Source organism: Amycolatopsis bartoniae, assembly GCF_014191255.1.
Taxonomy (GTDB): Bacteria; Actinomycetota; Actinomycetes; order Mycobacteriales; family Pseudonocardiaceae; genus Amycolatopsis_E; species Amycolatopsis_E bartoniae.
Map to the genome: position 1 here is coordinate 448,997 of NZ_JACHWH010000001.1, position 56,103 is coordinate 505,099.

54 protein-coding genes and 2 tRNA genes (2 of these 56 only partly in view) are annotated in these 56,103 nt (G+C 69.7%); 30 read left to right on the forward strand and 26 right to left on the reverse strand.

Annotated features, from left to right (window positions below):
• Positions 1-226: the 3' end of an Hsp70 family protein gene (locus FHX82_RS02280; protein ID WP_145936039.1), read on the forward strand. It extends 914 nt beyond the left edge of the window; 226 of the gene's 1,140 nt are visible here — the last part of the coding sequence; the start codon falls outside the window, past its left edge; its stop codon occupies positions 224-226.
• A complete protein-coding gene (locus FHX82_RS02285) occupies positions 223-2,460 on the forward strand; it encodes a helix-turn-helix domain-containing protein (protein WP_145936038.1) in 2,238 nt (745 codons plus the stop codon). Before FHX82_RS02280 ends, FHX82_RS02285 begins: the two co-directional genes overlap by 4 nt.
• Positions 2,461-2,466: 6 nt before the next feature.
• On the opposite strand, the gene FHX82_RS02290 is transcribed toward FHX82_RS02285, so the two are convergent.
• Positions 2,467-3,087, reverse strand: coding sequence for a L,D-transpeptidase (locus FHX82_RS02290; protein ID WP_229880811.1), 621 nt, complete (start codon positions 3,085-3,087; stop codon positions 2,467-2,469).
• 154 nt (positions 3,088-3,241) lie between these two features.
• On the opposite strand from FHX82_RS02290, the gene FHX82_RS37590 reads away from it, so the two are divergent.
• Positions 3,242-5,029, forward strand: a complete 1,788-nt coding sequence (locus tag FHX82_RS37590; protein ID WP_145936036.1) for a rhodanese-like domain-containing protein — start codon at positions 3,242-3,244, stop codon at positions 5,027-5,029.
• Between the two features lie 137 nt (positions 5,030-5,166).
• Here the strand turns inward: FHX82_RS37590 and FHX82_RS37945 are convergent, their stop codons facing one another.
• Both FHX82_RS37945 and FHX82_RS02305 read right to left on the reverse strand, forming a co-directional pair.
• On the reverse strand, positions 5,167-5,805 hold the full coding sequence (locus FHX82_RS37945; RefSeq protein WP_145936035.1) for a histidine kinase: 639 nt from the start codon (positions 5,803-5,805) through the stop codon (positions 5,167-5,169).
• Between the two features lie 437 nt (positions 5,806-6,242).
• Entirely contained in the window at positions 6,243-8,570 is a 2,328-nt protein-coding gene (locus tag FHX82_RS02305) for a molybdopterin-dependent oxidoreductase (protein WP_145936034.1), read from the reverse strand.
• 105 nt (positions 8,571-8,675) lie between these two features.
• Between FHX82_RS02305 and FHX82_RS02310 the strand changes: the two genes are divergently transcribed.
• On the forward strand, positions 8,676-10,076 hold the full coding sequence (locus FHX82_RS02310) for a purine-cytosine permease family protein (RefSeq protein WP_145936033.1): 1,401 nt from the start codon (positions 8,676-8,678) through the stop codon (positions 10,074-10,076).
• 760 nt (positions 10,077-10,836) lie between these two features.
• The gene (locus FHX82_RS02315) at positions 10,837-11,493 is read left to right on the forward strand and encodes a hypothetical protein (RefSeq protein WP_145936032.1); all 657 of its coding nucleotides are present in this window, start codon (positions 10,837-10,839) and stop codon (positions 11,491-11,493) included.
• Positions 11,494-11,800: 307 nt separating this feature from the next.
• On the opposite strand, the gene FHX82_RS02320 is transcribed toward FHX82_RS02315, so the two are convergent.
• The 3 genes from FHX82_RS02320 to FHX82_RS02330 all read right to left on the reverse strand — a co-directional run bounded on the left by FHX82_RS02320 (position 11,801) and on the right by FHX82_RS02330 (position 13,571).
• On the reverse strand, positions 11,801-12,481 hold the full coding sequence (locus tag FHX82_RS02320) for a hypothetical protein (protein WP_229880813.1): 681 nt from the start codon (positions 12,479-12,481) through the stop codon (positions 11,801-11,803).
• Between the two features lie 54 nt (positions 12,482-12,535).
• A complete protein-coding gene (locus FHX82_RS02325) occupies positions 12,536-12,940 on the reverse strand; it encodes an SsgA family sporulation/cell division regulator (protein WP_145936031.1) in 405 nt (134 codons plus the stop codon).
• Between the two features lie 154 nt (positions 12,941-13,094).
• A complete protein-coding gene (locus FHX82_RS02330) occupies positions 13,095-13,571 on the reverse strand; it encodes an Lrp/AsnC family transcriptional regulator (protein ID WP_145936030.1) in 477 nt (158 codons plus the stop codon).
• 558 nt (positions 13,572-14,129) lie between these two features.
• Between FHX82_RS02330 and FHX82_RS02335 the strand changes: the two genes are divergently transcribed.
• Positions 14,130-15,128, forward strand: a complete 999-nt coding sequence (locus FHX82_RS02335; protein ID WP_145936029.1) for a beta-ketoacyl-ACP synthase III — start codon at positions 14,130-14,132, stop codon at positions 15,126-15,128.
• A gap of 177 nt (positions 15,129-15,305) precedes the next feature.
• Here the strand turns inward: FHX82_RS02335 and FHX82_RS02340 are convergent, their stop codons facing one another.
• From FHX82_RS02340 to FHX82_RS02360, 5 genes are read right to left on the reverse strand one after another with little or no spacing between them, the layout of a single operon-like run.
• Entirely contained in the window at positions 15,306-16,787 is a 1,482-nt protein-coding gene (locus FHX82_RS02340; RefSeq protein ID WP_183176433.1) for an adenylate/guanylate cyclase domain-containing protein, read from the reverse strand.
• Between the two features lie 13 nt (positions 16,788-16,800).
• Entirely contained in the window at positions 16,801-17,769 is a 969-nt protein-coding gene (ku, locus tag FHX82_RS02345) for a non-homologous end joining protein Ku (protein ID WP_145938452.1), read from the reverse strand.
• Between the two features lie 4 nt (positions 17,770-17,773).
• On the reverse strand, positions 17,774-18,718 hold the full coding sequence (ligD, locus tag FHX82_RS02350; RefSeq protein ID WP_229880815.1) for a non-homologous end-joining DNA ligase: 945 nt from the start codon (positions 18,716-18,718) through the stop codon (positions 17,774-17,776).
• Between the two features lie 42 nt (positions 18,719-18,760).
• The gene (locus FHX82_RS02355; RefSeq protein WP_145938451.1) at positions 18,761-19,576 is read right to left on the reverse strand and encodes a SigB/SigF/SigG family RNA polymerase sigma factor; all 816 of its coding nucleotides are present in this window, start codon (positions 19,574-19,576) and stop codon (positions 18,761-18,763) included.
• Positions 19,573-20,010, reverse strand: a complete 438-nt coding sequence (locus FHX82_RS02360) for an ATP-binding protein (protein ID WP_145938450.1) — start codon at positions 20,008-20,010, stop codon at positions 19,573-19,575. The genes FHX82_RS02355 and FHX82_RS02360 overlap by 4 nt, the downstream gene beginning before the upstream one ends.
• 266 nt (positions 20,011-20,276) lie before the next feature.
• Between FHX82_RS02360 and FHX82_RS02365 the strand changes: the two genes are divergently transcribed.
• The gene (locus FHX82_RS02365; protein WP_145938449.1) at positions 20,277-21,041 is read left to right on the forward strand and encodes a sulfite exporter TauE/SafE family protein; all 765 of its coding nucleotides are present in this window, start codon (positions 20,277-20,279) and stop codon (positions 21,039-21,041) included.
• Here the strand turns inward: FHX82_RS02365 and hisC are convergent.
• Positions 21,023-22,081 (reverse strand): histidinol-phosphate transaminase, encoded by a 1,059-nt coding sequence (hisC, locus tag FHX82_RS02370; RefSeq protein WP_145938448.1) that lies wholly within the window; start codon positions 22,079-22,081, stop codon positions 21,023-21,025. The two genes, FHX82_RS02365 and hisC, sit on opposite strands and share 19 nt — an antisense overlap.
• Before the next feature lie 105 nt (positions 22,082-22,186).
• Between hisC and FHX82_RS02375 the strand changes: the two genes are divergently transcribed.
• The 11 genes from FHX82_RS02375 (at position 22,187) to FHX82_RS02425 (ending at position 33,436) form a co-directional block, all read left to right on the forward strand.
• Entirely contained in the window at positions 22,187-22,813 is a 627-nt protein-coding gene (locus tag FHX82_RS02375; protein WP_145938447.1) for a dienelactone hydrolase family protein, read from the forward strand.
• Positions 22,814-22,828: 15 nt separating this feature from the next.
• Entirely contained in the window at positions 22,829-24,811 is a 1,983-nt protein-coding gene (locus FHX82_RS02380; protein WP_145938446.1) for an acetoacetate--CoA ligase, read from the forward strand.
• 75 nt (positions 24,812-24,886) lie between these two features.
• A complete protein-coding gene (locus tag FHX82_RS02385) occupies positions 24,887-26,563 on the forward strand; it encodes a phosphatidylglycerol lysyltransferase domain-containing protein (RefSeq protein WP_145938455.1) in 1,677 nt (558 codons plus the stop codon).
• Between the two features lie 104 nt (positions 26,564-26,667).
• Positions 26,668-26,757: transfer RNA gene (locus FHX82_RS02390), tRNA-Ser, on the forward strand.
• A 43-nt stretch (positions 26,758-26,800) separates the two neighbouring features.
• Positions 26,801-26,873, forward strand: a tRNA-Arg gene (locus tag FHX82_RS02395).
• A 206-nt stretch (positions 26,874-27,079) separates the two neighbouring features.
• Positions 27,080-27,973 (forward strand): MurR/RpiR family transcriptional regulator, encoded by an 894-nt coding sequence (locus tag FHX82_RS02400; RefSeq protein ID WP_145938445.1) that lies wholly within the window; start codon positions 27,080-27,082, stop codon positions 27,971-27,973.
• Positions 27,974-28,226: 253 nt separating this feature from the next.
• Positions 28,227-29,792 carry an ABC transporter substrate-binding protein gene (locus FHX82_RS02405; protein ID WP_183176434.1) on the forward strand — a complete coding sequence of 522 codons (1,566 nt, stop codon included), beginning with the start codon at positions 28,227-28,229 and terminating at the stop codon, positions 29,790-29,792.
• Entirely contained in the window at positions 29,789-30,796 is a 1,008-nt protein-coding gene (locus FHX82_RS02410) for an ABC transporter permease (protein WP_145938443.1), read from the forward strand. The genes FHX82_RS02405 and FHX82_RS02410 overlap by 4 nt, the downstream gene beginning before the upstream one ends.
• The gene (locus tag FHX82_RS02415) at positions 30,793-31,698 is read left to right on the forward strand and encodes an ABC transporter permease (RefSeq protein ID WP_145938442.1); all 906 of its coding nucleotides are present in this window, start codon (positions 30,793-30,795) and stop codon (positions 31,696-31,698) included. The genes FHX82_RS02410 and FHX82_RS02415 overlap by 4 nt, the downstream gene beginning before the upstream one ends.
• The gene (locus tag FHX82_RS02420) at positions 31,695-32,693 is read left to right on the forward strand and encodes an ABC transporter ATP-binding protein (RefSeq protein WP_145938441.1); all 999 of its coding nucleotides are present in this window, start codon (positions 31,695-31,697) and stop codon (positions 32,691-32,693) included. The genes FHX82_RS02415 and FHX82_RS02420 overlap by 4 nt, the downstream gene beginning before the upstream one ends.
• A complete protein-coding gene (locus tag FHX82_RS02425; RefSeq protein WP_145938440.1) occupies positions 32,690-33,436 on the forward strand; it encodes an ABC transporter ATP-binding protein in 747 nt (248 codons plus the stop codon). The genes FHX82_RS02420 and FHX82_RS02425 overlap by 4 nt, the downstream gene beginning before the upstream one ends.
• Before the next feature lie 5 nt (positions 33,437-33,441).
• On the opposite strand, the gene FHX82_RS02430 is transcribed toward FHX82_RS02425, so the two are convergent.
• Positions 33,442-34,029, reverse strand: a complete 588-nt coding sequence (locus FHX82_RS02430; protein ID WP_145938439.1) for a DUF1707 SHOCT-like domain-containing protein — start codon at positions 34,027-34,029, stop codon at positions 33,442-33,444.
• Positions 34,030-34,157: 128 nt separating this feature from the next.
• Between FHX82_RS02430 and FHX82_RS02435 the strand changes: the two genes are divergently transcribed.
• Positions 34,158-34,661 carry a hypothetical protein gene (locus FHX82_RS02435; protein ID WP_229880818.1) on the forward strand — a complete coding sequence of 168 codons (504 nt, stop codon included), beginning with the start codon at positions 34,158-34,160 and terminating at the stop codon, positions 34,659-34,661.
• Positions 34,662-34,730: 69 nt separating this feature from the next.
• Here the strand turns inward: FHX82_RS02435 and FHX82_RS02440 are convergent, their stop codons facing one another.
• Positions 34,731-35,324, reverse strand: coding sequence for an ImmA/IrrE family metallo-endopeptidase (locus FHX82_RS02440; RefSeq protein WP_145938437.1), 594 nt, complete (start codon positions 35,322-35,324; stop codon positions 34,731-34,733).
• 1 nt (position 35,325) lies between these two features.
• Positions 35,326-35,697, reverse strand: coding sequence for a helix-turn-helix domain-containing protein (locus FHX82_RS02445; RefSeq protein ID WP_145938436.1), 372 nt, complete (start codon positions 35,695-35,697; stop codon positions 35,326-35,328).
• 122 nt (positions 35,698-35,819) lie between these two features.
• On the opposite strand from FHX82_RS02445, the gene FHX82_RS02450 reads away from it, so the two are divergent.
• Complete coding sequence (locus FHX82_RS02450) at positions 35,820-36,041, forward strand: DUF2188 domain-containing protein (protein ID WP_145938435.1); 222 nt, start codon at positions 35,820-35,822, stop codon at positions 36,039-36,041.
• 130 nt (positions 36,042-36,171) lie between these two features.
• Here the strand turns inward: FHX82_RS02450 and map are convergent, their stop codons facing one another.
• Both map and FHX82_RS02460 read right to left on the reverse strand, forming a co-directional pair.
• Positions 36,172-36,996: a type I methionyl aminopeptidase gene (gene map, locus FHX82_RS02455; RefSeq protein WP_145938434.1), complete on the reverse strand. Its 825-nt coding sequence runs from the start codon at positions 36,994-36,996 to the stop codon at positions 36,172-36,174.
• A 77-nt stretch (positions 36,997-37,073) separates the two neighbouring features.
• Positions 37,074-37,355 (reverse strand): metal-sensitive transcriptional regulator, encoded by a 282-nt coding sequence (locus FHX82_RS02460; protein WP_145938433.1) that lies wholly within the window; start codon positions 37,353-37,355, stop codon positions 37,074-37,076.
• Between the two features lie 141 nt (positions 37,356-37,496).
• On the opposite strand from FHX82_RS02460, the gene nicT reads away from it, so the two are divergent.
• From nicT to FHX82_RS02475, 3 genes are read left to right on the forward strand one after another with little or no spacing between them, the layout of a single operon-like run.
• Positions 37,497-38,519, forward strand: a complete 1,023-nt coding sequence (gene nicT, locus FHX82_RS02465) for a Nickel transporter NicT (protein ID WP_145938454.1) — start codon at positions 37,497-37,499, stop codon at positions 38,517-38,519.
• Between the two features lie 37 nt (positions 38,520-38,556).
• The gene (locus FHX82_RS02470; protein ID WP_145938432.1) at positions 38,557-38,760 is read left to right on the forward strand and encodes a heavy-metal-associated domain-containing protein; all 204 of its coding nucleotides are present in this window, start codon (positions 38,557-38,559) and stop codon (positions 38,758-38,760) included.
• Positions 38,760-40,940, forward strand: coding sequence for a heavy metal translocating P-type ATPase (locus tag FHX82_RS02475; RefSeq protein WP_145938431.1), 2,181 nt, complete (start codon positions 38,760-38,762; stop codon positions 40,938-40,940). The genes FHX82_RS02470 and FHX82_RS02475 overlap by 1 nt, the downstream gene beginning before the upstream one ends.
• Here the strand turns inward: FHX82_RS02475 and FHX82_RS02480 are convergent, their stop codons facing one another.
• The gene (locus FHX82_RS02480; protein WP_145938430.1) at positions 40,941-42,089 is read right to left on the reverse strand and encodes a permease; all 1,149 of its coding nucleotides are present in this window, start codon (positions 42,087-42,089) and stop codon (positions 40,941-40,943) included.
• A 57-nt stretch (positions 42,090-42,146) separates the two neighbouring features.
• On the opposite strand from FHX82_RS02480, the gene FHX82_RS02485 reads away from it, so the two are divergent.
• Complete coding sequence (locus FHX82_RS02485) at positions 42,147-43,310, forward strand: CaiB/BaiF CoA transferase family protein (RefSeq protein WP_222426001.1); 1,164 nt, start codon at positions 42,147-42,149, stop codon at positions 43,308-43,310.
• Here the strand turns inward: FHX82_RS02485 and FHX82_RS02490 are convergent.
• From FHX82_RS02490 to FHX82_RS02515, 6 genes are all read right to left on the reverse strand, one after another.
• Positions 43,242-44,018, reverse strand: a complete 777-nt coding sequence (locus tag FHX82_RS02490; RefSeq protein WP_145938429.1) for an IclR family transcriptional regulator — start codon at positions 44,016-44,018, stop codon at positions 43,242-43,244. The genes FHX82_RS02485 and FHX82_RS02490 overlap by 69 nt on opposite strands.
• Before the next feature lie 12 nt (positions 44,019-44,030).
• Positions 44,031-45,353 (reverse strand): MFS transporter, encoded by a 1,323-nt coding sequence (locus tag FHX82_RS02495; RefSeq protein ID WP_145938428.1) that lies wholly within the window; start codon positions 45,351-45,353, stop codon positions 44,031-44,033.
• Between the two features lie 25 nt (positions 45,354-45,378).
• Positions 45,379-46,659, reverse strand: a complete 1,281-nt coding sequence (locus FHX82_RS02500; RefSeq protein ID WP_145938427.1) for a glucarate dehydratase family protein — start codon at positions 46,657-46,659, stop codon at positions 45,379-45,381.
• A gap of 11 nt (positions 46,660-46,670) precedes the next feature.
• A complete protein-coding gene (locus FHX82_RS02505; RefSeq protein ID WP_145938426.1) occupies positions 46,671-47,597 on the reverse strand; it encodes a 5-dehydro-4-deoxyglucarate dehydratase in 927 nt (308 codons plus the stop codon).
• A 120-nt stretch (positions 47,598-47,717) separates the two neighbouring features.
• Complete coding sequence (locus FHX82_RS02510) at positions 47,718-49,505, reverse strand: thiamine pyrophosphate-requiring protein (protein ID WP_183176435.1); 1,788 nt, start codon at positions 49,503-49,505, stop codon at positions 47,718-47,720.
• A gap of 58 nt (positions 49,506-49,563) precedes the next feature.
• Positions 49,564-50,586: a Ppx/GppA phosphatase family protein gene (locus FHX82_RS02515; RefSeq protein ID WP_145935329.1), complete on the reverse strand. Its 1,023-nt coding sequence runs from the start codon at positions 50,584-50,586 to the stop codon at positions 49,564-49,566.
• Positions 50,587-50,638: 52 nt separating this feature from the next.
• On the opposite strand from FHX82_RS02515, the gene FHX82_RS02520 reads away from it, so the two are divergent.
• The 4 genes from FHX82_RS02520 to FHX82_RS02535 are packed head-to-tail and all read left to right on the forward strand — an operon-like array spanning position 50,639 to position 53,784.
• Positions 50,639-50,980, forward strand: a complete 342-nt coding sequence (locus FHX82_RS02520; protein ID WP_145935330.1) for a hypothetical protein — start codon at positions 50,639-50,641, stop codon at positions 50,978-50,980.
• 18 nt (positions 50,981-50,998) lie between these two features.
• Positions 50,999-51,319 (forward strand): divalent-cation tolerance protein CutA, encoded by a 321-nt coding sequence (gene cutA, locus FHX82_RS02525; RefSeq protein ID WP_145935331.1) that lies wholly within the window; start codon positions 50,999-51,001, stop codon positions 51,317-51,319.
• Between the two features lie 33 nt (positions 51,320-51,352).
• Positions 51,353-52,657, forward strand: a complete 1,305-nt coding sequence (locus FHX82_RS02530) for a glycoside hydrolase family 1 protein (protein ID WP_145935332.1) — start codon at positions 51,353-51,355, stop codon at positions 52,655-52,657.
• 44 nt (positions 52,658-52,701) lie between these two features.
• Entirely contained in the window at positions 52,702-53,784 is a 1,083-nt protein-coding gene (locus tag FHX82_RS02535; protein ID WP_145935333.1) for an MBL fold metallo-hydrolase, read from the forward strand.
• A gap of 42 nt (positions 53,785-53,826) precedes the next feature.
• Here FHX82_RS02535 and FHX82_RS02540 read toward each other — a convergent pair whose 3' ends face one another.
• Entirely contained in the window at positions 53,827-54,201 is a 375-nt protein-coding gene (locus FHX82_RS02540; RefSeq protein ID WP_145935334.1) for a PPOX class F420-dependent oxidoreductase, read from the reverse strand.
• A gap of 130 nt (positions 54,202-54,331) precedes the next feature.
• Positions 54,332-54,715 (reverse strand): hypothetical protein, encoded by a 384-nt coding sequence (locus FHX82_RS02545; RefSeq protein WP_145935335.1) that lies wholly within the window; start codon positions 54,713-54,715, stop codon positions 54,332-54,334.
• A 232-nt stretch (positions 54,716-54,947) separates the two neighbouring features.
• Here FHX82_RS02545 and FHX82_RS02550 point away from each other — a divergent pair, with 232 nt between their 5' ends.
• Both FHX82_RS02550 and FHX82_RS02555 read left to right on the forward strand, forming a co-directional pair.
• Positions 54,948-55,712 (forward strand): metal-dependent hydrolase, encoded by a 765-nt coding sequence (locus FHX82_RS02550; RefSeq protein ID WP_145935336.1) that lies wholly within the window; start codon positions 54,948-54,950, stop codon positions 55,710-55,712.
• A gap of 10 nt (positions 55,713-55,722) precedes the next feature.
• Positions 55,723-56,103 carry the 5' portion of a TetR/AcrR family transcriptional regulator gene (locus tag FHX82_RS02555; protein ID WP_145935337.1) on the forward strand. 162 nt of this gene lie beyond the right edge of the window, so the window shows 381 of its 543 coding nt (coding positions 1-381); it begins with the start codon at positions 55,723-55,725; its stop codon lies off the right edge, out of view.

A 56,103-nucleotide genomic window follows, 5' to 3' on the forward strand; every position in this document is an offset into this window, starting at 1 on the left:
GGCGTGCCGCGGGGCGGCGCTGGCCGCCCGCCCGCCCGCCGAGGCACCGCCCGAGTCCACCGCGCTCGTGCCGGTGGTGCCGGGCTATCCCGAGCTCGACGCGGACGAGGTCTACGATTCCGAACCCACCCCACCACGACCGCCGGTCGTGGTGACCCCGCTCGAACCACCGCGTCGCCGGTTCGTGCCGAACCGGCGCAGCAGCCGAGACGAGGACGACGAGTGATCCTGCTGGACGAGCCCACCGAGCGCGTGTGCGCGGCCGTCGCGGCCGGCGAGCTCACGCCGGTCCGGCTCGCGATCGTCGCACCCGGCGGCTACGGCAAGACGACCGTGCTCGAACGCCTCGCCCGTCCCGGTCTCCGCCTGGTCGACGACGCCCACCTGCTCGGCGACGCGGAGCTGGGCGAGCTGCTGCGGTACCTCGAGGACGAGCAGGCGGAGATCGTCATCGCGACCCGGCCGCACCCGCGGCGGGTGGTGCTGAACCAGGTGCTCGCGCGGTTGCGCGGGCAGATCGTGTTGCGCCCCTTCGACGTCGCGCGTACGGCGACGTTCCTCGAAAGCACGGGATCGCGTGAGCAGGCCGAGTTCGTGCACACGCAGACCGGCGGGGTGCCGGGCCTGGTGCGAGCGGCGACCGAGCTGAACCTGCTGCGGCACGAGCTCGACCACGCGGGCGAGGACGTCGTGCGGTACCTGGTGGCGGCGGAGGCCGGCGCGGGCGGTGACCAGTCCGGTCCGGTGATCGAGGCGGCGCACGCGACGGGGCTGCTGTCCCCGGACGGGCGGCTCCTGCCGATCGCCGCGCGGGCGTTGCGCGAGCTGGTTCCGCAGACCCGGCAGGTCGCGTTGCGCAGGCAGCTCGTGCAGCGGCAGCTGGAGCGCGGCGGCCCGGTGCTGCCGCTCGTCCGCCCGCTGCTGGAGGCGGGCCTGACCGGTCCGGAGATCGGCGCCGCGTTCGAGGCGGCCGCGGACGAGGCGGAACCGGAGCTGGCGGCGAAGCTGTACGAGGCGGCGGCGAAGGCCGGGCGGCAGGTGGGCGCGCGCTGGGCTGAGGCCGTGGCGCGCGCCGGAGACTTCGACATGGCCTTGCGGCTGGCCGACGAGCTGATCGCGGCCGAGGACCCGGGGGCCAGGGCGGAAGGCGCGCACGTGGCCGGAACGGCGCTGGCGCACCGCGGGCAGCTCGCCCGCAGCGCGGAGCTGTTCCAATGGGCCGGTACCGGGGACGCGCGGTGTTTCGGCGCGATCGCACTGGTCGGCACGGGACGGCTCGCCGACGCCGAGCGCGCGCTGGACGAATGCAGTGGCACGGGTCCGCCGACGCTGCTGTCCGGCGCGGTGACGGGGGCGGCGCGCGGAATCGTCGAGTCCGTGACGGAACAACCCGCCGTGGCACTGTCCACTTTGGTCAGAGCAGCGGAGATGCTGGAACCCGTGTCCGGCAAGCTGTTGCTGCCCGACAGCCCGGCGGCGCTCGGGGCGCTCGTGGCGCTGCACAGCGGCGAGGCGGCGATCGCGGAGCCGCTGCTGGAACGCGCCATCGAGGCGGGCGCGCTGGTCGCGCGGCACCGGTTGCTGCTGGCGTGGATCTCGATGGTGCGCGGCGACGAGGAAACCGCGGTGACGCGCCTGCGCGATGCGGGCGACGGCCTGTCGCCGCGGGACTGGCTGTTCGCGGTGGGCCTGCGCGTCGGCCTGGCGCGGCGGGCGAGCGATCTCGCGACGCTGCGCCGCATCTGGGGGCAGGCACGGGAAGCGGTCGTCCGGCATCCGGTGGACCTGTTCACGTTCCTGCCGTTCGGGGAGTTCGAAGTCGCGGCCGCGCGGCTGGGCGAGCGCGACCGGCTTGCCCCGCACCTGCGGCAGGCGCGGCAGTTGCTGGCGGCGCTCGGCGACCCGCCGCTGTGGGCGACGGCGTTGCACTGGAGCGGCCTGCACGCGGCGATCCTGGACGAGCAGCCGGGCGAAGCTGCGGAGCATGCGGCGGCGCTGGCCGAGGGAGCGGGCACGGGCCCGTACTTCGCGGCGATGTCGCGGGCGGCGGAGTGCTGGCTGAAGGTGCTGGGCGGCGAGGTCGACCCCATCGCGGTGGAGGCGGCCGCCCGCGGCCTGCACGACGTCGGCCTGTGCTGGGACGGCGCGCGGCTGGCGGGCCAGGCGGCGATCCGCACGTCGGACCGCAAGGTGATGGTCACGCTGCTCGACTGCGCGCGGGTGCTGCAGGGCCGCGACCCGGCGGTGACCCCGGGCCCGGCGCGGCTGAGCGACCGCGAGCGGCAGGTGGCGGAGCTGGTGCTGGCCGGGATGACGTACAAGCAGATCGGCGACCGGCTGTTCATCTCGGCGAAGACGGTCGAGCACCACATGGCGCGCATGCGCCAGCGGCTCGGCGCCGGGAGCCGGAGCGAGCTGCTGGCGGAGCTGCGTGCGGAGCTGGAGCCGGCGGAGGGCTAGGCCGGGTTACGGCACGACCTGCACGGGGTCGCCGACGCTGAGGGTGCTGAAGAACTTCAGCGACGAGGCGCTCGACAGGTGTACGCAGCCGTGCGACGGGGCGGAGAGGCTGCCCTGGTGGAAGGCGTCGCCGGGGTAGAAGAAGACGGAGTTCGGCATCGGAGCGTCGTCGAACTCCTTGCTGAGGTGCATCTTCTCCTTGTAGAGCACGTGGAAGGTGCCCGTCGGGGTCGGGTAGCCCTTGCGGCCGGTGGTGATCGAGACCGGGCCGTAGATCACCTTGCCACCGCTGAGCAGCCACGCCTTCTTGGCGGAGATGTCGACGCAGGCGCCCTCGGTGATGCTGCACGGCACGCTGGGGTTCGCGGCGGGCTGGGTGGTCTTCTTGGGCGTCGACGTGGGCTTCTTCGTGGTGGTCGTCGACTTCGACGTGCTCGGCGGCGCGGTGGTGGTCGTGGTCGACGGCGGAGGTGCCGTGGTCGTGGTGGTGGTTGGCGCCGGGGTGCTGGTGGACGTCGGCGTGCCCGCCGCGGCGAGGGGCTGCACAGCGGTCGTGGTGCCGCCGGAGCACGCGACGAGCGCGGCGGCGGCAGCCGTGCCGGTGACGGCCAGCCAAATCTTGTTCACTCGCACGTGGGTCCCCCTCGGACTCGCGGTTCCTGTCACCGAATGAGACGCCATATTCCCCCGAAAGGTTGACATTCGGGAGTCACGATCTTGTTGCGGCTGCTTTCGCCGGACGGCTTGGCGTGGAAGTGCCGTCCGGTGGTGGGATGGGGGTATGCGATACATCGTCATCGGAGCCGGGGCGATCGGGTCGACCGTCGCGGCGCAGCTGCACCTCGCCGACATTCCGGTTCTGCTCATCGCCCGCGGCGAGCACGGTGCCGCCATCCGCGAGCGTGGGCTGCGGTACTTCCGGCCGAGCGGCGAGCAGTTGGTGCGGGTGCCGGTCGCGGGCAGCGCCGACGAGGTCCAGTTGGAGTCGGACGACGTGCTGGTCCTCGCGACCAAGACCCAGGACACGGAGGCCGTCCTGCAGGAGTGGTCGTGGCGGCCGGCCGGCGGGGGCGTCGCGGCCGAGCTGCCGGTTGTGTGCCTGCAGAACGGTCTGGAGAACGAGCGCGCGGCGCTGCGCCGGTTCCGGACGGTGTTCGGCGCGGCGCTGTGGCAGCCGGCGACGTACGTGCGGCCCGGCGAGGTGAGCGCCGACGGCGGGGAGAAGCCGGGCATCCTGTGGCTGGGCCAGTACCCGGCCGGCGAAGACGCCCGGTTGGCGCGGATCGCCGAAGACTTCCGGACGGCGGACTTCGGGGTGCAGGTGGTGCCGGATCTGCTGCGCTGGAAGGCGGGCAAGTTGCTGGCGAACCTGGGCAACGCCGTCGAGGCCCTGTACGGGCCGAACCGCCGGGTGTCGGAACGCCTTGAGGCGGAGGCCCGCCGAGTGCTCAGGGCGGCGGGGATCCCGGCGGCGGATCTCGTGGCGGAGTCCGAGGTGCCGGTGTCACTCGTGCAGGTGGTGGAGACGCCCGGCCGGCCTCGGGTGGGCAGTTCGACGTCGCAGAGCCTCGCGCGGGGCCGGTCGGTCGAGGGTGATTTTTTGAACGGCGAGATCGTGCTGCTGGGTCGGCTGCACGGGGTGCCCACGCCGCTTAATGAAGCGGTGCAGCGCCGTCTGGGTTTGGCGGCCGCGCGAGGTGAGCGACCGGGCACGGCCGACATCAGCGAGCTGCCGTCGGTGGTGCCGCCGGTGTTGGTGGCGGCGGACGAGCTGGCGCGGGAGCTGGAGTCCGCGGACCCGCCGGTGTTGCTGGACGTGCGGTGGGCGCTCGGCGACCCGCACGGGCACCAGCACTACCTGGACGGACATCTTCCCGGGGCGGTCTACGTCGACCTCGACACCGAGCTCGCCGCGCCCGCGGTGCCGACCGAGGGCCGTCACCCGTTGCCGGACGTGGAAGCCCTGCAGGCGGCAGCCCGGCGGTGGGGTATCAGCGAGGGCAGCCGCGTGGTGGCGTACGACAACAGCGGCAACCTCGCGGCCGCCCGCGCGTGGTGGCTCCTGCGCTGGGCGGGCGTCGAGGACGTCCGCCTACTGGACGGCGGTCTCGCCGCGTGGGGCGGCCGTCCCCAGGAGACGGGCCCTGGCCGCACCCGGGAGCAGGGAGACGTGGTCCTCAAGCCCGGTGCCATGCCGGTGCTGGACATGGACGAGGCAGCCACGTTCGACGGCGTCCTGCTGGACGCGCGAGCGGGCGAGCGCTACCGCGGCGAACAGGAGCCGGTGGACCCACGCGCGGGCCACATCCCCGGCGCGGTGAGCGCCCCGACGGCCGACAACCTCACCCCGGACGGACGGTTCCGCTCCCCGGAGGAACTCACCGAGCGCTTCACCTCCCTAGGCGCGGCGGACACCCCGGTAGGCGTCTACTGCGGCTCGGGCGTCACGGCCGCCCACGAAGTGGCGGCCCTCGCCGTGGCCGGCATAAAGGCGGCGTTGTATCCGGGCTCGTGGTCGCAGTGGTCGAACCACCCGGATCGGCCTATCGCCACCGGGCCGAATCCGTGATCGGTGCCGGTGTCGTGGTTGCTCAACGGACCGGGGTGCGGGTGGTGGCGGTGTGGGCTACCAGTTGGATCCCTTCCGCCGCGGCCGCCTCGGGTCACCTGCCGCGACGTCACGGTGCCGGTCAGGTCCAGGTTCGGTCAAGGTAGGTCAGATCGGGAAGTGGGGGTTCGCGCGGCGCCTTCGGGCGTCTCGGGTCCGGGGAGCTGGGCGCGCGAGTTGAGCGCTGGACGCGGGTGGGGCGGTGGGTGCGGCTTGGCGCTTGGCGCGGGTTGGCGCTTGGCCCCGAGACGAGTGGCCTGCGCTTCGAGAACAATTCCGGTGATCTCGTGCCCGACCCGGTCATGCACCTCGCCCGCCAGCCGCACCCGCTGCTCACGGCAAGCGGCAGTGACGGCCCACTGACGTTGTTCATCCAAGTGACGCAAGTACAACCCGACCGCCATACCGCCGACGGCGAGCATGAACCAGCAACACCCAAGACCACCCACCTCTGCCGCGATGGGTGAAGCCCTGGCCGACACCGTCACCCGAAGCGTCGACACGACGATCACGGCCACTAGCGCCGGACCGCTGACCGCCCATCGGGCTGATCGCGATCGGCCCACCCGCACTAGCAGGAGCAGCATGAACGCGGTCTCGACGAGCAACCACGCCAGAACGTAGTGAACAGCGGCCGCTGAGCCTGTCAGCGTGGTGAGGACAGATACCGACGCCGCGGCAGCGGCTGCCCAAGGGAGCACCGCCGGGTTGCGCCGCCGGCCAACCAAACTCGCCATAGCGGCTATACCTGCCACTACGGCGGATCCGGCGAATGACAAGGCACCCGGGGGAGCCCGGCGAGTGCGACAACGGCGAGGAGCGGCAGGCCGAACCTGAATCGCCGAAGCCGTGGCTCCCCGGCCTTCCTGAGGAACCAGCGCCAGACCTCGGCGAATGCCTGCTGCTGCGACGTGTGCGCGGCCACGGTGTCCACATCTTCACTCCTGTTTGGTCGATCGGTTCTGCTCCGAGCTTGCCCCAGATGCACGCCGAACACTATCTGCCAAAAGACAGATCTTTTCCGACCTGTCAGGAGTAGAGCACCCAAAAGTGTGTCGAACGGACTTTCGATAGTGCGCTATTGTCTACCTATGCGTGTCGCGGCGTCTGCCGCTTGACAGTCTCGAAGCCTTCCCCCGAAACCCGTTGGAGTCGCTGTGTTTTCCTTGTGCCATCAGCTGTTGTCCCGCATCGGGACGTCGCTGGTCCGGGCTCTGTCGCGCGCTATGTGTGGCGGTTGGCCGATGGTGACGGGCGGAGGCGTGCCGTCGTACCGCTCGATCTCGACCAGTACGTGCTGTCCGGTGCACCCTTGCGACAGTGACGACGACGGTAGGTCCGCAGTCAGCACGTTGGGATTTCCGTGCAGGCACAGGGATCCAGCAGGATCGAACCAGGCTCCCGTCGGGAGCTGTACGACACCGCGTCGAAGATCCGGCGTCACCACCGCGCCGGCGAGGCAGGCGCCCCGATCGTTGAAGATCCGAACGACGTCACCATTCCCGATGCTGCGAGTGCGCGCATCCTCGGGATGTATCCGGACGGCCTCCCGCCCGGCCACCTTGCCCGCCTGGCTCACCGCACCGCCGTCCAATTGGCTGTGCAACCGGGTGCGTGGTTGGTTCGCGATGAGCTGGAGGGGAAAGCTCTCGGCACGAGGCCCACCCAGCCACTCCGAAGGCTCCAACCACGCGGGGTGCCCGGGGCAGTCCTCGTATCCGAACGACTTCACGCGCTGGGACGTAATCTCGATCTTGCCGCTCGGCGTCGGCAGACGGTGAGCCACAGGGTCATGGCGAAAATCAGCGAAGACAGTTCTCTCGACGTCACCGGCGGGAAGTTCGTACTGGCCGTGAGACCAGAAGTCCACAAAGGAAGGAACAGGGATTCCCTTGTCCAGCAGGTCCTTCCGCCATGACTCGTAGAGATGCTCCAGCCAGGCCCTGGGCGATCGGCCTTCGGTGAAGCGTTCCTCGATACCGAGCCTGGTCGCGAGTTCCGCCAGGATTGCGTAGTCGTCACGAGCCTGGCCGAAGGGCTCCACCACTTGGTGCATTGCGATGAGGTGAGTGTCACGACGGCCTGATCCGAAGTCCTCACGCTCGAGAGGCACGGTTGTCGGTAAGACGAAGTCCGCGTGTCGGGCTGTTGCTGTCCAGTACGGCTCGTGAACGACGACGGTGTCCGGCTTGGTGAATGCGGTACGCAGCCGATTGAGGTCCTGGTGGTGATGGAAAGGATTACCGCCGGCCCAGTAAACGAGGTGAATATCAGGATAAGTACGGACTGTTCCATCGTAGTCGTAACGGGTTCCTGGATTGAGCAGCATGTTCGCGATTCGGGCGACAGGAATGAACTCCTGCACCGGGTTGCTGTCCTGGGGAAGCTTGGGCGCCCGCAACTCGGGGCCGATGTCTCCGGTGTCACCCATCGATCCGTAGCCATGGCCGAACCCGCCACCGGGGAGGCCGATCTGACCGAGCATCGCCGCGAGGGCGATGCCTGCCCACACCGGCTGTTCGCCGTGTTCAATTCGCTGGAGGGACCAGGTGACGGTGATGAAGGTGCGGGACGTGGCCATGCGTCGAGCCAGGGCGACGATGTCCGCGGCGGACACCTCAGTGATCGTGCTTGCCCAGACAGCATCCTTTGGCACACCATCGTCGAGACCAAGGAGGTACCGTTCGAACTCGTCATAGCCGACGCAGTACCGGTCCAGGAAAGCCTTGTCGTGCAGGCCTTCCGATATCAGGGTGTGCGCCAGGGCCAGCATCAAGGCGGTATCGGTGGCAGGACGGATCGGATACCAGTGGGCACCGACGTCGGCGGGAACATCGTCCCGGAGTGGGCTTACAAGCGCGACTTCGACGCCACGGCGGCCTAATTCGCCGAGGAAGCCTGGGGTGTGATGCCGAGTCACCCCGCCGGGCGTGACGAAGACGTTCTTCTCGGGCAGGCCACCGAAAGCCACGAGCAGTTCGGTGTTCGCGACGATCGTGGGCCAGCTGGAACCGCGTTGAAGCAGAGTCGCAGAACTACCGACGATATAAGTAAGCACGATGGCGCTGGTGCCATGGCTGTAGGTGTTGCGACTGGAGGTGAAGCCCCCGAAAGCATTGAGAAAACGATGCAGTTGACTCTGCACGTGATGGAACCGGCCGGCGCTGCCCCAGCCGTAGGAACCGCCGAAGATGGCTTCGTTGCCGTGGAGGTCACGGACTCGACGAAGCTCGCTTGCGAGGAGGTCCAGCGCCTCATCCCAGCTGACTTCGACGAACTCCTCATCACCACGTCCTGGGTCGGAGCCCGGCCCCCGTTCGAGCCAACCTCGCCGGATCGCCGGCGCTGCGACGCGGGTGGGGTGGCGAAGAGTGTCGGCGAAATTACCCAGGAGAGGAGAGGGTGACGGGTCTTCCGGGTGAGCAGCGACTCGCAGCCTGCCGTCCGGAGCCATTTCGGCGGAGAAGGCTCCCCAGTGGGATGTGCTCGGCCGTAGCGTCATTCGTCAAGACCTACCAGACGGACGGGACCGTTCATACGGATTTGAGCGGAGGGTGTGGTCGACAGGACAGAAAGGAGGTATGGATTCTGTGAGACGGTGATGTCCATGGACAGGACAGCGCTGACAGCGGATGTGTTCGGCGGCCGGATGCCCGCCCGGGCCGGTGACCTCGTGGTCGAGTCACACGGAATCACGCCGGTGCCGGTCCGTAATCGGTTCGGTCGCCCCGTGCGACTGCTCACGGTGTTCTTCGCCCCCAACCTCACCATGACCGCGGTGTTCTCCGGGACGCTCGGTGCGGCACTCGGGCTCGGCTTCGGGACAGGGCTGGTTGCGTTACTCGTCGGCACCGTCCTCGGGGCGCTCCCCGTCGCGTACCTGGCGACCTGGGGTCCGATGACCGGTACCGCGCAACTTCCGCTCGCGCGGCTGCCGTTCCGCAAGACCGTCGTCCTGCCGGGGCTCGTGCAGTGGTTCAACTCGATCGCCTGGGACGCGCTCGTCGGGTTGTTCGGCGGAGATGCGCTCTCGCAGCTGCTGGGCATACCGTTCTGGCTGGCCGTGGCGATCGTGCTGCTTCTGCAGTGCGCGGTCGGGGTGCTGGGCTACGAGGTGATTCACCGCGTGCAGGCGGTGATGACGGCGGTCATCGCGGTGTTCTTCGTCGTTCTCACGGTGAAGCTGCTCGGCGGGCACACCGTGGCCATGAGCGACACCGTCTCCGGAGGGGACCTCGTCGGTGCATTCCTGTCGTTCAGCACGATCGCGTTGAGCCTGGCCATCTCCTGGGCGAGCTATGCGTCGGATTTCAGCCGGTACCTGCCGCCGACCACCTCTCGGCCACGGGCGTTCGTCTACACCCTGCTCGGGGTCACACTGTCGTTCGCCTGGGGCGAGGCCCTGGGGCTGGCGGCCGGGCAGACCCTGACCGACCAGACGACCGCGGGCATCAGCTCGTTGCTCGGCGGTGGTGTGCTCGGCGGGATCGCACTGCTGGTCATCGCGCTGACGGCGGTGTCCTCGAACGCGATGAACGACTACAGCGGTTCGCTCGCGTTGCAGACAGTGGGCGTCCGGCTGCGGCGACCGGTTTCGGCTGTGGTCGTCACGGTGATCGCGTTCGCGCTGATCCTGTGGATGCACAGTGGCGACCTGGCTTCGAAGTTCGAGGACGTGCTGCTGGTGATCGGGTACTGGATTCCGCCGTTCGTCGGGGTCGTGGCGATCGATTGGTGGAGCCGCACTCGTCGCGGTCGGCGTTTCGACGTGCTCGCCGACGCGGCCGAGCCCCAGGCGGGGTGGCCGGCGCTGGTGGCGTTCCTGGTCGGATGCGCCGCCGCGGTGCCGTTCATGAACACGAGCGTCTTCACCGGCCCGGTCGCGGCGGCGGCCCACGGGGCGGACCTCGCGTACTACGTGGGACTGGTCGCGTCAGGTGTCGTCTACGCGGTGTTGCGCGCGCTCGTGCCGTCGGCGCGGTTGGCGGGGGCACGAGCCAGGACGTGACCGTGCGGCCCCGGTGCGCAAGCCAGGCCGAGACCCGGCTCGGTGGACCCGGCTCAGAGGGCTCGGCGGCAACCGAGCTTGACGAAAGATCCCAAACCCAGGTGTGCGAGTGAGCTTGCCCGGCCCGGACGCTCGATAGACGACGGGCTCAGCGGCCAACCCCAGCCTCGGGGGCAACCGGGCTCGGCTAACCGGAGGCCCGACAGACCACCAGTCTCAGCGCCCAATTAGGGCCACCGCCCAACCCCGCGTCCAGCATCCAGCCCGCACCCACCGCCCCACTCGGGCGCACCGCCGCCCCTTCGGCTGAGCTGGTGCAAGTCGGGGTGCACCGCAGCGCTGATGAGCTGGTGGTGCTTGTGACGGACCACGGCGACGGACCGCCTGGTCGCTTGCGCTTCGGACGGCGAAGGTCCGGGGAACGGGGCTTGCCGGACTCACAGCACGTGTTGAGGCGCTGGGGGCGGAAGCTGGGAGTCCGCAACAGGGTGGGCATCGCGGCATGGATGTGGGAGGTCGGCGAGAAAGGAAGAGAAACGGGTCAGTAACCAACCGCGGTGGACGGAGCGCGTAGTTACTCTCTGCGTGAAACGGACGGAGTCGCATCACCCGATAGAGTTGTTCTTCAGTCTGGATGGTGAAACCGAGAGTCTTTCACCATCGGTCCAGGCATTGCGCTGGTAGCTTCGGGCGCGCCTTGAGTGAGTAGGACTGCGGTCGAGTGACGGTCGGGCTCGCGACAAGGTGTCGAAGCAGTCGGATGGTGGCCCTGGAGGATTTGATGGCGCACGCGGATCTGCGCAGCAGGCCCGGTGACATCGTGACGGCGATTCAGCGGGCCGACCGCACCGGCATCGTCGCCGCCAGTGCGCCGCCCGCGACCGAGGAACCGAAGCCGGTGGAGTCCACACCGTCGGTGCTGGTCACCGATTCTCAGCCACAACGGCCGGCAGCCCGGCGCCGGCACCTCGTCTTCACCTGTGCAGCCGCCCTGTTCCTGGTAGTCGGCTGGATCGGTGGCGGGACGTTCGGGCACCACGAGCCCGAACAGGCTCCCGCGTTGGCCGTGGGCGCGGTCTCCGACCAGGGACAGGGCGGCACCAAGCCTGCGCCGCCGCCGGTGACCACCCCGCAGCCCGTCACTCCAGCGGCGCCGACTTCCACCGCGCCGACCGAACGCAAGAAGCAGGTGGTTCCCAGCACCAAGCGGACCACCAGGACCACTGAGAAGACCACCGCGGCCAGTTCGACGGGTGCGGGGCGTGCTGACACCGCGGGCGGCGGCTCGGCTTCGAACCAGAGCCCGATGGGCACCATGGCCGAAGAGCTCGAGCAGATCCTGGGGCCGTGGCAGGCGCCGTGGGATGCCGGGCAGGTCTACCGCAGCAACCGCGACTTCGGCCTCGTCGGGCGTTGAGCGTCAGTACTTGCGGGGTGTGATCAGCGTTCAGCACCCGTGGGCGTTCAAGCACTCGTGGATGGTGAGCGTTCAGGCAATGGCGGGTGGTGAGCGTTCAAGCACCCGTGGGTGGTGAGGGGTCAGCACTCGCGGGGTGGTCAGCGGTGTTCCGAACGAGGGATGCGTGGGGCGTAGTCCGCTCCGGATTGCCGCTCGGCGGTGAGTCCGAAGTTCGGGCTACGCGACACCGTCGGTAGGGGAGACTCCGGGGGCGCGATCCGGGGGTGCAGGAACCCTGCCGAAAGCCCGAGGGAACGGTCAAAGCTCAGGACTTGAGGGAGCCGACTGCCCAGGCGATCACGAGCAGCGCGATCACGAGTGAGATGGCCGACTGCAGCATCATGGTCATCTTCGCCCAAGGACGGAGCGGCATGACGTCCGTGGGGCTGAAGGCCGTCGAGTTGGTGAAGGACAGGTAGAGGTAGTCAGGGTAGGTGGGGCGCCAGTTCCTGCTCGTGAACTCCGGCGACGTCATCTGCGGGAACAGGAAGTCCGGGAACCGCGAGTCGCCGGTGGCTCGTCGGCCTGGGCCGCCTCGGTCGAACTCCCAGTACCAGAGTGAGAAGGCGACGATGTTGCTCCAGTAGACGATGCCCGCGCTCGCGAGCACCGAGCCGGGGCGATCGGCGATCGAACCGCCGATGATGCCGTCCACCAACTGAACAGCGGACGCGGCGTTGGCCACGCTCACGACCGCCACGATGCACAGCGCGATGGTGCGATCCAACGGCGAGCGCTTGCTGACCCGCCCGGGATTGACGATGAGCAGCGCGATCACGAGCAGTCCCGTGACCGCCGGCAACAGCCACCAGGGACGGATCACCAGCTCGTTGGGCAACAGCAGCTGGAGCGCGACCGTGGCCACGACAACCGCCACCGCCCGCCAGCGGTGCTCGCCCTTCGTCGGGGCGCGCCACTGCGGCATCGACCCCTCGTTCGGCTCCATCGGACTGACCATAAGGGCCACGACCCTCAGCGGAGCCGCGACCTGCCGGGCAGGTCAGACGTTCGTGATCTCGTCGATGAACGCGTCGACGTCGAAGTGCTCGCTCTCGGCGCCGATGGGCACGACCTCGGACGCGGCGTCCAGGAACCGCTCGACGTCCTCGCGCTCCATTTCCACCAGAGCGTAACCATCCGGTGACTCGATCTCGAGGATCAGCAGGTCGTCGTCGTTCGCCAGGTCCGGGCGCACCCGCACGTCGCCCAGGCCGCTCGGCTCGGACAAGCCCTGCACGAGCAGGTCACGGGCGAACGTCCACTCCACCCAGCGACCCCGCTCGGTGCGGAACGCGATGTTGACGGCGAACGGCTCATCGCCCACATAGGACAGTCGAGACAGGACGGGGGCGGGCGAGCCGTTCAGGGTGACGAACTGGCTCTGGTTGACGGCTTCGGTGCTCACGTGCCACTCCTCACGAGTCGTGGCCCGCGCCGGTGGCGCGAACCGTTCGGACAGACGTGAGATGGTGGCGAGGGCCGAAAATGATGCGTCTTGAAAGACTTTCACGCGATCCGGTGCAATCGACCGTAACGTGTAACACGTCGGGAATTAATGATCAGCCGCCGTTCAGGGGAACCGTCAGGCCGACCTTCACCCGATCCATCACGACGCTGGTGGTGAAGTGCCGGACCTCGCCGTTGTCGAAGAACGCGCGCCTGGTGAACGCCTCGAACTCCGCCATGTCCCGGCACATGACCACCAGCACGAAGTCCGCCGAGCCCGTGACGTAGTAGCACTGCTGCACCGCCGGATCGGCCTGCACCTGCTTGCGGAACGCGTCGAGCACCTCGATCCGCTCGCGCTCCATCTCGACGTCGACGATGAACGTCATGTCCACGCCGACCGCCCGCGGCTCGATGACCGCCACCTCGCCGGCAATCACCCCCGTCTCCCTCAGTCGTTTGATCCGCCGCTGCACGGCCGCGGCCGACAGACCGACCTGCGCGCCGATCGACTCGGCGATCGTGCGCGAGTCAACTTGCAATCTGCTGAGAATGGCTTGGTCGAGGGGATCGAGTTCGGCGACGGGCACCTTCGCATCGTAGCCACAAAGTGCAGATCAGAAGACTGATTGCGCAAGTTCGGAGAAGCACACCCGACCGACCGCACCCGGCGTGGCGAACTACAACAGCAGCCTGCCTGAGCTCTCCAGCGCGGCCCTGTCCTTTGTGGAGACGCGTTGGAAGGGCACGATCTCCAGGTTCGTCTCGGCTCCCCACCGGTGAAAGTTCCGCGCGGCGTGGCGAGAGCAGTCGGCTGAGGTCCGGGTACCGCTTGGCGAGCAGCTTGCCCAGTTCGCTTCCGGTGCACGGCCGTTCTGCGAGCAACTCCCGGGCCCGAGTCGCGAGCCGGGAAGGGGTCAGCTCTGCGAAGCGCCGGCGCGCGTGGGAGGAGCTCCGACAGGTTCGGATGACTTCAAGTGGTGATCCCCTCACCGATTGCAAGCACCTGCGCGACCGCCAGCGTAGACAGCCCCACCGACAGTTCCGGCCGTACCGTTTTCCGAGGTCGTAGTCCTTTCGGGCGCAGTGACAGTGACCTGGAACACAACTCACCGGTCTACCGAGGGGTAAGCCCTACAAGTGAGGGCATGCAGAAGGCGCACTCCGCGGTTCTCGCCGGGCTCGGCGCCTGGCTGCCCCCGCGAGTGGTGGACAACCACGAACTTTCGCGGCGACTGGACACCTCCGACGAGTGGATCCGTACCCGGACGGGTATCCGCGAGCGCCGCGTGGCCGATCCCGAGATGTCCACTGTGGACCTTGCCGTGCAGGCCGGCGCCAACGCCCTGCGGAGCGCGGGGTCCGACGTCGTGGACGCCCTCGTGCTGGCGACCTCCACGGCCGACCACCTGTGCCCGGCGAGCGCGCCGCAGGTGGCGTCGGGGCTGGGGCTGAACGGTGTCGCCGCGCTGGACGTGAACGCCGTGTGCAGCGGGTTCGTCTACGCGCTGGCGACGGCGGGTGGGCTGATCGCGGCGGGCGTGGCCGGGCGGGTGCTCGTCATCGGCGCCGACGTGTTCAGCCGAATGTGCGATCCGGACGACCGTTCGACCGTGCCGATCTTCGGTGACGGCGCGGGTGCGGTCGTGCTGCGGGCGGGCTCGGCCGACGAGCCGGGCGCGATCGGACCGTTCGACCTCCACAGCGACGGCGAGCTCGCGGAACTGCTGATCGTGCCCGCCGGCGGTGCCCGGCAGCGCGAGTCGGCGGACCGGCACGACCACTTCCTGAGCATGCAGGGCACCGCGGTGTACCGGCACGCGTGCGCGCGGATGGCCGAGTCGGCGCGCACGGTGCTCGAGCGCGCGGGGCTCGACGTCAGTGAGGTGGACCGCTTCGTCGGGCACCAGGCGAACCTCCGCATCCTGCACGCGACGGCGAAGCAGCTCGGGCTGCCGGAGGACCGGGTGGTGGCGAACATCGGGCACACCGGCAACACCAGCGCCGCGTCGATCCCGCTCGCCCTCGCGGATGCCTGCGAGGACGGCAGTCTCGTGCCGGGGCACCGGGTGCTGATGGCGGCCTTCGGGGCGGGGTTGACGTGGGGTTCGACGCTGCTCACGTGGCCGGATGTGAAACCGGGGTAGTGCCTCGGTGGAGCCGGGTGCCTTCGCGAAGCCGGTGGGGTTGCGGGGAGACCGGGTGCCCGCCGTTGCCGGGGCTTGGGGTGGTCGATCGGGCGTTGTGAGACCGGACTGACCACGGCGGCGGCGAGGGCGCTGCAGCACCGAAGCGACCGCCAGCGGCGAGGGCAACGAAAACCCTCAAGCCGTCCACGTGGTGGTCGGGGCTTGGCGGCCTCTCAGCTCTATCGTGCGGTGTCGCGTCCAGTGTTCCTGCTCTCCTGCGGACGCCGACGTCACCACGGCTTCGCTCGCCAGGATTCGGCCCGGCACCTTCTTCGCGTGTTCCGTCAAGCGGGCCGCTTCGTTGACCGCGTCGCCGATCACCGTGTACTCCAGGCGGCTTCGGGCGCCCAGCTGGCCCGCGAACACCAGGCCGCACGCGACCCCGATGCCCAGGTCCAGCTCGCCCGCCTCCAGGACCTCGTCCCGGATCGCCCGTGCCGCCGACAGCGCCACCGTCTCCGGGTGCGCCAGGCGGGTCGGGGCGCCGAACACGCACAGCGCCGCATCGCCCTGGAACTTGTTCACCAGGCCGCCTCTCGCGTCCACCGCGGAGACCACGCTGGCGAACAACCGGTTCAGCTTGCGGACGATCTCCTCCGGCGACGTCCGGTACGCCAGCGCCGTCGAGTCCACCACGTCCACGAACAACGCCGTCACCTCGCGCACGTCCCCCGACAGCGAGATCCCGTGCTCCAACGCGTGCCGCGCCACGTCGTCGCCCACGTGCCTGCCGAACAGGTCCCGCATGCGGTCCCGCTCCCGCAATCCGGCGACCATGCTGTTCACCGAGACCTGCAACTGCCCGATCTCGCTCGCGTCGTCGACCTGCACCTCGACGTCCCGCCGCCCCCGCGCCACCATCTCCAGTGCCACCCGCAACCGCCGCAACGGGGCCGCCACCGCCCGCGCCAGCAGACCCGTCCCCACCGCGCCCGTCAGCAGCCCGACGATCGCCAGCATGATCAGGCTTGCCTTGTCGTTCGCGTGCCCCAGATCCGGCGGCGCCGTCAGGATCAGCACACCCAGCAGCGGCACACCACTCGCCACGGCCCACGTCAGCACCAGCCGCCACAACACGGTCACCGACGTGATCTGGTCCGGCGGCGTCACCTCCAGCGCGACCGTCAGGATCGGCCGCGCCACCCACTCCGCGGCCAGGTACACCAACCCGACCGTGAGCAGCCCACCCGCCCCGATCGCCACCGTGACGCCGTATGCGTACATCCAGGTCGCTAACAGCGCGGCCATCCCGCCCAGCAGCAGCGTCCCGCCCAGCCACAACGCGCCGCTGATCAGCGCCAGGTGCAAGGGCAGACGCAACGCCCGCTTGGCCTCCTCCGGCGTCGGGCGGCGGCCTTCGGCGAACCACAGCGCCGTGCGCCGGTGCAGGAACGCCGTCCACAGCGAACCGACGACCACCGCCACCGCCACGTAACCCGCGGCGAGCAGCACGAACGTCAGGTTGTGCGCCCCCATGTCGGCGGGCAGCCCTTGCAGCACGAGCAGCAGCGCGACCGCCGCCGCGCCGCACACGCTCGACCCGACGCCGAGGACCACGAAACCGAGCGCCGTGCGCAGCGCGACGCGCAGCCGCGTGAATCGGGTGAGCCGGAGCACTGCGTGATCGTATTCAGGAAGCCCGCTTGCGCGAGCCCTGCGCCTCGCCGACCGCCTTCTCCAGCTCCGCCCGCGACATCTTCGACCGCCCCTTGACGTCGAGCTCGCGGGCCATCTTGTCCAGCTCCGCCTTGCTCAGCCCGGACAGGTCCGGCGCCTTCTTCTTCGACGAACCCGACGAAGACGCCTTCTTCCGGCCGCCCTTGCGGCTCTCCACGCTGCGCGACAACGCCTCGAACAGGTCGACGACCTTCGTCGGCTCCGACGGTGGCGCCTCGACCGACACCTTCCGCCCGGCCTTCTTGTCGTCGATCAGCTTGTGCACCCGCTCGGTGTACGTGTCGTGGTAGTCCTCGGGGTGCCAGTCCTCGGTCATCGAGTCGATGAGGCTGACCGCCATGTCCAGCTCGCGGCCGCGCGCCTCGGTCTTCGACGGCAGCTTCCGCAGCTCCTTCGCCGGGTCACGCAGGTCTTCGGCGAACAGCAGGGTGTCGAGGATCAGCACACCGTCCTCGCCGGCGCGGATCGCGGCGATCTGCTCCTTGCCGCGCATCACGAACCGCGCGACACCGGCCTTGTTCGTGCGGTCCATCGCCTGCACGAGCAGCCCGTACGCGCGGCCGAACTCCTCCTTCGACGGCGCCAGCCAGTAGCTCTTCTGGAAGAAGATCGGGTCGATGTCGTCCAACTCGACGAACGCCTCGATGTCGATGGACCGCGACCGCCCCGGCGCGATCTCGTCGAGCTCGTCCTGCTCCACCAGCACGTACTCGCCGTCGCCGAGGTCGTAGCCCTTGACGATGTCGCCGAACTCGACCTCCTTGCCGGTGCGCTCGTTCACGCGCCGGTACCGGATGCGGTCGGAAGTGCCGCGCTCGAACTGGCGGAAGTGCACCGTGTGGTCCTCGGTCGCGCTGTACAGCTCGACGGGCACGGTCACCAGCCCGAAGTTGATCGCGCCGCTCCAGATCGCCCGTGCCATGGCCTCACCCCTCCCGGATCACCGCGGTCGGCGGCTTGTCGTCGCGCAACCCGGTGAACCGAGGATGGCGCAGCTTGCCGTCGCCGGTCCACTCGGAGAACCGCACCTGCACCACGAGCTTCGGTTCGACCCACTTCGGGCCGCGCTCGGGCACCACCTCGTCGAACGGGGAGCTGTCCCGGCGCAGCTCGGCGAGCGTGCCGGACAGCTCCCGCAGCGTCGCCTCGGTGTAGCCGGTGCCGACCTTGCCCGCGTAACGCAGCCTGCCCTCGTCGTAGTAGCCGACGAGCAGCGCGCCGAACCCGTTGCGCGAGCCACCGGGCTTGGTGAACCCGCCGACCACGAACTCCTGGTCCTTCACGCACTTGAACTTCAGCCAGTCCGAGGTGCGGCCAGGGTGGTACGGCGCGTCCGCGCGCTTGGCGATCAGGCCCTCCCAGCCGTGCGCGCACGCGTACTCGTAGTACTTCTCGCCGTCGATGTTGCGGTGGTTGGAGTACCGCAACGGGTCGACCCACTCGAACGCGTTGCGCAGCAACTGCTTGCGCTGCCGCAGCGGCAGCCTGCCGACGTCGGAGTGGTCGAAGACGAGCAGGTCGAACAGGTAGTAGTAGACCTGGACACCGCTGGCTTCGATGCGGTCGCGGTCGGTGAGGTGGATGCGCGGCTGGAGGCGCGCGAAGCTGGTCTGCGGGCCCTCGAACGCGACGATCTCGCCGTCGGCCACGAAGTGCGACCCGCCGTGCGCGGCGAGTGCCTCGACGAGCTCGGGGTACGAGTCGTTCATGAGGTTGTGGTTGCGCGACCACAGCTTCGGCGTGCCGCCGGAGCGCGAGCAGATCGCCCGCACCCCGTCCAGCTTCCGCTCGAACAGCCAGTCCTCACCGGAGAAGCGGCGTTGGGTCAGCGTCGCGAGCATGGGCTCGCGCCAGCCGGCCTCGGTTTCCATGATCAACGGATACCCCCGATCGACCCGGGAAAACCGCGTGCGTCAGGGGGAGACGGAGTCCTCGTCCTGCTCGGTGAGCCCGTCCCGCAGTCGTTCGAGCGTCCTGGCCAGCAGCCGCGACACGTGCATCTGGGACACGCCGATGCGTTCGGCGATCTGGGTCTGCGTCATGTTGTGCACGAACCGCAGCCCGAGGATCTTGCGTTCCCGCTCGGGCAGCTCCTGGATGAGCGGCAGCAGCGCCTCGTGGTTCTCGACGCCTTCGAGCGCCGCGTCCTCCTCGCCGAGGGTGTCGCCGAGCGCGAGGTTCTCCGTGTCGCCCGAGAGCACCTCGTCCAGTGACATGGAGTGGTACGCGTTGCCGGCTTCGAGGCCCTCGAAGACCTCGTCCTGGCTGATGTTCAGGTGCGCCGCGATCTCGCTCGGCGTCGGCGCGCGGCCGAGCCGCTGCGCGAGCTCGGTGTTCGCGGCCGAGATCGACAGGTGCAGCTCCTTGAGCCGCCGCGGCACGCGCACCAGCCAGCCGGTGTCGCGGAAGTGCCGCCGGACCTCGCCCATCACCGTCGGTACGGCGAAGGACAGGAAGTCCGACCCGCGGCTCGCGTCGAACCGGTCGACGGCGTTGATGAGCCCGACCGTGGCCACCTGGACCAGGTCCTCCTTCGCGACACCGCGGCCGGAGAAGCGCTGCGCGATGTGCTCGGCCAGCGGCAGGTGCCCGGTCACCAGCTCGTCCCGGAGGGCGGCCCGGCGCGGGTCGTCCTTGCCCAGAGTCGCGAGTTCTTCGAACAGCGGAGCGAGGTGTCCGTATTCGTTGGACGAGGTGGGCTTTGCGGGCTCGGCTCGCGAGCCGGTCACGCGCCCGCCCCTGGAACGTCGACGACGATCCGGCGCTTGGCGAGCTCGATGTCCACCTGGTGGCCCTGCTGCCCGTTCGGGGTCACATGGGTGTCGACGGAGTCGGTGAGCGTGGTGAGCACACGCCAGCCGAAGGACTTGGTGCTCGGGGAGCTGCCGCTCTCCGAGTGCACCGTGCCGGTGAACCGGAGCTCGTCGTCCGAGACCGTGAACCGGCAGCGCATGGAGCTGCCGGGGACCGCGCGGGTGATCAGCGTCGAGCACGCCTCGTCCACGGCCAGCCGCAGGTCGGCGATGGCGTCGAGGTCGAAGTCCGCGCGGGTGGCGATGGTCGCCACCACGGACCGGACGATCGGCAGGTGCACCAGGTCGGCACCGAGCCAGAGCTCGATGTCGTTGTGCGCGTGCAGGCGCGGGGGTTCCCAGTCTGCCACTTTCACCTCGCCGTAGTTCGGATGTTGCTGCGCACCATGATGCCTCGAACGGGGGACTTCCGCCCGCCGATGATGATCAGTCACGGCGGCCGGTCGCGCCCAAGCCTTCGGAGAGTGCGCTGTCAACGTAGACGAGGGCCGCGACCACCGCGAGAGCGGCCACCGGCCGCCGCGACGCCGTCGTCCGCATGGCGGGGGTGGTACCCGAGGCGAACGGCGCAAAACGTCCTGTTGGATGGGGGTATGACACGGAGTGGATCCCCCCGATGACGTGGTGGCAAGCGCTGCTGGTGCTGCTCGCGGGCCTGTGGGCGGGCGCGATCAATGCGGTCGTGGGGTCGGGGACCCTGGTCACCTTCCCGGTGCTCGTCGCGATCGGTTTTCCTCCCGTGACGGCGACCACGTCGAACGCGATCGGGCTGGCGCCGGGCACCATCAGCGCCGCGATCGGCTACCGGCACGAGCTGACCGGGCAGGGGCGGCGGGTGGCGCGGTACTCCGTGCCGTCGCTGCTCGGTGCAGTCTGCGGCACGATCCTGCTGTTGTCGTTGCCGCCCAACGCCTTCGAGACCGTGGTACCGGTGCTCGTCGGGCTCGCGGTGGTGCTCGTGATCGTGCAGCCGAAGGTGTCGCAGTGGGTCGCGAAGAGGCGGGAGAACGGCGAGGGGGCCGAGCCGCACGGCGGCCCGCTGCTGCTGTTCCTGATCTTCCTCGTCGGCATCTACGGCGGCTACTTCACCGCAGCGCAGGGCGTCATGCTCATGGCGTTCATGGGCATGCTGCTCACCGACCCGCTGCAGCGGCTCAACGGGATCAAGAACGTGCTCGCGGCCGTGGTCAACGTGGTGGCCGGGCTGGTCTACGCGTTCGTCGCGCCGATCAGCTGGCCGGTCGTCGGGCTGCTCGCGGTCGGCTCCACGCTCGGCGGGCAGCTGGGCGCCAAGGTCGGCAGGCGCCTGCCGCCCGCCGTGCTGCGGGCCGTGATCGTGGTGGTCGGCGTCGCCGCGATCGTTCAGCTCCTGTTGCGGTAGCTGCGGGCCGCGTGCAGGAACAGGTCGTTCTCCTCCGGGTGGCTGATGGTCACGCGCACGCCGTCCCCGGCGAACGCGCGCACCACGACCTTCTTGGTGAGCGTGTGCTCGGCGAAGTCGAGCGCGGCGTCGCCGAGCGGCAGCCACACGAAGTTCGCCTGCGAGTCCGGCACGTCGTAGCCGGCCTCGATGAGCTCGGCCCGCACGCGGTCCCGTTCCGCCACAATGGTTTCGCAGCGGGCGAGCAGCTCGTCCTCGGCGTCCAGCGAGGCCATCGCCGCGATCTGCGCGAGTGAGTTGACGCTGAAGGGCACGTACACCTTGCGGATGGCGGCGGCCACTTCCGCCGGGCCCACGAAGTACCCGACGCGCAGCCCCGCGAGCCCGTACGCCTTCGAGAAGGTGCGTAGCACGGCGACGTTGTCCCGGGCGCGCACGTAGTCGAGACCGTCCGGCACCTCCGGGTCGCTCACGAACTCGCGGTACGCCTCGTCGAGCACGACGAGCACGGAGGACGGGATCCGGTCGAGGAACCGGTCCAGCTCCGCGCGCCGCTTCGCCGTGCCCGTCGGGTTGTTGGGGTTGCACACGAGGACGACTCGGGTGTTCGGCGTGACGGCGTCGGCCATCGCGTCCAGGTCGTGCGCGTGCTCCGCGTCCAGCGGCACCTTCACCTGGGTGGCGAGCGCGATCTGGCTGGCGATCGGGTAGGTCTCGAACGACCGCCAGGCGTAGACCACCTCTTCGCCCGGCTCGCACATCGCGTGCATCAGCTGGTGGCACAGCGAAACCGAGCCGCAGCCCACGGCGATCCGCTCGACCGGGAGGTCCACCTTGGCCGCCAGCCGCGCGGCGAGCTTGCCGACGCTCGCGTCCGGGTAGCGGTTGACGTTGGTGGTGGCCTCCGCGATCGCCGTCGCCACGCTCGGCAGCGGCCCGTCGGGCACCTCGTTGCTCGACAGCTTGATCGCGCCCGGCACTGTCCGCCCCGCCACGTAGTCGGGGAGCGAAACGAGGTCTGCGCGGGGCTGGACGGGCATCTTGGTGCTCCTTCTGGGCGAAAAGCGGCTGCTGTCACCGTAGCCCGTGGCTCCAGCGGGAGTTCATGTTGACTTCTGTTCACCGTCAGGTGGTTGAGTGGGGAGATGACGCAGACGCACACCGAACACCACGAGCGCGAGGACGGTCGCGCGATCGAGCTGACGTACGCCGAACCCGAGAACGTGGTGCGCGGCGGGCTGGTCGTCCTCCACGAGGCGGAGGGGATCACCGCCGGTGTGCGCCTGCTGATCGGCAGTCTCGCGAGCGAGGGCTGGCTGGCCGTCGCACCGCACCTGAACGGCGAGCCGTCGCAGGAGGACGTGCTGGCGGCCACCGACATCGCGCTGGCGTGGCTCGCCGACCACGGCGTGCAGCCGGACCTGATCGGTGTCGTCGGGTTCGACCTCGGCGGCACGGCGGCGTTGGTCGTCGCGGCGAACCGCACGCTCGGTGCCGCGGTCAGCGTCGGCGGGCAGGGTGGCAGCGCGCTGCCCGCGCTGGTCGAGACCGCGGGCAAGCTGAGCAGTCCGTGGCTGGGCATCTACGGCGACGCGGGGGACGAGCCCGCGGCGGCCGAGGTGGAGCAGCTGCGGGACGCGGCCGCGCGGTCCGGAGTGGTCACCGACGTCGTGCGCTACCCGGGCGCGAACCACCGGTTCGACGCCGACCCGAAGGCGGCGGTCGAAGCCTGGCAGCGCACGTTGAACTGGTTCGACGCGCACCTGCGCTGACCGTAAGGTCGGCCCGTGACCAACGGTGCTGACATCCCCGAAGTCCTCTGGCGACCCGACCCGGAGCAGGTCGCCGGAACCAGGATCCAGGCGTTCCGGGAGTGGCTGCGCAGCCAGCACGGCGTGCTGACGACGGACTACGACGAGCTGTGGCGGTTCTCGGTCTCCGACCTCGCCGGCTTCTGGGGCGGGCTGGCCGAGTTCCTCGGGGTGCTCTGGCACGAGCCGCCGCGGGCGGTGCTCGACGGCAACGAGATGCCGGGCACGAAGTGGTTCCCCGGCAGCACGCTGAACTACGCGGAGCACGCGCTGACGCGGGGGGTCGCCGGGGCGACGAAGGCGGACGAAGAGCTCGCCGTCATCTACTCACGTGAGGACGGCGCGAGCGCCCGCCTCACCTACGGGGATCTGCGTGCCCAGGTCGCCGCGGCGCGGGCCGCGCTCTCGGCGCTCGGCGTCGGCAAGGGCGACCGCGTGGTCGCGCTGGCGCCGAACTGCCCGCAGACCCTCGTCGCGTTCCTCGCGACGGCCAGCCTGGGCGCGATCTGGTCGTCCTGCTCCCCGGACTTCGGGGTGCGGGCGGTGCGCGACCGGTTCACGCAGATCGAGCCGAAGGTGCTCATCGCGGTCAACGGGTACGTCTACAATGGACGGTCTTTCGACGTCCGGCCGACGGTGACCCAGCTGCGCGAGGAGATCCCGTCCCTCGCGGCGACCGTGCTCGTCGGTTACGCCGGCGAAGGCACCCTCGACGGGGCGCTCGACTGGGATTCGCTGCTGCGCGAGCACGCCGGGGCGGAGCTGGCGTTCGAGCCGGTGTCGTTCGACCACCCGCTGTGGGTGCTCTACTCGTCGGGCACCACGGGCCTGCCGAAGGGCATCGTGCACGGGCACGGCGGCATCGTCGTCGAGCACCTCAAGGCGCTGGCGCTGCAGTCCGACCTCGGCCCTGGGGACCGCTTCTTCTGGTTCACCACCACCGGCTGGATGATGTGGAACTTCCTGGTCGGCGGGCTGCTCGTGGGCACCACGATCGTGCTGTTCGACGGCAGCCCGGGACACCCGGACCTCGGCGCGCTGTGGCGGCTGGCGGAGCGGGAGAAGATCACGTACTTCGGCACCTCCGCGCCGTACGTGCAGAGCTGCCTCAAGGCGCGCCTCGACCCGGCCGCGGACTACGACCTGTCGTCGCTGCGGGCGGTCGGCTCCACGGGCTCGCCGCTGAGCGTCGAGGGCTTCCGGTGGCTCGGGGAGAAGGTGGGCTCGCACATCCAGATCTGCTCGGTGTCCGGCGGCACCGACCTGTGCGCGGCGTTCGTGTGCGCGGCCCCGGACGTGCCGGTGTGGCTGGGAGAGCTGTCCTGCCGGGCGCTCGGGGCCGCGGTCACGGCGTTCGACGACGACGGGAACGAGGTCGTCGAGGAGGTCGGGGAGCTCGTCGTCACGCGGCCGATGCCGTCGATGCCGGTGTTCTTCTGGCACGACCCGGACGGCACGCGGCTGCGCGAGGCGTACTTCGAGCAGTACCCGGGCGTGTGGCGGCACGGGGACTGGATCCGGATCACCGAACGCGGCTCGGCGGTGATCTACGGCCGCAGCGACTCGACGCTCAACCGTGGCGGTGTCCGGATGGGCACGGCGGAGTTCTACCGTGTCGTGGAGAGCTTCGACGAGATCATGGACTCACTCGTGATCGACACCACCAGCGTGGGGAATACCAACGGTGAGCTGCTGTGTTTCGTCGTGATGGCGCCCGGGGCGGCGCTGTCGGACGTCGAACCGGAGCTGCGGAAGGCGCTGCGGGCGGAGCTTTCGCCCCGGCACGTGCCGGACCGGTTCGTCGAGGTGGCTGAAGTGCCGAGGACGCTCAACGGTAAGAAGTGTGAGGTTCCGGTGAAGAAGATCCTGGCCGGTGTGGCGCTGGACAGGGCGGTCAGCCGGGACGCACTGGCCAACCCGGACGCGTTGCGGCCGTTCGTCGAGCTGGCCGAGGGGTAGCGGACCAAGAGGGGGACTGGGTTGGTGAGCAGGCCGTTGACCGGCGAGGAACACGGCGCACCCGCGCTGTGGCGGCTGACCGGTGCGGCTTCGGTGGCGGCGATCACGTGGACGACGAGGCTCGTCGGGCTGATCGCGGTGTTGTCGGTCGTGCTGCCCGCCGGGCGCCGGGGGATGCGCGGGCACGTGGCCGAGTGGCTGGAGCTGCCGCAGGACGCGACGACGGGTGCGGCGGCGGTGGTACTGGTCACCGGGGTGCTGCTGATCCTGCTCGCGTCGGGGCTGCGGCGGCGCAAGCGCCGGGCGTGGCAGCTGGCGCTCGCGGCGAGCGTGCTGCTGGCGTTGTCGCACCTGGGGCTGCGGCACGTGCTGGGTGCGGGGCTGGTGTCGGTCGCGCTCGCGGTGGCGCTGCTGGCCAACCGGCGGCACTTCATCGCGTTGCCGGATCCGGTGACCGGGCGCTGGCGCGCGGTGCGGGTGTTCCTGCAGCTCGTGGTGGCCGGTCTGGTGATCGACTTCGCACTGCTGTCGTTCGCGCCGCGCAGTTTCGTCGAGCCGATGGGCTGGCAGAGCAGGCTCGGGGAGGCAGCGCTCGCGCTGATCGGGATCAGCGGGCCCGCGGTGTTCCACGTGATGTGGATGGACGACCTGACCGCGTCGGTCGGCCTGCTGTTCGGGCTCGGCGCGGTGCTGGTCGCGGCGTACTTCCTGCTGCGCTCGGCCGAACCGGCGCCGCACGTGACGGCGGAGGAGAAGGCGCGGCTGCGGGAGCTGCTGGACCGCAACGGTGAACGGGACTCGCTGGGCTACTTCGCGCTGCGGGACGACAAGTTCGTGGTGTTCTCGAAGTCCGGCAAGGCGGCGGTCACGTACCGCGTCATCGCCGGCGCGGCCGTCGCGTCGGCCGACCCGCTGGGTGACAGCGAAGCCTGGCCGGGGGCGATCGAGGAGTTCCTGGAGGTGTGCCGGCGGCACGGCTGGGTGCCCGCGGCGATGGGCTGCTCGGAGCTGGGCGCGACGGTGTGGGCGCGGTTCGACCTGGACGTGCTGGAGATCGGCGACGAGGCGGTGGTCGACGCGTCGACGTTCACGCTGGAGGGACGCGTGATGCGCGGCGTCCGGCAGGCGGTGTCGCGGACGAGGCGCGCCGGGTACGAGGTGCGCGTGCGGCGCACGGAGGAGCTGTCGGCGGAGGAGCTGGCGGAGCTGGAGACGCTGGCCGCGACCTGGCGCGGGAGCGACACGGAACGCGGGTTTTCGATGGCGCTGGGCCGCATGGGCGACCCGGGCTCGGTGCTGGTGACGGCCGAGCAGGAGGGGCGCGTGCGGGGGCTGTTGCAGTTCGTGCCGTGGGGGACGCAGGGCCTGTCGCTGGACGTCATGCGGCGTGATCGGACGGCGGACAACGGGGTGAACGAGCTGATGATCTCGGAGCTGCTGCTGCGCGCGCCCGAGCACGGCGTGAGGTATGTCTCCCTGAACTTCGCGGCGTTCCGGAAGCTGCTGGAGGAGGGCAGGCGGATCGGCGCGGGCCCGGTAGCGCGCATGTCGGCGAAGGTGCTGGGCTGGGCGTCGAAGTGGATCCAGATCGAGACGCTGTACCGGTTCAACGCGAAGTTCCAGCCCGCGTGGGTGCCCCGGTTCCTGGTGTATCCCGGCGTGCGGGAGCTGCCGAGGGTCGGGGTGGCGGTCTTCGAGGCCGAAGGTCTCGGCGGCAGGTCCCAGTGGCTGCGCAGACTGCTGCGGCGATGAGGCGGGATTTCCGCTGGTCGTGGGATTGCCCGTAGTGGCGAGGGGGTGCTGTTACGGGCGGTTTCGGGGCTGTGTACGCTACTCAGGCAGTGGTCGTTGATCGGGGAGGCTTCGCCTAGTCTGGTCTATGGCGCCGCACTGCTAATGCGGTTGGGGGTAACCCCCCCTCCCGGGTTCAAATCCCGGAGCCTCCGCTCAGCGCCCGGTTCGCCGGATGCTAAGTTAATAACTGAACAAGCGCCCGTAGCTCAACGGATAGAGCATCTGACTACGGATCAGAAGGTTAGGGGTTCGAATCCCTTCGGGCGCGCGTCTGGTTGAGACAGCAGTACCGAGAAGCCCCCTGGCGACAGGGGGCTTCTTGCTGTTCGGGGTCAGGCAGATCACTCGGCCTCGAGGAAGCACTCGAAGCAGGGCGATGCGGGTGCCGTGCATCTTCCTGGAGGCCGTGTGGCGCGGTAGCGTCCTTCCTCTGGATCTTGTCCCTTCGTCCGTTGCTCGGCAACAATCCTTGCCATGACGCTGAGCGCTCCTCAAGACAAGAAGCCGGAGGCGGAGCCCCGCGCCGGGCGGGATGTGCTCGGTCAGATCCGGGCTTTGGTGCCCTCGCTCCGTCCTGCGGATGCCCGGGTCGGCGAGGTCATCCTCGGCCGGGCGCAGACCCTGGGATACCTCTCCGTCACCGAGGTGGCAGCCGAGGCGGGAGTGGCCGAGTCCACTGTCGTCCGCGCCTGCCAGCGGATGGGCTTCGGCGGGTTCCAGGACGTCAAGCGCCTCGTCGCCCGTGGCACGCAGCCCGCTGCCGACCTGGTGTACGACGACATTTCCGCCGCTGACGACAGCTCGACCGTCCTGGAGAAGGTCGTCGCGTCGAGCGCGGCCGTGTTGTCGGACTGCTTGGCGACCGTCGACCGCGCGGCCTTCGCCGCCGCGGCTCGGGCGATCGCCGGGGCGGGGCGGCTGCTACTCGTCGGAGTCGGGCCGAGCAGCCCGATCGCACAGGACGCGGCCTACCGGTTCCGCATGCTCGGCCTCCCGGCCGACGCTCCGGTGGACGCGTTGACCCAACACCTCGCGGCGCGCCACCTCGGGCCTCGCGGGGTCTGCGTCGCGATCAGCCACACCGGTGCGACGCGGGAAACCCTGGCGGCGATGTCGGCAGCGCGCGAAAGCGAAGCAAGCACGATCGCGATCACGAGTTTCACCAAGAGCCCGCTGACCGGCCTCGTCGACCACCCGATCATCGCCGGTGGCCGGGGGACCAGTTACCGGGTCGAGGCAATGGCCAGCCGGCTGGCCCACCTCGCGGTGGTGGACGCGCTCTACGTCGAAGTCGCGTTCCGGGGCGAGGAGCGCGCCCTCGTCGCACTCGACCAGCATCACCAGGTGGCGGCCGAACACCAGCTCTGAAGTTCATGTCGAGTTCACGCCCACCGTATTGCTCGCGATAAGCAACTGAGGCAAGAATTCTTGCCTAGCACTGGTTTTGAGCTAGATCCAGCCGACACGTCACACCGGTTTCAAGCACTGCGTCCGCACATCCGGTGTCGATCGCGACGTGAGGCACGCACTTCAGCGACCCCGTTGCCACGGCGTCGTCGCCAGCCTGGAATCCGTCCGACTGATGCCAGAGTCCGACTGCTATCGAGCCCTGGAGCTTGAGATGACCAACCCCGTCCCCACCGACGGTCGTCCGACCGCCCGGCGCCGCCGCGGCCGAACGGCGCTCATCGCCGGCCTGCTCGTGACGGCCGTCACCGTCGCCGGTTGCGCCGGTCTGCAGAAGTCCACCGACGGCGCGGGAACCGGAGGTGTCCCCACCACCGTCCGGGTGGCGTACGAAGCGCCGATCAGCACACTGGATCCTTTGCGCTCCGGCAGCTTCGCCGACCAACAGGTGCAATACCTGATCAACGGGCAACTGACCAAGTTCGGCGCGGGCAACGACCTCGGTCAGCCTTCCCTGGCCCAGAGGGTCACCGAGTCGGCGGACCGATTGACGTGGACGGCCGTGCTGAGGCCCGATCTGGTCTTCTCCGACGGCACGCCGATCACCGCGGAGGACGTCGTGGCCTCCTTCCGGCGCGTACTCGACGATCCGGCGGGATCGAAGCTGCCGGAGTACACCGATCTCAAGAATGTGACCTCGCCCGGTCCGGGCACGGTGACCTTCACGTTGAGCCGGCCGAGGGCATCGTTCTCCGGGATCCTCGCCCAAAACAGCGCGACGATCTACCCGGCGGCAGGTCTGCGTCAGGGGCAGGCGTTCTTCGCCAAGCCGGTTTCGGCAGGCCGGTACCAGGTCGACTCCGCCGACTTCGTGGCCGGGCACATCGTGCTGAGCGCGAATCCGCACTATCCGGGGACACCGCAGAAGGTGCGGCGAGTCGAGTTCACGCTCGTACCCGACGCCGCGACGCGGCTCGCGCAGCTGCAGAACGCGGAAGTGGACTACGCGCACAACCTCCCGACCAATCTGATTCCGCAGATGCGCGGAGCGGTGCACCAGCAGAACTCCACGTTCCCCGGCGGCATGATCCCGCTCTTCCTCAACTACGCCGGCATCATGGGCAACACCAACGTCCGGCAGGCGATCAACCTCGCCGTCGACCGTGATCAGATTTCACGCGCGGCGTTGGCCGGGGTGATGCAGCCGAAGTACGGGTTCTTCCCCGCTGACCAGGTTTCCGGCCAGCCGAAGACCACCCGGAACGTGGCAGAGGCCAAGCGACTGCTGAACGGAACGCCCTGCGAACACGGCTGCACGGTGAAGTTCCTGCTCCTCCCCGACTTCAACTGGCAGATCCCGCCGGTGACCACGGTCGTGCAGCAGAACCTGAAGGACATCGGGATCGACGTCCAGCTGCTGACCACACCGATCTCGACCTTCGCCAAGCGGACGCAGCAGGGTGGTTTCGACGGGTTCGTCCTCACCCCCGCCTCGCTCATCGACCGGCCAGACCTCGTCGCGGCCCGTCAGCTCGATCCCGCCGGCAGCTACAACACGTCGTACCACCTGAACGTCGCCGCGCCGCAGCTGCACGATCTCGTTCAGCAGCTCGAAGTCGCGCCTGCGGCACAACAGCCCGCGATCGCGCAGCAGGCCGAGCAAGTGTTCGCGCGCGAGCTGCCGTTCATCCCGCTCACCGAGCTCACCTTCGTCAGCGGCTCGCGGCTCCCGGCCGAACAGCTGTCGACGACGCTCGGCTGGTACCTGAACCTGCCATGACCGCGCAGATCACACAGAACCAGGCGCCTGTCGCGCCGCTGCCGCGAGGCGGATCACGTGCTCGTGCCATCACGACCCACATCGCCCGGCATCTCGGACAGGCCGCGGTGACCAGTGTGGGCGTTGTCGTCGCCACCTTCTTCCTGATCCGGGCCGTACCGGGGGATCCGGCACGGGCGATCCTCGGCGAGCAGGCTCCCCAGGCGGCCGTCGACGCGTTGCGCGCACAACTGGGACTGGACCGCAGTCTGCCGCTGCAGCTGTGGGACTACTGCGCCGGACTGTTGCACGGCGATCTCGGGATGTCCCTGCGTTATCCCGGTACCCCGGTGTCGTCGCTCGTCTTCCACGGCATCGCCAACACCGCGCTGCTCGCCGTCGCGTCGATCGTGGCCGCGGTCATGGCCGGTCTGTGCCTGGGACTGCTCGCGGCGGCGGCCAGGTGGAGGCCCGTCGACGCCGCCATCCGCCTGTTCGCGATGGTGTCGCTGGCCGCGCCACCCGCGCTGGTGGGGCTGGTGCTCATCCTCGGGGTGGCGGTGCGGGCCGGACTCGCTCCCGCGGGCGGCTGGGGCTATGGCTATCCGGCCAACCTGGGCTTCCTCGTCCTGCCGGTCATCACCCTGAGCGTCTACCTCGCACCGGTGATCATCCGGGCGGTGCGCGAACGAGGTCGGGCCGTTCTCGGGCAGCCACACGTCGAGGCGGCTCGCGCACGCGGTCTTTCGCCTACCCGGCTGATGGTGCGGCACGTCGTGCCCAACTGTGCGCTGCCGATCCTGACGATCGTCGGCATGAGTCTGGGTGGATTGCTCAGCGGCGCCGTGGTAATCGAAGCCGTATTCGGGATCCCCGGCCTCGGTTCCACCCTCGTCAACGCCATCATGAGCCGGGACTACCCCGTGGTGCAGGCGGCTGCTCTGCTCAGCGGGATGGCCGTGGTTCTCGCCAACACCCTCGCCGAAGCGGTGCAACGGGTGATCGACCCCAGGACACGCGGATGAGCCTCGACCTGTCGGCCGTTGCCGAAATCCCCGTCGGCGCCGGAACCGCGAAGGTCCGGAGGCGTCGGCGTCGCAGTCCGCGACAGGCTCTCGTGGAACGCGTCGTCGGGCTGACGATCCTGGTGCTCGCCGCCGTCGCGTTCGTCGTCGTCCCGCTCGTCAGCACGGCGAGCCCGACTGCCCTGGCGGATCTACCGCAGCAGTCACCGTCGGCCGCCCACTGGTTCGGTACGGACTCGCTCGGCCGGGACAGCTTCGTCCGGGTCTTCGCGGCTGGCTGGACCGACTTGTTGATCACCGTACTGGCCGTGACGATCTGTCTGATCGCCGGAACCGTCAGTGGTGTCGGTATCGCGGCCTGCCCCGGGCCGATTCGCTCGGTGGTGCTGCGCCTGATCGACGCGCTGCTCGCGATCCCCCACCTCATCGTCGTTCTGGCGCTGATCGTCCTGCTCGGGCAGCAACAGCTCATACCATTGCTTCCCGCGAGCGCGTCGAGCATCGTGATCGCGATAGTGATGGTGGGTTGGGCGCCATACGCACGGCTCACCGTCACGCAGGCGTTGGTGTTGCGAGAGCGTGAATCCGTGGTCAGCGCTCGCCTGCTCGGCTACAGCCGCGCCCGAATCCTGTTGCGCCACACCGGACCGGCGATGATGGGCGTCAACCTTTCCTACGCGGCCACACAGGCGGTGCTCACCACCGGCGTCACCGCGTCGTTGGCCTTCCTCGGCGCCGGCGTGCCCGAGCCCACGCCCGAACTCGGGATGATGATGCAGCAGGGCGTCGCGCTGTTGCCGACCACCTGGTGGATCACCGTCATCCCCGGTCTGTTCGTGCTGGTCCTGGGCATCGGGTTCGCCCTCGTCGCCGATTCCATCGATCCCCAGGGAGCAGCATGACCGAGTCGTCGGCACTCGCCATCGACAACCTGAACGTCCACATCGGGGGGCAGCCCGTGCTCACCGACGTCTCCCTGCGCGTGGCTCCCGGCGAGGCCGTCGGCCTCGTCGGCGAGACGGGCTCGGGCAAGACGATGACCGTCCGGACCGCGACCGGCCTGTTGCACCGCCTGGGTGGGCGGATCACCTCGGGCAGGGTGCGCGTGGCGGGAACCGACCTGACCCGGGGGACTGATCGCGACTGGCGGCGCGTGCAGGGGCGCACGATCGCGCTCGTCCCGCAGAGCAGCATGTCCAGTCTCGATCCGCTCATGTCGATCGGGCACCAGTTGGGCGAAACGGTGCGCGCGCTCGGTGGACCCACCGGCGGTGACCGCCGAGCGGCAGTACGAGGTCTGCTGGAGGCGGTGCAGCTCACACCCGACGACCGCCTGCTGCGCGCCTACCCGCACGAATTGTCCGGCGGGATGCGTCAGCGCGTGATGATCGCGCTGGCCCTCGCCGGGAACCCGCGAATCCTCGTCGCCGACGAGCCCACCACCGCACTCGATGCGGCGATCCGGCGCGAGATCCTCGCCCTGTTGAGCAGCCTGCGGCATTCCCGCGGTCTGGGTCTGCTGCTCGTTTCGCACGACCTCGGCAGCATCAGCGCGACCACGGACACCACAGTGGTGATGTACGCGGGACGCACCGTGGAAGCGGGGCCGACGAGCGAGATCTTCGAACAGCCGGCCCACCCGTACACGGAAGCCCTGCTGGCGGCACTGCCCGAACGCACCCCGCCCGGCACGCGGATTCCCGCGATCGGCGGTCGGCCTCCGCTCCCCGGGGAGGTTCGTGCGGGTTGTGCGTTCGCGGCGAGGTGCCCCGTCGCCGAGCCGGCCTGTCACACCATCGAGCCGCCCACTGTGTCGGTCTCGACCACCCGGACCGCCGCGTGCCTCCAGCACACTTCGCCGGGCGAACGGCCGCACCGGAAGGAGCTCGTCGGATGATTCGTACCCCACTGCGGATTCAGGTCGAAGGGCTGGACCATTCGTTCGGGCACCATCAGGTGCTGCACGACATCAACCTCGACGTTTCCGCCGGCGCGAGGCTCGGCATTGTCGGTGAAAGCGGTTCCGGAAAGACAACGCTCGCGCGCCTGCTGGGCGGGGCACTCGGGAGTTCCGCTGGAGCGGTCACGGTGAATTCGGCGCCGTGGTCCGCAGTGCGGCGTGGCTCTCCGACACGACGAGCGGTGCAGCTCATCTATCAGGATCCCTACGCATCGCTCACCCCACACGTCAGCGTGGGATCAGCCGTGCGAGAGGCGGCGCGGGTCTGTCGGCGGCTGTCGCGCCGGAAGGCCCGCGCACACGCCGAGGAGCTGCTCGCGTCGGTCGGCATCTCGCCGGCACTGGCGGGCCGCCGTCCCCGGCAATTGAGCGGTGGGCAGTGCCAGCGGGTCGCGATCGCGCGGACCCTGGCGGCGGATCCCGACCTGATCATCGCCGACGAGCCGACCTCGGCGCTCGACATCTCGGTACAGGCGCAGATCATCAACCTGCTGCTCGACATCATGACGCGGCGGGGTGCCGGTCTGGTGCTGGTCTCCCACGACCTCGCCGTCATCCGGCACCTCACCGAAGAGGTGGTGGTGATGCACGAGGGGCGGATCGTCGAACGCGGCGCTACGGCGTCGGTGCTGACTGCGCCGAAACACCCCTACACCCGGCAGTTGTGCGACCGGAGCTGACGAGCTCACCGTGGCGCGGAGCCGAGCAGCCGGGCGACCGTCTTGGCGTGCGTGGTGGTGAAGCGCAGCTCGACGCGGCCCGAGCGGTCCGCGCGGAAGGCCTTGGCGTCGTAGGCGATGTGCAGCAGGTCCTTCTCGGCCTGCACGTCGAGGGCCAGCCGCAGGGGGTGGGCGAGTGGGACGTCGACGTGTTTGCTGCCCGCCGCCCACACCAGCAGCCGACGGGTCGTCACCGCCACCGCGCCGGCGAGGGCCACCTGCTTGCGGCGCACCCGCACTCCGTTCGCCCGGTAGCGGCGGTACGTGATCGAGCCCAGCAGGTCCTCGTCGAGCACCAGCAGCTCCTCGGCCGCCAGCGAGGCCCGCACGTCATCCGGGAGGCGGCCGGCGGAACCGGGCCAGTGTGGCGACGGTGGCAGGTCCACGAACACCGCGCGCAGCTCCGCCGCAGTGCGGGCCTGAGCCACGACGTCGGCGCGCTCCTCGAACTCCACGGGCGACAAACGCCCCGCTGTCAGGTGCGAGACCAGCGCCGAGGCGGCCGACTCCCGCTCCCGGTGGCCGATCCGCTCCACGTCCGAACTCCCCGGCACGAGATCACCGTAGCCGCGCGCGAGAGACCGCGGAAACCCCTGGTGACGTCCGTGATCACTGGCTAGGGTGTGGGCGGCCCGACACGCCTCGGGGATTGGTGGTCATCCGGATGGGTAATCGGCAGGGCATGAGTCGCACGCTGCTCGGGGTCTACCTCAACGATCACCTCGCCGGGGCGATGGCCGGGGTGGAGCTCAGCAGACGGCTGGTGCGGACCGAGGGCGAGTGGGCCGGGAACGGGAAGCTCGAACGGCTCGCCGAAGAGATCGAACAGGACCGGGCCGCGTTGCTCGAAATCATGGCCGCCCTCGGAGAACCGGTGCGGCGCGCGGAAATGTGGACCGGTTGGCTCGCCGAAAAGGTCGCGCGCTTCAAGCTCAACGGGCGCATCGTCAACCGTTCGCCGTTGAGCCGCCTCGTGGAGCTCGAGGCGATGCGGCTCGGCGTCGAGGGCAAGGTCGCCGGCTGGCGCACCCTCCGTGCCCGCGCCACCGTCGACCCGCGGCTCGACTCCGCCAAGCTCGACGAGCTGATCACCAGCGGCCGCAGCCAGATCACGCGCCTCGAACGGTTGCGGGCCCGCGCCGCCGAGGAGTTGTTCGGCGCCGGTGAGGACAGTTTGGACGCCTGAAGTCGTTGGCACGCAAGGCAGTCGCGTGTGGACAAACGAGTTGTCCCCAGGTGTGGGCAAGCCTGTGGATCACTGGGCCAGCACCAGCCCCTCCCGTCGCACCCGCTCCCGCCAGCGGCAGGCGACCCGGCGCGCGCCCGTGACGTTCATCCGCCACTGGGCCATCGCGACGCTGACCTGGAAGCGGTTCGCCACCGTGTGATCGGACCACCCGCGCAGCGCGGCCACGCGCGCGGCGTCCGTCGGCAGGAGCAGCTCCCCCGACAGCTCCGCCGCCTCGTCCTCGAGCCGCCGCACACCGGACCGGCAGCCGTTCTCGTCCGCCAGCGTCGGGCCGAACGGGTGCTCCAGCAGGACGTGCGCCATCTCGTGCGCGAGCGTGGACCGACGGCGCCGCAACGGGTGCACGTGGTTCTCGATGATCACCGCGCCGCTGGGGTCCAACGGCACGAGAGCCGCGGAGAACACCTGCGGCCGCACCTCCGTCAGGTGGCGCACGGACTCCGCGGGCAGCGCGGGATGCGTGAGGTCGAGTACCTCGATCCCGTACAGCTCGGCGAGCGCGTACGGATCGAGCGGTGCGAGCACCTCGACGCCCAGCTCCGCGCGCACCTCCAGGGCGAGTTCCCTGGCTTCCTTCTTGAACCCGCGTCTCAGCGCCACTTCAGCCTCCCTGGTTTCGTGCCCTCATGTGCCGCAGCGTTATGCCGACCACGTCCAGCACGTGCTGCTGGTCGGCCTCGCTGAGCTCCTCCTCCGCGCGCAGCAGCGGGGCGAGCTGCGCCTCCAGCGACGGCTTCGCCCGCTGCTGCCGGGCACCTTCCGGCCACACCATGAACGTCTCGGCGGGCATGCCGAGCCACTGCACCAGCGCGATGAACCCGTCGAGGTCCGGCCGGTGGCCGTTGCCCATCCGGCTCACCAGCGACGGGCTGACTCCTGCCTCGGCCGCGAGCTGCCGCCACGACAGGCCCCTGGCCTCGCGCTGCGCGTCGAGCGCCCCGTACAACCTGGCCGTGTCCAGTCGTCCCACCACCGGCCTCATCCTCCGCCCCTCGGTCTCTTCCGGTTCTTCAATGGGGTTGCGATTGTGGGACACTGGTGCAATACTGAGACAGTGTTGCCACCTTGGAACACTACTGGGGAAGGGGAATTGCCATGTCGTGCACCGTCTACTGGGTCTCGCCGTTGTGCGGCAGCTGGGACGTGCGTCGGAAGGGGGAGGTGCTCTCGCACCACGGGCGCAAGCGCGAGGCGGTGTGCGCCGCCGCGCGGCTCGCGCGTCGTGATCGGCCCAGCGTGCTGCAGATCCAGCGGCGGGACGGGTCGATCGAGAGCAGGCGGGTCTACCGGCACGATGCGCTGGTGCCCGGCGGTTGACCTCTGGGTTCGGGAGATGTCGAACATGGGTTCGATGGTAGGGGTGGGGTGTGACAGTTTTGGGTTTCGCGCTCGTACTGCCACATCCGCCCAGGGGTCCGTGCCCGGGTGAGCTTCTGCCGGTGAGGCGTCAGGCGTCCTTTGTGGACAACCTGCCGGCGGAACTGCCCGGTGCTGCGGGGATTTCCGATTCGCGCCGGGTGAGCACCAAGGGGGCGTCCTCGGTGATGGCGATCGTGTGCTCGGAGTGGGCGGTGCGTGAACCGTCGGCCGAGCGGATGGTCCAGCCGTCCGGGTCGTAGACGATCCGGTCGGTCGTGCGGGCGAACCAGGGTTCGAGGGCGAGGGTCAGGCCCGGCCGGAGTTTCAGGCCGCGGCCTGGCCGGCCCAGGTTGGAAACGTGGAGGTCCTCGTGCATGGTGCGGCCGATGCCGTGGCCGCCGAACTCGGTGTTGACCGGATAGCCGTAGTCGCGGGCCACCGCCCCGATCGCGGCCGAGATGTCGCCGAGGCGGTTGCCCGGGCGCGCGGCGTCGATCCCCGCTTCCAGTGCTTCCTCGGTGGCGCGGATGATCCGCAGGTCCTCGTCCGCGGGGGTGCCGACGATGATCGTGCGCGCCGAGTCGGCCGCCCAGCCGTCGATGCTCACCGCGAGGTCCGCGGTCAGGACGTCGCCGTCGCGCAGCGTGTAGTCGTGGGGCAGGCCGTGCAGGACGGCGTCGTTGACCGACAGGCAGATGACGTTGCGGAACGGGCCCTTGCCGAAGGAGGGGGCGTAGTCCCAGTAGCACGACTCCGCGCCGCGACGTTCGATCATGCCGCGTACGTGGTGTTCGAGGTCGAGGAGGTTGACGCCCACGTCGGCGAGCCGGCCGACCTCGGTGAGCACCTCGGCGACGAAGCGCCCGGTCACGTGCATGCGTTCGATTTCCGCAGGCGTCTTCAGTTCGATCACGGGTACCTCGCGCTACAGGGGTTGGTATAGTTATACCGGAACCCTAGCACTTGGCGGTATAGTAATACCAGCTCGCGTCAGGACTTCACCAGGCGGGCGATGGCGTCCGAGGCTTCACGGACCTTCACCTCGGCCTCCTTGCCGCCGGCCTTCGCGGCGTCCACCACGCAGGTCGACAGGTGCTCGTCGAGGAGTTCGAGCGAGAACGACTGCAGTGCCTTCGTCGCGGCGGAGACCTGCGTGAGAATGTCGATGCAGTACTTGTCCTCTTCGACCATCCGCTGCAGTCCCCGGATCTGCCCCTCGATCCGGCGCAGGCGCTTCAGGTAGGCGTCCTTGTCCCCGCTGTAGCTCGCCATTCCGTTGCCCACCTTCGTACTCGACGTCCCTGAAATCATACCCGCTCCCCGTATGCCGAGACACAAACGAAACCCGCCTCGCCTGTTCATCTGATTAACCTGTCAGATGTGATCAGGCGCGACTGGGCGGCCGTGGCCGCGATGGCGGGGTTCGTGGTCGTCCTCAACGTGCTGGGCTGGGGGGTGCTGACCCTGATCGTCGTCCCCCAGCACTACCAGATCGGGAACGCGCAGGTGTTCGGCGTGGGACTCGGGGTCACGGCGTTCACCCTCGGCATGCGCCACGCGTTCGACGCCGACCACATCGCCGCGATCGACAACACCACGCGCAAGCTCATCGGGGAGGGACAACGCCCGCTGACCGTCGGGTTCTGGTTCTCGCTCGGGCATTCGACGATCGTGTTCGCGCTGTGCCTGCTGCTGTCGCTCGGCGTGCGCGCGCTGGTCGGGCAGCTGGAGGACGACGGCTCGACGCTGCACCAGGTCACCGGCGTCATCGGGGTGTCGGTGTCCGGCGTGTTCCTGTGCCTGATCGGGCTGGTCAACCTCGTCGTGCTCGCGGGGATCGTCCGGATCTTCCGCGGCGTGCGGGTGGGGGAGCTGAACGAGGCGCAGCTGGAGGAGCAGCTGAACAAGCGCGGCCTCCTGAACCGGGTGCTGGGCCGGGCGACCGCGGCGGTGCGCAAGCCGTGGCACATCTACCCGGTGGGCCTGCTGTTCGGGCTCGGGTTCGACACCGCGACCGAGGTCGGGCTGCTGGTGCTCGCCGGCGGTGCGGCCGCGTTCTCGCTGCCGTGGTACGCGATCCTGGTCCTGCCGGTGCTGTTCGCCGCGGGCATGACGCTGTTCGACGCGGCCGACGGCGTGTTCATGAACCGCGCCTACGACTGGGCCTTCGCGCAGCCGGTGCGCAAGCTCTTCTACAACATCACGGTCACCGCGCTGTCCGTGCTCGTCGCGCTGCTCATCGGCGTGATCGAGCTGATCAGTGTGCTCACCGACCAGCTGGGTATCACCACGGGACCGCTCGCGGCGATCGCGAACCTCAACCTGGACTACGTGGGCTTCGTGATCGTCGGACTGTTCGTGGTGACGTGGGTCGTCGCGCTGCTGGTCTGGCGCGTCGGCCGCTTCGAGGAGCGCTGGGCAGTGCCCGCGGACTGAGCGGCTCCCCGTACGGGTAGGGGGTATAGTGGGGGTCATGACTCAGACTACGTACACCGTCACGGGGATGACCTGCGAACACTGCGTCAAGGCGGTCAGCGAGGAGGTCGGCAAGGTCGAGGGCGTCGAGTCCGTCGCGGTCGACCTGCCCAGTGGCGCGCTCACCGTCGTCAGCGCGCACGAGCTCGACGACGCCGCGATCCGGGCCGCCGTCGACGAGGCCGGGTACCAGGTCGCCTGATGACCACCACCGCGGACTCCGGCAGGCTGGAGCTCGCCATCGGCGGGATGACGTGTGCGTCCTGCGCGATGCGGATCGAGAAGAAGCTGAACCGGCTCGACGGCGTCACCGCAACGGTCAACTACGCGACGGAGAAGGCCGAAGTGACCTTCCCGGCGGGTGCCGATCCCCAGCGGCTCGTCGAGACGGTCGAGGCCGCTGGGTACACCGCGAAGCTGCCCGAGCCGGGCGACGAGGACGAGGACCCGTCGCGCCCGTTGCGCAACCGGCTGGTGGTGGCCGCGGTGCTCGCGGTGCCGGTGATCGTGCTGGCGATGGTCCCGGCGCTGCAGTTCGACTACTGGCAGTGGATCTCGCTGGCGCTCGCGACGCCGGTCGTCACGTGGGCGGCCTGGCCCTTCCACCGGGCCGCGTGGACGAACCTGACCTACGGCGCCACGACGATGGACACGCTGATCTCGGTGGGCACGCTCGCCGCGTTCCTGTGGTCGCTGTACGCGCTGGTCTTCGGCGACGCCGGGATGATCGGCATGCGGCACGCGTTCGAGCTGACCGTCGGGCCCTCGGCCGGAGACGCGCTCTACTTCGAGGTCGCCACGGGTGTCACGGCCTTCCTGCTCGCCGGCCGTTACTTCGAGGCGCGGTCCAAGCGGCGCGCCGGGGCCGCGTTGCGGGCGTTGCTGGAGCTCGGCGCGAAGGACGTCGCCGTGTTGCGCGACGGCGTGGAGGTCCGCATTCCCGCCGGGCAGCTGACCGTCGGCGACCGGTTCGTCGTGCGGCCGGGGGAGAAGATCGCCACCGACGGCGTGATCGAGGACGGTGCCTCGGCGGTCGACGCGAGCATGCTCACGGGCGAGTCCGTACCCGTCGAGGTCGGTCCCGGGGACGCTGTCGTGGGGGCGACGGTCAACGCCGGTGGCCGGCTGGTGGTCCGGGCGACGCGTGTCGGCGCGGACACGCAGCTGGCGCAGATGGCGAAGCTCGTCGAGGCAGCGCAGACCGGGAAAGCGCAGGTCCAGCGGCTGGCCGACCGCGTCGCCGGGGTGTTCGTGCCCATCGTGCTGGTGCTGTCGCTGAGCACGCTCGTCGGCTGGTTCGTCGCGGGTGGCACGCCGTCGGCCGCGTTCACCGCCGCCGTCGCGGTGCTGATCATCGCCTGCCCGTGTGCACTGGGGCTCGCCACGCCGACCGCGTTGCTGGTCGGCACGGGCCGGGGTGCGCAGCTGGGCATCCTGATCAAGGGGCCGGAGGTGCTGGAGAGCACGCGCCGGATCGACACCATCGTGCTCGACAAGACCGGCACGGTCACCACGGGCCGCATGGCGCTCGTCGACGTGCATCCTGCCGCCGGTGTGGAACGGGACGAGGCGCTGCGGCTCGCCGGGACCCTGGAAAACGCGTCCGAACATCCCATCGCGAAGGCGATCGCCGCCGCCGCGCCGGAGCTGGGCGAGGCCAGGGAGTTCGCCAACGTCGAGGGGCTCGGCGTGCGGGGCGTGGTCGACGGCCGCGAGGTTTCCGTGGGCCGGGCGGCGCTGTTCGAGGACCTCGGCGAGCTCGCGGAAGTCAAGGCGGCGGCCGAAAAGCGTGGGGACACCGCTGTCGTCGTCGGGTGGGACGGGCAGGCGAAGGCCGTGCTCGCCGTGGCGGACACCGTCAAGCCGACATCGGCGGAGGCGGTCGCGCGGTTCCGGGAGCTGGGGCTGCGGCCGGTGCTGCTGACCGGTGACAACGAGACCGTCGCTCGTGAGGTGGCGCGCGAGGTGGGCGTCGACGACGTGATCGCCGAGGTGCTGCCCGCGGGCAAGGTCGACGTGGTGCGGCAGCTGCAGGACGAGGGGCACCGCGTCGCGGTGGTCGGCGACGGGGTGAACGACGCCGCCGCGCTGGCGCAGGCCGACCTCGGGCTGGCGATGGGCACGGGCACGGACGTCGCGATCGAGGCCGGGGACCTGACGCTGGTGCGCGGGGACCTGCGCGCGGCGGCCGACGCGATCCGGCTCTCGCGGCGGACGCTGAACACCATCAAGGGCAACCTGTTCTGGGCCTTCGCGTACAACGTGGCCGCGCTGCCGCTGGCCGCGCTCGGCCTGCTCAACCCGATGATCGCCGGCGCGGCCATGGCGCTGAGCTCGGTGTTCGTGGTCAGCAACTCGTTGCGGCTGCGGCGGTTCCGGTGACTAGTGGTGGTGCCCGGACTCCGGCGCACCACCCATCATCTTCAGCATCGGGACGCCGCCGCTGCGCACGAAACGGAACAGCAGAGCGGCCGCGACCAGCAGGAAGACGAGGTTGAGCCACGTCGTGTAGTTCCAGGTGATCCCCGCCTCCAGCACCTGCGCGTCGCGGGTCTTCGGGGTCAGGCCGGTGACCCCGAAAAGCAGCTCGACGACGTAGCCGGCGGCGACCATCGCGACGTAGAAGACGCCCAGCAGGGTCAGCGCCATCCTCGTGCCGTAGTACTTCCGGTAGATGTTCAGGATCGGCAGGATCAGCAGGTCGGCGAAGATGAACGCGACCACCCCGCCGAAGCTGATGCCGCCGTTCCACAGCACCGCTGCCAGCGGGACGTTGCCGACCGAGCACACGAAGCTCAGGATCGCCACCACCGGCCCGACGACGGGACCCCACAGCGCCGAGCCCAACGGGTGACCGGTGAGGAAGAACGCGCGCCAGAACGAGTCGGGCACCCAGGCGCCGATCGCGCCCGCGATCAGCAGGCCGATGACCAGGTCGCGCAGGATCGCGGCCCACTCCATGACGAACACGTGCGACACCGACGTGAAGCCCTCCGCTGACAACAACCGACGCCAGAACGGGCCCTCCCGGCTGACGGACATGTCCATCGCCGCGTGCCCTTCCATCGACCCCGCCGCACCCCGCTCCGCCTGGTCACGGGCAGCGCGCAACAGCCGGTCACGGACGAACAGCCGGAACAGTAGGGCGACGAACACGATCATCAGCGGACCGCCAACGAACTCCGCGACCATGAACTGCCAGCCCAGCAGCAACGCCAGCAGGATGCCCAGCTCGACGACCAGGTTGGTGGACCCGATCTCGAACGCCATCGCCGCCGTGAAGTTCGCGCCCTTGCGGAACAGGGCGCGGGCGAGCGCGACGGCCGCGTAGGAGCAGGACGAGGAGGCCGCGCCCAGACCCGCGGACACCGCCAGCGTCCGCGGCCGGTCGTCCCCCAGTAGCCGGACGATCGTCGACTTCCGCACGACCGCCTGCACGACCGCGGACAGCGCGAACCCGAGGATCAGCGCCCACAGGATCTCCCACGTCATGGTGCCCGCGAGCGCGAGCGCTTCGCCGATTGTCCTCATACCGCTGAGGGGTATCACGGAAGAAGAGCTCCAAACAACATGAGGTAGAAGGGAGAGGTGAGCGGACCTCTCTCCGGTGTGTTGATCGCCGACTTCAGCCGGGTGCTCGCGGCGCCCTACGTGACCATGCTGCTCGCCGACCTCGGTGCCGATGTGATCAAGGTCGAGAGGCCCGGCACCGGCGACGACACGCGGGCCTGGGGGCCGCCGCACGTCGACGGGGAGGCTGTCTACTACCGCTCGGTCAACCGGAACAAGCGGTCCGTCGCGCTGGATCTCGCCGATCCGGCCGCGCGCGAGCTGGGGCGCCGGGCCGACGTGCTGATCGAGAACTTCCGCCCGGGCCTGATGGCACGCTTCGGGCTCGACCACGAAACGCTCCGGGTGGACAACCCGGGTCTGGTGTACTGCTCGATCTCGGGCTTCGGCTCCGGCGAAGGAGCGAAACTCCCCGGCTACGACCTGCTCGTGCAGGCCGTCGGCGGGTTGATGAGCGTCACCGGGCCCGGGCCGGGGGAGCCGACGAAGGTGGGCGTCGCGCTGGTCGACGTGCTCACCGGGCTGCACGCGGGCCTCGGCATCCTCGCCGCGCTACGGCACCGCGACGCCACCGGCGAAGGGCAGCTCGTCGAGGTGAACCTGTTGAGCGCGTTGCTGTCGAGCATGGTCAACCAGAGCGCCAACCACCTGATGGCGGGGCTCGTGCCGGGGATCATGGGCAACCGGCACCCGTCCGTCGCGCCGTACGAGGTCTATCCCACCGCGGACCGGCCCATCGCGCTGGCGGTGGGCAACGACCGGCAGTTCCAAGCTCTGTGCAAGGCGCTGGGCCTGGAGCCCGACGAGCGGTTCGCGACCAACGCCGGCCGCGTCGAGCACGTCGCCGAACTGGCGGACCTGCTGGGCGCCCGGCTGCGGACGCGTCCCGCGGACGAGTGGTTCGCGCTGCTGACGCCGTTGGGCGTCCCGTGTGGACCGGTCAACGACCTCGGCGAGGCGTTCGCGTTGGCCGAACAGCTCGGCCTGGCGCCACGAGCGCCCGGCGGAACGGTCCGCAATCCCATCGGGTTGTCGGCGACTCCGGCCGAGTACCGGCTGCCACCACCCACGCTCGGCGAGCACACGAACGAGGTGCTGGAGTGGCTGCGCGAGTCACCAGGCGGCCGAGCGGACGGCGCGCTCGATGGCCGTCCGCGCTTCGGCCAGGGCGTCGAGGACTGACTTCTCCGCCTCGGGCGTCAGGCGGGCGATCGGCACCGAGCAGCTGATCGCGTCGAGCACCGGGGTGTCGTAGCGCAGCGCCATGCCGAAGCAGCGCAGGCCGACGGTGCCCTCCTCGTTGTCGATCGCGTAGCCGCGCTCGCGGACTCCCGCCAGGTCCGCGAGCAGGCCCGGCCGGTCGAGGGTGCGTTCGGTCAGCGCGGGCATCTCCGGCGGCAGCAGCTTCTCCACCTCGGCGTCCGACCGCTCCGCCAGGATCGCCTTGCCCAGCGAGGTCACATACGCGGGCAGGCGACGGCCCACGCGGCTGAACGGCCGCAGGTAGTGCCGCGACTCGCGCGTCGCGAGGTACACGATGTCCGAACCGTCGAGCCGCGCGAAGTGCACCGTCTCGCCGACCTTCTCGCCCAGGTCGTCCAGGTGCGATTTGGCCGCGGCGAGCCGGGGGTCACCGTCGATGTACGACGTGCCGACCAGCAACGCGCGCACGCCGATCGTGTACAGCGAGCCCGTCGGATCCGTGCGCACCCAGCCGCGGTTCACGAGCGTCTGCAACAGGGCGTACAGGCTGCTGCGCGGCACGTCCATGCGTTCGGCGAGCTGGCGCAGGCTCAGCGGCTGACCGTCGAGGCTCCCGAGCACTTCGAGAACCTCGACGGTGCGCGCCGCCGACTTCACGTCGCGCACGCCCTTCTGCTGCTCAGGCATGCACGCATCTTCTCACTGGACGACCGGGGAGGTGATCCGCGAGCGCGCGGGCATGTACCGCGCCCGCACCAGGAACACCGTGCCCGCGGCCAGCACCGACACGATCGACAGCACGTACAGGCCGCCTGCCGTGCTGCCCGTGCTCTGTTCGACCGCTCCCACGAGCGTCGGACCGACGAAACCGCCGAGGTTGCCGAGCGAGTTGATCAGCGCGATGCCCGCGGCGGCGATCTTCAGGTCCAGGCTGTGCTGCGCCAGCGGCCAGAACGCCGACGCCGCGCACTTGAAGCCCGTCGCGCCGAGGCACAGCGCCACCAGCGCGAACCACGGTGGTCCGACGGTCGCGAGGAACGTGCCCACCGCGCCGAGCACCAGCCCGACCGCGACCCACGGCCGCCGCCTGCCCGTCCGGTCGGTGTACCAGGCGAGCGTGTACATCGCGATGATCGCGCAGATCCACGGGATCGCCGACAGCAGGCCGACGGTGAAGTCGGACGTGCCAGGGATCTTCTTGACGATGCTCGGCAGCCAGAACGTGATGGCGTACCCGGTGAGCGACATCGCGAAGAACAGCCAGCACAGCAACAGCACCTGCGGGTTCGCGACCAGCTTCCAGCGCGGCACGTGCGCGGTCTTCTTGTCGTCGCGCACGGCTTCGTCGCGTTCGACCGCCGCGCTCAACGCCGACTTCTCCTCGTCGGTCAGCCACTTCGCGTCCCGCACGCGCGAGACCAGGAAGAACCCGGCGACGATGCCGATCACCACCGAGGCCCCGCCTTCCAGCAGGAACATCCACTTCCACCCGGCGATGCCGCCGACGCCGTGCATCTCCAGCAACGCACCGCTGATCGGCCCCGTGACGATGTACGCCGACGCGGACCCGCCGAGGAAAATCGCGGTCGCACGGCCGCGTTCGGCGTTGGGCAGCCACTTCGTGAAGTAGTAGATGACCCCGGGGAAGAACCCGGCCTCGGTGACACCGAGCAGGAGCCGCAGGATGTAGAAGGTGGTGGCGTTGTTGGTGAACGCGGTCGCGGCCACCACCACGCCCCACGTGATCATGATGCGCGTCAGCCACACGCGGGCGCCGAAGCGTTCGAGCAGCATGTTGCTCGGCACCTCGAAGATCGCGTAGCCGACGAAGAACAGCCCGGCCCCGAGCCCGAAGGCCGCGGCGCCGATGCCGAGATCGGTCTTGAGGTGGGTCTGCACGAACCCGACGTTGGTGCGGTCCATCTGGTTGATCACCAGCATGAACACCACCAGCGGCAGCATGCGGCGGAAGAACTTCCGCACCGCGCTGCGGTAGGCGGGGTTTTCGGAAGACAGCGTCATCGACGTCTCCGTTTTCTCGGGAGCCTTACCAGCGGGGGAACTTCGGCGCGGTGAAGTCGGGGTGCACGCGGCGCATCGCGGCCGCGTCGTCGCGGCGCCGGACATCGCTTTGCTGCCAACGTTCGTGCAGCTTCGCCAGCGCTTCGCGGTCGAGCTCCACGCCGAGCCCCGGCGTGTCCGGCACCGCGATCTTCCCGCCGGAGAACGTGTGCGGCTGCGTGATCACGTCCTCGGTCTGCCACGGCCGGTGCGTGTCGCACGCGTACCGCAGGCCCGGAATCGTCGCCGCCACCTGGGTCATCGCGGCGAGGCTGATACCGAGGTGCGTGTTGGAGTGCATGGAAATCCCCACGCCGAAGGTCCGGCACACCGCGGCGAGGTCCTGCGTCGCACGCAGCCCGCCCCAGTAGTGGTGGTCCGACAGCACGACCTGCACCGCGTCGGTCTTGAACGCCTCGGGGACCTCGTCGAACGCCGTCACGCACATGTTGGTGGCCAAGGGAAGCGACGTCTTGCGCGCGACCTCGGCCATGTTCGCGGTGCCCGTGGTCGGGTCTTCGAGGTACTCGAGGACGTCCTCCAGCGCGGCCGCCACTTCGAGGCTCGTCGCGACCGACCACGCGCCGTTCGGGTCGAGCCGCACCGGCTGACCGGGGAACGCCTCGGCGAGCGCGCGGGCCGCGGCGACCTCCTGCTTCGGCTCGAACACGCCGCCCTTGAGCTTGAAGGAGCTGAAGCCGTAGTCGTCGGACATGCGCTTCGCTTGCGCCACAACACCTTCCGGGTCGAGCGCGGCGCCCCAGTCGTCCTTCGGCTCGTCCGGTTCCGGGTGCTCGGCCCAGCGGTAGAACAGGTACGCGCTGTACTCGACCGCGTCACGCACCTTGCCGCCGAGCAGCGCGTGCACCGGCAGGCCCAGCTCGTGGCCGAGCGCGTCCCAGATCGCGACCTCGAACGCCGATGAGACGCTGAGCGCGATCTTCGTCATCGTCCGGCTGCCACGCAGGCCCTCGGCCTGGACGGTGTTGTCGACCCGCTCGGCGCCGACGCGCTCCAGGCAGCGCGCGACGTCCGCGGGCAGGGTGTTGACGACCAGTTCGGCGCCGACGAGCTCGGGCGCGAACGCCTCGGCGAGCTTGAGGTAGTCGGTGTCACCGTAGGTTTCGCCGAGACCGACCGCGCCGCTCTCGGTGATCACCTCGACGATCGTGCGAGGGGTGTACGGCTGGTGGACGCCCTGCAGGTTCAGCAGGGGCGGGTCGCTGATCAGGATGGGGGTGACGCGTACTTCGGCGATGCGGGACAACGGTGTCCTCCTCAGACGAGGTCGAGGCCGGTGGCCAACAGGGCTTTCAGGGCGGTGAGCTCTTCGGGAGCGGGGTCGGTCAGCGGCGCGCGCACCGGTCCGACGGGCAGGTCGCGCAACCGCGCCGCGGCCTTGACGAGCGAGACGGCGTAGCCCGCGCGGCGGTCACGCAGTTCCACGAACGGCTGGTAGAAGTGGCGCAGCAGATCGTCCACACGGGACTGATCGTCGGCGTGCAACGCGGTGAAGAACGCCTTGGAGATCTCCGGCGCGAAGGCGTGCACGGCCGAGGAGTACGCCGGAATTCCGATCGAACTGTAGGCCCGGGCCTGCATCTCGGCGGTCGCGACGCCGTTGAAGAACAGGAAGTCCTCGGGCGCGCTCAGCCGCAGGCGCTGCAGCTGGTCGAGGTCGCCGTGACCGTCCTTGAGCCCGATGACACCGGGGATCTTGGCGAGCTGCGCGACCGACGCCGCGTCGAACCTGACGTAGTCGCGCTGGTACGCGATCAGCGGCAGCGACGTGGCCTCGGCGACCTTGCGCACCTGCTCGACGAGCCCGTCGACCGGCGCCTTGACGAGGTAGTGCGGCAGCAGCAGGGCGCCGTCGGCCCCGGCCTCCTGCGCGCGGGCGGCGTACTGCGCGGCGATCGCCCAGCCGTAGCCGACGCCGGCGACCACCGGGATCCGGCCCGCGGTCTCCTCGACCGCGATCCGCACCACCTCGGTGTACTCGTCGAGCGTCAGCGAGAAGAACTCCCCGGTGCCACACGCGACGAACACGGCGGCGGGCTCGGCCGCGAGCTGCGTGCGGAAGTACGCGCGGAAGGCGTCCGGATCGAGTGCGCCGGTTTCGGCGAAGGAGGTCAGGGGGAAGGACAGCACTCCGGCGGCCATGCGGCGCCGGAGCAGGTCTGCGGTTTCCTGCGGAGTGCTCATCAGCTCGTCTTCATATGTAGACAGTAACTCGATATGAAGACAGCCTAGGAACCGATTGCGGCTCCCGTCAATGCCGAAGGCCCCCTTCCCGGCGGGAAGAGGGCCTTCGAGGTGGTGGGCTCAACGGGACGGCAGCAGTTCCTGGGCTTTGGTTTTGAGGCCTTGGGCCATGAGGTGCCAGGCGTTCGGGTCGCCTTTGAGGACGGCTTCGGCGGCGGATTTCATTTGTTCGAAGGTGGCGTGTGGGGGGATGGGTGGGACTTCGGGGTCGCAGCGCACGTCGAGCAGGGCGGGTGTGTCGGCGGCCAGCGCGCGGTCCCAGGCGGGGCCGAGCTGGTCGGGGTGCTCGACGGCGATGGCTTCGAAGCCGAGGGAGCGGGCGATTTCGGCGTAGGAGATGTCGGGCAGGGATTGGGATTCCTCGAACTTCGGTGCCCCGCCCATCGCGCGCAGTTCCCAGGTGACCTGGTTGAGGTCGTTGTTGTGGAACACGCACACCACCAGCCGCGGATCGGTCCACAGGTGCCGGTAGCGGGCGATGGTGATCAGCTCGGCGAGCCCGTTCATCTGCATCGCCCCGTCCCCTTCGAGCGCGATGACGGGCCGGTCGGGGTGGGCGAACTTCGCCCCGATCGCATACGGCACCCCCGGCCCCATGGTGGCCAGGGTGCCCGAGAGCGTCGAGCGGACGCGGCCGCGGATCTTGAGGTTGCGGGCGTACCAGTTGGTTGAGGACCCGGAGTCCGCGGTGATGATGGCGTCGTCGGGGAGGCGGGTGGAGAGTTCGTGCACGATGCGCATCGGGTTGACCGGGTTGGCCTTCAGCATCGCCTGCGAGGTGACGGTGTCCCACCAGTCGGTGACGTTGCGCTCGATCGTCTCCCGCCACGAGCGGTCCTGCTTGCGGGTCAGCATCGGCAGCAGGGCGCGCAGGGTGGCCTGGGCTTCGCCGACCAGGTTGACCTCGGTCGGATACCGCATCCCGATCATCGACCCGTCCAGGTCGATCTGCACGGCGCGGGCCTGGCCGAACTCGGGCAGGAACTGGCTGTAGGGGAAGTTCGAGCCCACGATCAGCAGGGTGTCGCAGTCGCGCATCAGCTCATACGACGGGCGCGTGCCCAAAAGCCCGATCGACCCGGTCACATACGGCAGGTCATCGGGCAGCACATCCTTACCCAACAACGCCTTCGCCACCCCCGCCCCGGTCACCTCGGCCAGCTCCCGCACCTCGGCGGCGGCGTTGCGCGCACCCTGACCGATCAGGATCGCGACCTTCTCCCCGGCGTTGAGGATTTCCGCGGCGTGGGCGAGTTCGTCCTCCGGCGGGATCGTCACCGGATGCGGCCACCCGGGCGCGCTCGAGGGCACCTGCTTGAACGCGTGCCCGGGCGGGGAGTACGGGGATTCCTGCAGATCCGCCGGGATGATCACCGCGGTCGGGGCGCGCTTCGCGAGTGCGGTGCGGATCGCGCGGTCCAGCGCGTTGGGCAGCTGCTCGGCGACGTTGACCTCGACCAGATACTCACTGGCCACGTCCTTGTACAACGCCTGCAAATCCACTTCCTGCTGATACGCACCCCCCATCGCCGACCGAGCGGTCTGGCCCACGATCGCGACCACCGGCACGTGATCCAGCTTCGCGTCGTACAACCCGTTCAACAGATGAACCGCACCCGGCCCCGAGGTCGCCAGGCACACCCCGACCTGACCGGAAAACTTCGCAAACCCCACCGCCTCGAACGCGGCCATCTCCTCATGCCGCGCCTGCACGAACCGCGGCCGGTTGTCCGCCTTCCCGAACGACGCCACAATCCCGTTGATCCCATCGCCCGGATAGGCGAAAACCTGCTCAACACCCCACTCACGCAACCGCCGCAACAGGTAGTCGCCGACCGTTTCGGCCATGGTGCCTCCTCACGCTGTCCCTGGGGTTCGGCTACCCCCGGCGTGAGGAGGCGACACCTCAGGCGTTGAGGCGATCCGGCACGGGACGCAGCACGGCGGCGTCTGATGACGGGTTCACCGTCCGGATCGTCTCCAGCGGCAGGGTTCCGTCGTGGACCTGCAGGCCGGCGAGGTGGTGCAGCATGATCCCCTCGCGCAGCGCCCACGGGCAGATGTCGACTTCCTTGATGTCCAGCGAGCTCATCGTCGCCTTCGCCACGATCGCGCCCGCGAGGATCTGCCGCGCGCGGGACGCCGACACGCCACGCAGGCGCGCGCGTTCGGCCGCGCGCAGGTCGGCGAGCTTCGGAATCCAGCGGTCCAACGCGTCCTGGCGCAGCGTGCGGCGGACGAAGGGGCCCTTGCGCTGCGGCGCCGCTCCGGCGAGGCGGGCGAGTTGCTTGAACGTCTTCGAGGTACCGACGGCGCGCGAGGCGGGGCCTTCCCAGCGCAGCCGGTCGGCGACCTCGCGCAGCATGTCGCGGACGTGCCGCTGCATGTCCTTCACCTGGCCCCGCGACGGCGGGTCGTCCCGCAGGAACTGGCGGGTCAGGCGGCCGGCGCCGAGCGGGAGGGACAGCGTCAGGTCGGGTTCGGCGTCGCGGCCGAGTGCGATTTCGAGCGAGCCGCCGCCGATGTCGAAGACCAGGATGCGGCCGGCGGACCAGCCGTACCAGCGGTGCGCGGCGGCGTAGGTGAGGCGGGCTTCGTCCTCGCCGGTGAGGTACTGCGGGCGTACTCCGGTGCGCTGCTCGATGCGGTCGAGGACGTCGTCGCGGTTCGTGGCGTCCCTGATGGCGGAGGTGGCGAACAGGAAGAGCTGCTCCACGCAGTGTCTTCGCGCCGCCGCGAGCGTGACGTCGACCGCCTCGACGGCACGGTGCACACCCTCCTCCGAGAGGGAGCCGTCCGCCTCGATCAGCTCCGCGAGCCGCGTCGGCTCCTTCACGGCGAGCGCGGGCAGCGGCGGTGCGCCGGGGCTCGCGTCGACGATCTGGAGCTGTGCGCAGTTGGAACCGATGTCGAGTACGCCTAATCGCATGAAGACCGAAGTACCCGTTTAGGTGGTCGTTCACACGGCTATCTCCCAGATCATGGCTACCGTTCAGTACAGCGCCCCCGCGGACCTGCCCGCCGACGACGCGTTCACCTTCATGACCAGCGCGTCGGACCTGGCGGCCCTGCTGCCGGGCGCGAAGACGGTGCGGACGGAGCACGCCTCACGGCAGTTCACGTGGGACGACGGCGGTGCGCTGCGGGTGCTGGACCGCGGCGCGAACCAGTGCGAGATCGAGATCTCGGTCGACACCGAGCGCGACGCGGAGCAGGTGCGCCAGGAGTTGGCCGAGGCGGTGGCCGCACTGGCGCACAAGGCGAGCGCGGCGCGCGACGAGGCCGAAGGCGAGGCGCACGGCCCCGGCGGCGGCTGGGCCTGACGGCCTTACGCTGGGCGCATGACCGAGCACGTCGTCGTCACCACCACGACCGACAGCGAGGACGCCGCGCGGGACCTGGCCGCGCGGGCGGTGGAGGCGAAGCTGGGCGCGTGCGCGCAGATCGTGCCCATCACCAGCGTGTACCGCTGGGAGGGCGAGGTCCGGACGGACCCCGAGTGGCGGGTGGAGATCAAGACCGCGGCGGACCGCGTGCCGCCGCTCGTCTCGTTGCTGCAGGAAGCCCACAGCTATGACCTGCCGGAGATCATCGCAACCCCCATCGAGGGCGGGAGCGCGGAGTACCTGGCGTGGCTGGTCTCGGAGACGCGGGGCGATTGACGCGGCCGTGAGGCGAACGTAAATTTCTTTCGCATGTTGCGCCGGAGTCTCGCCGTCGTCCTGGTCGCTCTCCTCTCCCTGCTCGCGTGGCAGCCCGCGCAGGCCGACGACTGGTCCCGCGCCTTCTACTGGGGTGTCGCGACCGCCGGATACCAGTCCGAGGGCAGCGCGCCCGACAGCAACTGGTCCCGGTACGTGGCGCGCAGCGGCGACGTCGACCCGTACGGCAACGCGGTCGACTTCCGGCACCGCTACGCCGAGGACATCCAGCTCGCCGCGGACATGGGCGTCAACACCTTCCGGTTCAGCGTCGAGTGGGCGCGCGTCGAGCCGCAGCCCGGGGTGTGGGACGCCGCCGAGCTGGCCTACTACGACGATGTCGTGCGGCACATCCGCGACGCCGGCATGACCCCGATGATCACGCTCAGCCACTGGGTCTACCCCGGCTGGGTCGCCGACCGCGGGGGCTTCGCCGATCCCCGGTCCGTCGACGACTTCCTCACCTTCACCGACCACGTCGTCGAGCGGTACCGCGACCTCGGCGTCCTGTGGGTGACCTTCAACGAGCCCGTCGCGTTCCTCAGCCAGGAACTGAAGATCGGCGCGCTCAACCCGCTGCAGATCCCGCTGTGGGAGGCCGACGTCGTCCAGGCCCACCGCCGCGCGTACGACCTCATCCACAGCCTCGACCCGACCGGCAAGGTCACCAGCAACCAGGCGTTCTACGCGGGCTTCAACCCCGTGACCGACTTCCTGGTCCTCGACCAGATCCGCGACAAGCTCGACTTCGTCGGCCTCGACTACTACTACGGCGTCAGCCTCGACAACCTCACCGCGATCAACGCGATCTCCGGCGACCTGTGGAACATCAAGCTGCAGCCCGAAGGTATCTACGACGCGCTGCGCTACTACGCGAACCGCTACCCGAACCTGCCGCTGTACATCGTCGAGAACGGCATGCCCACGGACAACGGGCAACCCCGCGCGGACGGCTACACGCGCGAAGCCGCCCTGCGCGACTCGATCTTCTGGGTGCAGCGGGCGAAGGCCGACGGGATCGACGTGATCGGCTACAACTACTGGAGCATCACCGACAACTACGAGTGGGGCAGCTACCGGCCGCGCTTCGGGCTGTACACAGTGGACGCCCTCACCGACCCGTCGCTGACCAGGCGCCCCACGGCCGCCGTGCCCGTGTACCGCGACGTCATCGCCCGCGGCGGCGTGCCGGACGGCTACCGGCTCGTCCAGGGACCCGCGACGTGCTCGCTCGTGGACGCGCCGCTCAGCTGCCTCGCACCCGCGAACCCGAACGGCCCGCTCGCTCACCTGGGTTAACGCGGTCTCAGGAAAGATCGACCCGGAGTAGGTAGTTTCGAGCTATGGCGAGACGACTTCGGTGGCTGGTCCCGGCGACGCTGGGTGCACTGGCCTTGGCGGCGTGGGAGATCCCCCTGGCCTTCGGCGGCCGCCCTGACCTCGAGGTGATGAAGCGGTCCCCCCAGTTCCGCGACGGGCGGTTCCAGAACCTGGCCCCGCCAGTACCGCAGGACGTGAACAGCGGAGGGAGCCTGCTCCGGGAGATGCTGTTCGGCGGGCAGCGCCGCAAGCCGGCGGGCCCGATCCCACTCGTGCCACCGGCGCCCGATCACCCGCAAGACGGACTGCACGTCACCTGGTACGGGCACTCGTCGTCACTCGTCGAGATCGAGGGCCGTCGGGTCCTGATCGACCCGGTGTGGGCGAAGCGCGCGTCGCCGTCCCGGCTCGTGGGCCCGAAGCGGATGCACGAGCCGCCACTCGCGCTGGAGGAACTGCCGCGGCTCGACGTGATCATCGTGTCGCATGACCACTACGACCACCTCGACGCGGCCGCCATCCGGACGCTGACCCGCACGCAGCAGGCGCCGTTCGTCGTCCCGCTCGGGGTCGGCGCGCACCTGCGGCGGTGGAAGGTGCCGGTGGAACGGATCATCGAGCTCGACTGGCACGAGCGCACGGAGATCGCCGGGGTGGGCATCACCGCGGCCGACGCGCAGCATTTCTCCGGCCGCGCCTTCACCCGCAACAACACGCTGTGGGCGTCGTGGGTCATCGCGACCGCGAACCGCCGCGTCTTCTACACCGGCGACTCCGGCTACTTCGGCGCTTACAAGGAGATCGGGGAGAAGTACGGGCCCTTCGACGCGTCGCTCGTGCAGATCGGCGCGTACCACCCGTCATGGCCGGACATCCACATGACGCCGGAGGAGGGCGTCGCCGCGCACCTCGACGTACGCGGCGGCGTGCTGGTCCCGGTGCACTGGGCGACGTTCCGGCTGGCGCTGCACGCGTGGAACGAGCCGGCGGAACGCGTGTGGCGGGAGGCGAAGGCCCACGACCTCACGCTCGCGGTGCCCCGCCCCGGCGAACGGATCGACCTCGACAACGTGCCCGCCATCGACCCCTGGTGGCAGGCGCTTTAGCTCCCCCGCCCGCCACCACCCTCAACGGCACGCTGCACGCGGCTAGCCCATCCCGAGGGTCCGGGTGATCCGGATTTCCAGCACCACGCGTTCGGGGTTGGGGCGGGGCTGGCGGTAGCGCGCGGCGTAGCGCTCTTCCGCCTCCCGCACCGACTCCGGGTCCTCGCGCACGACGGCGATGCCCTCCAGGGTCGACCAGCGGGGCCCGTCCACCTGGCTCACCGCGACCCGGGCCTCACCCGCGGCGCGGATGTTGCGCGCCTTGACGCTGTCACGCGAGCAGATGATCCGCGCGACGCGGAACTCCTCGTCGACGGTCACCCCGACGGGCACGACGTGCGGCGATCCGTCGGCGCGCAGCGTGGTGAGCGTGCACAGGTGGCGTTCCCGCCAGAACTCCCGCAGCTCCGGACTCATCCCGTGGTCCTTTCTGTCAGACCCTCTTGCCAAGATCATCCTCATGATGGGCCGCACGCGCCTGCTCGGCGGGCGGGACGATACAGACGAGGGCGAGGACAGGGGGAAAGCAGGCTGCTGGCGGTTCCGGTCAGCCGATGCTCAGCGCGAATCCGGTGGTCGACGCCTGCTCCTCGGACTCCCAGATGACGCCGCGGTTCACGTTGCCCACGTGCGCGCCGTACAACGGCCTCCCACGGGGGACCTCTTCGACCGTGAAGTCGTAGGTGCCGTTGTCTCCGGTGAGGTAGCCGACTGCCAGGACGCTGTTGCTGTTGTCGACGATCTCGACCTGCGCACCGGCGGTGATGTCGCCGTAGCCCAGGCAACTGGTGCTGCAGTTGACGGTGACAGTGCCGTGGACGGTGAACATCTCAGACGCGACGGGTGTGAGTTGGCGACTGTCGCCTCCGAACACCCCGGTAGCGGCGAGTGTTACCGAGGTGGCGGCAGCAGCCAAGGCGATGACCAGCACGATCCACGGTGTGGGGTTCCTCCTGCGCCTCGGTTGCGGCTGTGGCCCGGGGTAGTAGTGGGGGCTCGGTTGCGACGTCATTGTCCACTCCAGATGCTCGCGTGGTGTGCCAGTCGCGCGCAGCTATCCCTGCGTTACGGCTTGGCGTTGTGCAGCGGTCCCGCTCCAGGGCACGCGAAGCAGGGCGTCGATAACCTCCGTGTTGATCAAGCAAAGGAGAGACCCCCCGTTGATGGGCCGCACGCACGCACTCACCGGCTGGTGTGCCGGACTCGCCGTCGCCCCGCTGGTGGGCGCGAGTTCGGTGCACCAGGCCGTCGCTTTCGCCGCCACGACGGCCGGCTTCGCGCTGCTGCCCGACCTGGATCATCCCGGAGCGGGCGCGTCGCGGTTGCTCGGGCCGGTCACGGGCGCGTTGTCCTGGCTGCTGCGCCGGTTGTCTTCGATCCTGTACGCGATCACGAAGGGGCCGCGCGACGAGCGGCACCGCGGGATGCACCGGCACCTGTCGCACACCGTGTTGTTCGCCGCCGGGCTCGGGGCGCTCACGATGTGGGGCACCCGCGCGGGCGGCTGGTACGCCGTCGCCGGGGTGGTGGTGTTCGGGCTGCTGCTGGCTTCCGACGCGCTGGGCGACTGGCTGTTGCTCGTCGCCGCCGGGGCCGCGGTGTGGTGGGCGCGCACGGCGAGCGCGGAGGGCGAGCTGCAGCAGCTGACCGGCTGGCTGGGGCTGGCCGTCGCGGTCGGCTGCGTCACACACTGCCTCGGCGACGCGCTGACCGAGGCCGGTTGCCCGTTCCTGTTCCCGGTGCCGATCGCGGGCGAGACGTGGTACGAGCTGCGGCCGCCGTCGTTCCTGCGGTTCCGCACCGGCAAGCGCGTGGAGAACCTGCTGGTCTTTCCGGTGTTCATGGTGCTCGGGGTGCTGCTCGTGCCCGGCGTGTGGCACGGGCTGACGGGCTTGTTCGAGCAGTCGACGGTGCAGGCGGGCCAGTAGACTCGGGGCGGTGAACAGTCCGAGGCCCGCCCTGCGGGCCGACGCCCGCCGCAACCGCGCGCGCGTGCTCGCGGCCGCGCAGGAGGCGTTCGCGGACGAGGGGCCCGGGGTCCCGCTCGACGAGATCGCGCGCCGCGCGGGCGTCGGCGCGGGCACGGTGTACCGGCACTTCCCGTCCAAGGAGTCGCTGTTCGAGGCCGTTGTGCTGGACAGCATCGAGCGGCTGGCGGGGCAGGCCGAGGCGCTGCTGGACGCGCCGGACCCGGGTGAGGCGTTCTTCGGGTACTTCGAGACGGTCGCCGAGCAGGCGCTGTTGAACAAGGCCCTGTGCGAAGCCCTCGAATCCACGGGCGAGGCGATGGCAAGGCCGGAGGTGCCGGAGTTCCACTCG

What these genes read in the sequence shown, in the direction of transcription:
- FHX82_RS37590 (WP_145936036.1), top strand. Translation starts at nt 3,242, where the DNA reads ATGCGATACATCGTCATCGGAGCCGGGGCGATCGGGTCGACCGTCGCG.
- FHX82_RS37945 (WP_145936035.1), bottom strand. Translation starts at nt 5,805, where the DNA reads ATGGCGAGTTTGGTTGGCCGGCGGCGCAACCCGGCGGTGCTCCCTTGG.
- FHX82_RS02305 (WP_145936034.1), bottom strand. Translation starts at nt 8,570, where the DNA reads ATGACGCTACGGCCGAGCACATCCCACTGGGGAGCCTTCTCCGCCGAA.
- FHX82_RS02310 (WP_145936033.1), top strand. Translation starts at nt 8,676, where the DNA reads ATGGACAGGACAGCGCTGACAGCGGATGTGTTCGGCGGCCGGATGCCC.
- FHX82_RS02315 (WP_145936032.1), top strand. Translation starts at nt 10,837, where the DNA reads ATGGTGGCCCTGGAGGATTTGATGGCGCACGCGGATCTGCGCAGCAGG.
- FHX82_RS02320 (WP_229880813.1), bottom strand. Translation starts at nt 12,481, where the DNA reads ATGGAGCCGAACGAGGGGTCGATGCCGCAGTGGCGCGCCCCGACGAAG.
- FHX82_RS02335 (WP_145936029.1), top strand. Translation starts at nt 14,130, where the DNA reads ATGCAGAAGGCGCACTCCGCGGTTCTCGCCGGGCTCGGCGCCTGGCTG.
- ku (WP_145938452.1), bottom strand. Translation starts at nt 17,769, where the DNA reads ATGGCACGGGCGATCTGGAGCGGCGCGATCAACTTCGGGCTGGTGACC.
- ligD (WP_229880815.1), bottom strand. Translation starts at nt 18,718, where the DNA reads ATGGAAACCGAGGCCGGCTGGCGCGAGCCCATGCTCGCGACGCTGACC.
- FHX82_RS02365 (WP_145938449.1), top strand. Translation starts at nt 20,277, where the DNA reads ATGACGTGGTGGCAAGCGCTGCTGGTGCTGCTCGCGGGCCTGTGGGCG.
- hisC (WP_145938448.1), bottom strand. Translation starts at nt 22,081, where the DNA reads ATGCCCGTCCAGCCCCGCGCAGACCTCGTTTCGCTCCCCGACTACGTG.
- FHX82_RS02375 (WP_145938447.1), top strand. Translation starts at nt 22,187, where the DNA reads ATGACGCAGACGCACACCGAACACCACGAGCGCGAGGACGGTCGCGCG.
- FHX82_RS02400 (WP_145938445.1), top strand. Translation starts at nt 27,080, where the DNA reads ATGACGCTGAGCGCTCCTCAAGACAAGAAGCCGGAGGCGGAGCCCCGC.
- FHX82_RS02405 (WP_183176434.1), top strand. Translation starts at nt 28,227, where the DNA reads ATGACCAACCCCGTCCCCACCGACGGTCGTCCGACCGCCCGGCGCCGC.
- FHX82_RS02410 (WP_145938443.1), top strand. Translation starts at nt 29,789, where the DNA reads ATGACCGCGCAGATCACACAGAACCAGGCGCCTGTCGCGCCGCTGCCG.
- FHX82_RS02415 (WP_145938442.1), top strand. Translation starts at nt 30,793, where the DNA reads ATGAGCCTCGACCTGTCGGCCGTTGCCGAAATCCCCGTCGGCGCCGGA.
- FHX82_RS02420 (WP_145938441.1), top strand. Translation starts at nt 31,695, where the DNA reads ATGACCGAGTCGTCGGCACTCGCCATCGACAACCTGAACGTCCACATC.
- FHX82_RS02425 (WP_145938440.1), top strand. Translation starts at nt 32,690, where the DNA reads ATGATTCGTACCCCACTGCGGATTCAGGTCGAAGGGCTGGACCATTCG.
- FHX82_RS02435 (WP_229880818.1), top strand. Translation starts at nt 34,158, where the DNA reads ATGAGTCGCACGCTGCTCGGGGTCTACCTCAACGATCACCTCGCCGGG.
- FHX82_RS02450 (WP_145938435.1), top strand. Translation starts at nt 35,820, where the DNA reads ATGTCGTGCACCGTCTACTGGGTCTCGCCGTTGTGCGGCAGCTGGGAC.
- FHX82_RS02460 (WP_145938433.1), bottom strand. Translation starts at nt 37,355, where the DNA reads ATGGCGAGCTACAGCGGGGACAAGGACGCCTACCTGAAGCGCCTGCGC.
- nicT (WP_145938454.1), top strand. Translation starts at nt 37,497, where the DNA reads ATGGCGGGGTTCGTGGTCGTCCTCAACGTGCTGGGCTGGGGGGTGCTG.
- FHX82_RS02470 (WP_145938432.1), top strand. Translation starts at nt 38,557, where the DNA reads ATGACTCAGACTACGTACACCGTCACGGGGATGACCTGCGAACACTGC.
- FHX82_RS02475 (WP_145938431.1), top strand. Translation starts at nt 38,760, where the DNA reads ATGACCACCACCGCGGACTCCGGCAGGCTGGAGCTCGCCATCGGCGGG.
- FHX82_RS02480 (WP_145938430.1), bottom strand. Translation starts at nt 42,089, where the DNA reads ATGAGGACAATCGGCGAAGCGCTCGCGCTCGCGGGCACCATGACGTGG.
- FHX82_RS02490 (WP_145938429.1), bottom strand. Translation starts at nt 44,018, where the DNA reads ATGCCTGAGCAGCAGAAGGGCGTGCGCGACGTGAAGTCGGCGGCGCGC.
- FHX82_RS02495 (WP_145938428.1), bottom strand. Translation starts at nt 45,353, where the DNA reads ATGACGCTGTCTTCCGAAAACCCCGCCTACCGCAGCGCGGTGCGGAAG.
- FHX82_RS02505 (WP_145938426.1), bottom strand. Translation starts at nt 47,597, where the DNA reads ATGAGCACTCCGCAGGAAACCGCAGACCTGCTCCGGCGCCGCATGGCC.
- FHX82_RS02510 (WP_183176435.1), bottom strand. Translation starts at nt 49,505, where the DNA reads ATGGCCGAAACGGTCGGCGACTACCTGTTGCGGCGGTTGCGTGAGTGG.
- FHX82_RS02515 (WP_145935329.1), bottom strand. Translation starts at nt 50,586, where the DNA reads ATGCGATTAGGCGTACTCGACATCGGTTCCAACTGCGCACAGCTCCAG.
- FHX82_RS02520 (WP_145935330.1), top strand. Translation starts at nt 50,639, where the DNA reads ATGGCTACCGTTCAGTACAGCGCCCCCGCGGACCTGCCCGCCGACGAC.
- cutA (WP_145935331.1), top strand. Translation starts at nt 50,999, where the DNA reads ATGACCGAGCACGTCGTCGTCACCACCACGACCGACAGCGAGGACGCC.
- FHX82_RS02530 (WP_145935332.1), top strand. Translation starts at nt 51,353, where the DNA reads ATGTTGCGCCGGAGTCTCGCCGTCGTCCTGGTCGCTCTCCTCTCCCTG.
- FHX82_RS02535 (WP_145935333.1), top strand. Translation starts at nt 52,702, where the DNA reads ATGGCGAGACGACTTCGGTGGCTGGTCCCGGCGACGCTGGGTGCACTG.
- FHX82_RS02540 (WP_145935334.1), bottom strand. Translation starts at nt 54,201, where the DNA reads ATGAGTCCGGAGCTGCGGGAGTTCTGGCGGGAACGCCACCTGTGCACG.
- FHX82_RS02550 (WP_145935336.1), top strand. Translation starts at nt 54,948, where the DNA reads ATGGGCCGCACGCACGCACTCACCGGCTGGTGTGCCGGACTCGCCGTC.